This window comes from Nocardia sp. NPDC060259, assembly GCF_042728775.1.
Classification (GTDB): Bacteria; Actinomycetota; Actinomycetes; order Mycobacteriales; family Mycobacteriaceae; genus Nocardia.
This window is the reverse complement of the sequence record NZ_JBHXAY010000047.1, coordinates 1-50,065: the sequence shown is the minus strand read 5'-3', so window position 1 is coordinate 50,065 and position 50,065 is coordinate 1. Positions and strand designations below refer to the sequence as shown.

The following is a 50,065-nucleotide window of genomic DNA, read 5'->3' as shown; positions in this document are numbered from 1 at the left end:
GCCATGAACCGCGTGCCCATGTTCACCGCGCACGCGCCGAGCGCGAGGGCGGCGACAAGGCCTGCGCCGGTGGCGATTCCGCCGCTGGCGATGATCGGAATGGACAGTGCCCTGGCGGCGGCGGGGATCAGCACGAGGCCGGGGACGTCGTCTTCACCGGGGTGCCCGGCGCATTCGAATCCGTCGATGCTGATCGCGTCGACACCGAGCTGCTGGGCCTTGAGAGCGTGGCGGACCGTGACCGCCTTGTGGATGACCTTGACGCCTGCGGCCTTGAAGGTGGGCAGGTGCGGCTGCGGGTTACCGCCCGCGGTTTCGACAATGGTGATGCCGCTTTCGACGATGGCGTCACGATATTCGTCGTAGGGCACCGGCTTGATGGTCGGCAGGATGGTCAGATTGACACCGAACGGCTTGTCGGTGAGATCGCGGCAGCGGGCGATTTCCTTGACCAGCGCCTCAGGGGTCGGCTGAGTGAGGGCGGTGAGGAATCCGAGAGCGCCCGCGTTGGCCACAGCGCTGATCAGGTCCGCGGTGCCGACGGCGGTCATGCCGCCACAGACGATGGGGTGCTCGATACCGAACGTCTCGGTGAAGGTGTTGGTGAACATGTGCGTCCTGGCCGTTCTAGTCAAATGTCTGAGTCATGCGACAATGATCGCGGGCCGGGATAACTTTTTGTCAATGATCCCGGTCAGCGACCGGGATAGGCGCTCTCGCGTCGCGCCGGCCGTCAGTGGCGAGTGCCGTTCCGCCGACGGCCGGCGCGAACCGGCGCGGCGACTACTTTCTGAGCGAGGCCATACGGTCGGCGGCGCGGTCGGCGAGCCAGCCCAGATACAGCGCGGGATTGCTGACGAAGCTGGGCCAGAACCGCTTTCGGCCGTGCCAGACCGCCGCCAGATCCTCGTGCATCGGGGCACCGGTGACGTGGTCGGCCAGCATGTGGCCCACGTACTGTGCCTGGGCGAAGCCGTGGCCGTTGCAGGCCGCCGAGTAGAGCACGTTGCCGGAGGCCTCGCCCGCGGCGGGAAGCCATGTGGAGCTCATGCCGATCCAGCCACCCCAGGCCTTCACCGGCTTGATGTCGCGCAGGCCGGGGAATCGGTCGTGGAAGCCGCGGACGAGGTCGTCGGCGACGTGCGGCGCGGGGGTACGATCCGGCAGCGGGTTGCGCCCCGCCTGCACCCGGCGCGTGCCGAACGCAATGGTTCCGCGCGGGGTGACGCGGTAGCTCTCCAGGATCATGTGCAGCGTGACCATGGGGGCCCGGCTGGTCCAGCCGATGTCGTCGAGCCGCTCGGGTGGGATGGGTTCGGTTTCGATCAGGGAGGTCCACACCGGGGTGGCGAGGTGCTTGGGCGCGATGGACAGGCTGTTGCTCGCGGCGTTGGTGGTCAGCAGCGCCTTGCGGGCTTTGACTTTTCCGTTCGGCGTTTCGACGATGACCCGGTTTCCGACGTCGGCGACGTCACGTGCGGGAGTGCACTCATAGACGCGCGCACCCGCGGCGATAGTCGCGTCGCGCAAGCCGAGAGCGAACTTGCCCGGATTGACCGTGCCACCGACGCCCTCGCGGATGCCACCTAGGAAACCCTCCGGCAGACCCGCTTCGGGGCCCTCGACGAATTCGCCCGACGATCCGGCCTCGGCCAGGACCTTCGCGTTGCGGCGCGCGTGCCGCAACTGCCCCTTCGACACCGCGGCCATCACGATGCCTTCCTGCCGATAGTCACAGTCGATCGCGTGGTGCTTGATCGCGTCCTCGGCGAAATGCACCGCGTTCTCGGCGTAGCGGTACAGCTCGCGCAACCGCTCGCGCTTCAGCAGAAAACCCAGCATCTCCGGATCGGCGGCGACCGAGTTCGTGATGTATCCCGCGTTGCGGGAGGTGGCGCCCCAACCGAGAGTCTTCGCCTCGAGCAGCACCACGTCGATGCCTTTCCCGGCGAGGCGCAGGGCGGCAGACATACCGCCGCCACCGCCACCGATCACGACGACATCGCACTCGATATCACCGGTCAGTGGGGGTTCGACGGTGGCAGGCTGTTCGGCCCAACCAGTGTCGTGCATCAGTTCCATCGCGACTACTCCGCTCCGTCCGCGGGGATGACCGCGGTGCCGCGTGCGCGCACCGCGAGCAGAGGTGTCTCCAGGACCTGCGCCCGGCCGGTGTCATCGGAGCCACGACAGATCACACGGAGCTCGAAATCGACTGTGCGGCTTCGGTTTCCCTTCTTCACCAGGGTTGCCTCGGCCTCGACGACATCGCCGCCCCTGACCGGGGCGAGGAATTCCACCGACGAGTAGCCGGCGAACAGGCTCTCGTGGCCGTCCATTTCGATCGCCAGATTGGTGCCGACGTCGCCGAAGAGCTTCAGGGCGTAGGCACCGTCGACGAGGTTGCCTGCGTAGTGGGCGTCGGAGAAGGCGACATACCGGCGGTGAACGGCCTTGCTCATGAGATCTCCATGTGAATCGGGCCGACGGTGCGGGACTCCGCTTCGCCGTCGATCTCTACACCGGGGTAGCCGCGCTTGGCGATCTCGGTGCACATCCGCCGGTACTTGCCCACGCCGCCGACGTAACCCATGAAGGTGTTGGGCTTGCCCTCGATGTTGGAGCCGCGGTACCAGGATTCGGTCGTGGCGAACAGCGTGGGGGCGACGGTCGCCTCGGTGATGTCCACCCACTCCTGCTCGGCCTCGGCGGTGGCCTCGATCACCGTTGCGCCCTGCTCACGGCCGTGCTCGATGAGGTCGGCGATCCAGTCGACGGCCTGTTCGATGGTCACCACCACATTGCTCACCAGCGCGGGGCTCAGCGGGCCGCCGACCATGAAGAAGTTGGGAAAGTCCGTGGCCATGATCCCGAGGAACGAGCGGATGCCGTCGCTCCAGGCATCCTGCAGCTTCCGGCCGGAGGCGCCGGTGAGGTTGAGACCGTACAGCGGGCCGGTGAAGGCGTCGAAGCCGATGGCAAGAACGATCGCGTCCACCTCGTAGGTGCCCTTCGAGGTGACGATGGCGTTCTCGGTCATCGTCTCGATGCGATCGTCGCGCAACGACACCAGCGACACGTTCGGCCGGTTGTAGGTCTCGTAGTAGTCGGTGCCGAAGACGCTGCGCTTGGCCCCGAGCGGGTGGTACTTGGGCACGAGCAACTCGGCGGTCGCTGGATCTTCGACGATCTCGCGGATCTTGTCGTGGATGAATTCCGACGCGGTGCTGTTGGCCTCGGCGTCGATCATCAGGTCGGCGAACTCTGCTCCGACCCCCTGGAAGCCGCTGCGCTCGTAGGCCTCCTCGTAGCGTCGCCTACGCTCCTCGTCCGAGACGTCGAAGGCGTTGTCGGTAACAGGGCGGTCGGGGATGCCACCGGGCGAGTGCCTGCACTCCTCCCGGATCGCCGCGTACTCGCCCTTCACGGCGCCGACCCGTTCCGGGGGAAGGACGGCGTTGCGCGCGGGCATCACGTAATTCGGGGTGCGCTGGAACACCGTCAGGTGTTCGGCGACCTCGGCGATCAGCGGGATGGCCTGCACGCCCGAGGATCCGGTGCCGATCACGGCGACGCGCTTGCCCGCGAGATCGTCGAGGGAGATGTTCCACCGGCTGGTCGACACCTGCAGACCGGCGAAGTTCGACAGGCCGGGCACGTCGAAGTCCTTGGGGGTGGACAGGCCGCCCGCACCCGAGATCAGGTAGCGGCTGCGCCGGATCTCCCCGTTGTCGAGCTGCACCTCCCACAGGCGGTCGGCCGCGTTCCAGGTCGAACTGACCACGCGGGTGTTGAAGGTGAAGTGCTTGCGCAGGTCGAAGCGGTCGGCGACGTGTTCGATGTAGCTGAGGATCTCGGCCTGCGGGGCGAACCGCTGGCTCCACGTCCACTCCTGCTGGAGCGTCTCGTCGAACGAGTACGAGTAGTAGATGCTCTCGACGTCACAGCGGGCGCCCGGATAGGTGTTCCAGAACCAGGTACCGCCGACGCTGGGTCCGGCTTCGAAGCCCGCGAAGGTCCAGCCTGCTGTTGTCAGCCGGTGGGAGAGGTAGAGGCCGGTGAAGCCGGCGCCGACACCGATGACGTCGACGATCTCAGGGGTGTGGGTGGAGTTCATGGCAGAAGCCGCTTTCCTTTGTTTGGTCGACCGACTGGATCATTTGACCTAGTTGAAGTACACCAGTGGTACCGGTCACAGTCAAGGGGTGAGGCGGAAGTAGTTCCGCGATCGCTACATCGGCAGGTCGGGCGAATCGACGCCGACCACGCGGTCGCCGCAGAACACCCGGACGGACTCAGCGGGGGCGTGACCGCCGATTCCCGAAGTGCCCCAGAAGCTTTGGGCCGAGCCGTCGGCCAGGTCGGCGACTTTGGCGCCGTTCACGCGCACCTCGCCCGACAGCACCCGCGAGCCGACCTCGATGGCGCGGTCCAGGTCGCCGCCGAACACATAGGCGTCCAGACCGGAGGGGTTGGCGTTGGCCACGCGCAGGGCGTCCTCGTCGGACTCCACGGCGTGCAGGCTGATGAGCGGACCGAACAGTTCGGCGGTCGCCAGCGACGCGTCGACGCCCGTCGCGACGGTGGGCGACAGGAAGAACCCGTCGAGGCCGGGCAGCTTCGCGGGCTGATGGATGGTCGCACTGTTGGCCCGCAGCCCTTCGATGCGGCTCTGGAGCGTCGCGAAGTGCGGGGCATTGGAGATGGGGCCGAGTTCGGTGCTCTCGTCGAGCGAGTTCCCGATCTCGATGCGGGCGATGCGATCGAGCAGCGCCTCGAGCAGCGGTTCGACCAGGCTCTTGTGCGCCAGCACCTTGCCGGGGCCCTCGCACCACTGACCGTTGAGCTTGGTCATCCCGTCGAGGATGCCGGCGGCGGCCACGTCGATGTCGGCGTCGTCCAGCACCAGGGCCGGGTTGTTGCCGCCGAGTTCGAGCTGGAGCACCTTGAAGTCCTCCGCGGCGGCGCGGGCGATCGCACGGCCCGCGTTCGGGCCACCGGTGAAGGAGACGATCTTCACGCGCGGGTCGCCGGTGATGGCGGCGCCCACGTCGCCCGCACCGTGGACGAGCTGCAGCGCCCCGGCGGGCAGCCCGGCTTTGACGAAGCTCTCGACGATGATCTGGGCGCTGCTCGGCGCGTGCTCCGACGGCTTGAGGATGACCGGGCAGCCGGCGGCCAGCGCGCTCACCATCTTCGCGGCGGGGATGAAACTGGGGCCGTTCCACGGGGTGAGGATGGCGGCGGGACCCCACGGGACCTTGTACAGTCGCACGTCACGACCACCGGCCGCCAGCGCCGTGCGACGCGGGATGGTGCGCAGTTCCGCGGCCGCGGAGCGGAGGCGGTACGGCAGGAACTGCGCGACCATCCGGGACTTGGCGATCGGGACGCCGCTGGTGAGGGCGTCGGTACGGGCGATGTCCTCGATGCGGGACTCGACGATGTCGGCCGCGCGCTCGATGACGGCGGCGCGTTCCTCGCTCGCCGCGTCGTCCCAGCGTTCGAAACCGTAGGACTGCTCGGCGTGGCGCAGGGCGCGTTCCACGTCTTCGGGGGTGGTGGTGACGGCGTGGTGCACGGGCAGGCCGGTGTTGGGGTCGAGGTTCCAGGCGTCCGGGATGGTCGCGCACTCGGACCAGTCGTCGGCGATGTAGTTGATCGGTTGGGGCAGTTGTGGATTCGGCATCAGGGTCTCCTTCGGTGCTCGAACGGGGAGGGGTTCACACGGTGAGGTCGGCGACGATGCGGGTAACCTCGCCGGACTTCATCGCCTCGAAGCCCTTGTCGATGTCGCGGAACGGGATGACGTCGCTGACCATCTCGTCGAGCAGCAGGCGGCCCTGCTGGTACAGCCGGGCGAACTGGGCGATGTCCTCCTGCGCCTGGCCCGAACCCATATAGGAACCGATGAGGCGCTTCTCGCTGAAGAAGAAGTTCCAGGCAGGCAGCGTCAGATCGGTCCCGTCGGGGGCGATACCGACCATGCACGCGGTGCCCGTGGCGCGCAGGACCGCCAGCGCGGTGGCCGCGGTCCGCGCGCTGCCGACGGCCTCGAACGAGTAGTCCACGCCGTCGCCGAGCAGGTTCTGGATCTCGGCGGGCACGTCGGCGGCACCGTTCACGACGTGGGTGGCGCCGTAGGTGCGGGCCGCCGCGAGCCGGGCGTCGTCGAGATCCACGGCGACGATCGCCGAGGCACCCGCCAGGCGCGCGCCCTGGATGATGGCCGAACCCACACCGCCGCAACCGATGACGGCGACGGTGGCACCGGGGCGTACCTGTGCGGCGCGGAACACGGCGCCGATGCCGGTGATGACACAGCACGAGAGCAGGCAGCCCACATGCAGTCCGACCTCGTCGGACACCTTCACCAGCGCGTTCTCCCGCATCAGGGTGTGACGGGAGAACGCGCCGACATCGCCGAGCCGATGGACTATCTGACCGCTGGGCAACTGGAAGGCGGGCCGGGGTCGCTGCCGGATCTGTGTGATGCGCTGACACTGGGTCGAGTGCCCGACCTGGCAGTTGCGGCACAACCCGCACGAGGGCGTCAGCGCACCGACGACACGGTCGCCCGGGCGCAACGAGGTGACCGCGGAGCCGACCGATTCGACCACGCCCGCCACTTCGTGCCCGACGACCACGGGCAGGTCCGCGCCCACGGTTCCGGTCATGTAGTGCAGGTCGCTGTGGCACAGACCGACATGGGAGACGGCCAGGCGAACCTCGTTGGGCTCCGGATCGTCGACCTGGATCTCGGTGAATTCCAGCGGTTCGTTCACCGCGGTGAGAACTGCTGCTTCGGTGGTGATCATCATTGTCTCCGTTCGTTCTTCGATGCCCAGAAGCCGTCGATGCCTTCGGACAAGGCACCGGACTCCCAGGACTGGCGGGCCGCGTCGTCTTCGCGCGCGAACGCGGCCTCGATCTCGTCGGGGCGCGGCCGCAACAGGCCCAGATGCAGTGCGGTGGTGCGGGGATCGGAATTCCACTGGCGGACCGTGTCGACCGCGCGAGCCACCAGGTTCTCCTCGGCGACGATCTCGTCCAGGAGCCCGATCCGCAGTGCCTCGTCGGCTTCGATCCGTTCCGAGCCGAGGACGATGCGCATCGCGTGGTTGCGGACCAGACGGCCCAGCAGGAAGCTCGAGGCGTTGGAGATGATGATCCCGCGGTGGTTCTCCGGCTGGAAGTACTCGGCGGCCGGGCTGCCGATCCGCGCGTCACAGCACAGCGTGATCTCCGAGGCGCCGCCGACCGCGATCCCGTTCACGGCCGCGATCACCGGGATCTTCGTCTCGAGAATCGCGCGGGTGATGTCGTGGAAGGTCGCGAACGCCTCGCGGATCTCGTCGTAGGTGCTGGGCACCGACTGCAGGTCTTCCCCGGCGGAGAAGGCCCGGCCCGTGCCGGTGAGAACGATGCCGCGGACGAGATCACCCGTGCCGAAGTGGCGGATGGTCTGCGCGAGCTGCACCCGGGTGGCCACGTCGAGCACGTTCAGTTTCGCCGGCCGGTTCAGGGTGAGCACCGCGACGTCTTCGTCGATGTGGGTGTCCAGATAGTTGTCGGTCATGTCCGGCTCCTCAGTCGCGCGGGGGTTGCAGGTCGTAGGTGGTGCCGGGATGCTCGGCCGCGCGCGCTTTCAGCGCGGGCTTGGACACCCGTTCGGACGGGGTGCGCGGGAAGTCGGCGACGAACTCCAGGTAGCGCGGAAGCTTGAAGCGCGCCAACTGGTTCCGGGCGCCGTCGAGGATGTGCTGTGCGGTCTCGCGGCTCTCTTCGATGCCGGGGGCCAGCTGCACGAAGGCCTTGACCTCCTCCCCGAACAGCTCGTCGGGCACACCGACGACGGCCGTCGCGACGACGGAGTCGTCGCGTTCCAGGACGCGTTCGACCTCGGCGCTGGCGATGTTCTCCCCGCCTCGGCGGACCATGTCCTTGATCCGGCCGACGAGGCGGTAGCTACCCGCCTCACGGACGGCGACGTCGCCGGTGTGCAGCCAGCCGTCGCGCAGGACCTGCGCGGTGTCCTCGGGCCGGTTCCAGTAACCGAGCATCATCGGCTTGCCCGAGGTGATCAGTTCGCCGGATTCACCCTCGGCGACCTCGCGACCCTGCGGGTCGACGACGCGGACCTGTTTGGTGGGAACAGGCAGGCCAAGCCGTCCGCTACCGACATCACCGGCGCTCTCGGGCAGGCTGACCAGGTCGACGCCGCTCTCGGTCATCCCGAAGATCTCCCGCCACGGCGCGCCCCACCTCTGCTCGAGCTCTGCGTGCAGGGCGACGGGTATGGCCGAGCACGACACGATCCGAAGGTCGTTGTCGCGGTCCTGCGGGGTGGGCGGCTGCTTGAACAGCAGCGTCGGCATCGAGCCGAGCACGTAGCAGAACGTGGCCCGGTGCTTGCGGACGTCGGTCATGAAGCCGGAGGCGGAGAACCGGGGAAGCACCACCAGCGGCGCGCCGATCGTCAAGCACAGCGACGTGTTCCACTGCGGGTCCATGTAGGAGAACGGCTGCGAGGTGAGAGCCACGTCGTCCGCGCCGAGGCCGGTGGCGATCGCGCACACCCAGCCCAGCCGGGTCCAGTAGTCGTGGGTCAGCATGCAGGCCTTGGGGAATCCGGTTGTCCCCGAGGTGTATTGGAGGTTCGCGAGGGTCTCGCCGGTGACGGCGACCGCGGGGCGGTCCGCCGGGTATCCCGCGAGCTCGCCGGGTGCGGAGGCTTCGATGATCCGGACGTCGGCCAGCTCGCCGTTCGCGGCGCGCACCTCGTCGACCAGCGGGGTGTGCTCGGCGTCGGTGAACAGCACCCTGGCGCCGGAATCCTGGAGGACGAATTCCAGATCAGCCCGCTGATACGACGAGTTCACCGGAACGGTCACCGCGCCCGCCTTGAGGATCGCCAGCCAGGCGATCGGCCACTGCACCACGTTGGGCAGCATGATCGCGACCCGGTCACCCGGGCGGACACCGTCCTCGGTGACCAGTCGCCGGGCCAGACGCGAGGTCCAGTCGTCGATCTCGGCGAAGGTCCATGACCCGTCCACGAACCGGAGGAACTCACGGTCGGGAGAGCGGACGGCCTGGTCGGCCAGGAGACCGACGAGGGTGTCGATCGGTGGGTCGACGGCCAGGCGATCGAGCGCGATCGCGCGTTCGGGGTTGACCGATTCGACTTGGGTCATGTCGTCCTCTTCGCGGGTAGCAGGTGGTAGGTCGTCGATCGACCTGCAGTCGCCGGGCTGCGGCCGGCGCGGCACGCACGCCCTCATGGGTGGTTCTCGACTGGGCCCGGATCGCCACGCCGCAGAGCAGAAGTGCGACCACCAGGGGGTGGAAATGTGAGGCCTGCCATAACGGTAGCGGTAGTGGGTCAATTGATCAAGCCATATGACTATCTATTTAGGACGCACACTGCCGAGTAGTCCTGTCATGCGCAGTTCAGGATGGTAATGTCGACATTGACTTGATCAATCGTTCAGATCTGATTCGAAGGAGAACCGCATGGCTCGCATTCCCGCCGCCGAACGTCGCGCCGAACTGGTGGCCGCGGCTGTGCGCGTGATCGCCGCCCACGGGGTGGACGGAGCCACCACGCGCCGCATCGCGGAAGAGGCGAACGCTCCCCTGGCCACGCTGCACTACTGCTTCGCCACCAAAGAGGTGCTGTTCGCGGCGGTCTTCGAATACCTCGCCGGCGAGTATCGAGATGTGCTGAACCGCAGCGATGTCCACAGCGATACGCAGAACACCGCTCGGGGCCTGTTACGTGGCGTGTTGAGGTGGTATCTGGAGAATCGGGACTTCGGCCCGACCATCCTCGAGCTGATCAGCTGGGGTCAGCGTGAGGGCGAGCAGGCCGCGGTCGTGTACACCGAGGCCTTCGCGACCATGCGCACGATCCTCGAGGGCACCACGACCGCCGCGGGCCGCCCGGTCGACCCGGACACGATCGACCAGCTGATCTACGTGGTGTCCGCACTGTCCGACGGCTTCGCGCTCAACTGGCTGGTGTTCACCGACGCCGCCGCGGCCCGGACACAGATGGAGCTCACCGTCGGCGTGCTCGACGCGTGGATGGCGGCCAACCTCGGCGATGCCGCCGCACCCGCGGTCCGGCCGGCGGACGTCGCGCCCGAGCCGGACATGCGGTCGCTGGTGTCCTGGGTGCGCGTGGATTGACCGCGCCGGCATCACAGCACTGTGGCCACCACCGGAAAGGTGGCGGCCACAGTCGTTTCCGCTTCGCTCAGCGCCGCTCGGCGGCCGCGTCGACGAGCCAGCGCAGCGCGCCGTCATCGGTGGCCATCCACTCGGGATGCCACTGCACCCCGAGCACGGCGGCTCCGGGGAGCTCGACGGACTCGACGACGCCGTCATCGGTGCGACCGGTGACCACCAGCCCGTTTCCGCAGACATCGATCGCCTGGTGGTGCCACGAGTTGGTCACCAGCCGATCGCCGAACACCTTCTGGGCGATCGTCCCCGCATCGAAGGTGACGACGTGCTCGGGGTCACCGTCCGACAGCGGGCCCGCTGACATGAGGTGCCGGATCGGCCCGACCGGCAGGTCGGGAATCAGTGTGCCGCCGAGGGTCACATTGAGCACCTGCATGCCGCGGCAGACGCCGAGCAGCGGGATCTGCCGCTCCAAGGCGACCTGGGTCACCGCGATCTCGAACTCGTCCCGGCTGAGGTCGTGGACCGAGGGGTCGGCGAGCGGGTCGATCCCACCGACCACCGACTCGTCCCCACCCCAGCAGCTCGGATGCACATCCTGACCACCGGTGATCAGCACACCGGAGAGCCAGTCACCCAGCGCCGCCGGATCGGCGTCGTAGGGCAGCATCACCGGCACGCCGCCCGCGCGTGCGATCCGTTCCGCGAAATCGGAGATGAAGCTGTCGGTGAGGCGGTGGCCGTACCCCGGGTGTGAGCCCTTGACCAGCTCCATCCTGAACCGTCGTCCGGTCAGGCCGATCAGGGGCTTCACCCGGGTCGAGCCCGCGGTCACGGGAACTCGAAGTAGCGCTTGGACTCCCATTCCGACAGCTCGGAGAACGAGTCGCCGCCCGCGGTGTGGAACTGCATCCACTCCCAGCGCCGCGTACCGACCCAGTAGTCGACGAACTCGTCACCGAGCTGCTCGCGCAGGATCAGATCGGCCTCGAGCGCGTCGGCCGCCTTCGTGATGGTCTCGGGCAGCCGCTCGAGGTCGGGCACGCACCACGCCAGATCGCTCACCGGATCCGCCGGTTCGAGCTCGCCGTCGATACCGGCGATCACACCGGCGAGGATCGTCGCGACCGCGAGGTACAGGTTGGCGTCGGCGCCGGGAACGCGGTACTCGAGGCGGGAGTAGGCCGGGTGACCGACCACCGCGCGCACCGCGGTGCTCTTGTTGGCGATGCCCCAGGTCACCGTCGTCGGCGGTCCGCTCAGGTCGACCAGGCGCCGGAAGGAGGTGATCTGCGGAAGCATGACCGAGGCCGCGCCACGCATCGTCGCCAGCAGCCCGGCGACCGCGTGCCGCATCATGTCCGACGGCCCGTCGGGCGCGTAGAACACGTTGGCCCCGTCGCGCTGCAGCGACAGGTTGACGTGCGAGGCCTGGCCATAGCCCGCGGTCGGCTTGGCCATGAAGGTCACGGTGTGACCGAGCTCGAAGGCCACCTCACGCATCACCTGCCGGGCGCGAGCCCAGTTGTCGCACACCGAGATCGGGTCGCCGGGAATCAGATTGAGTTCGACCTGACCGGCCGCGTCCTCGTCGCTCCACGCCTCCCACTCGATGCCGATCTGTTCGAGGCGCCGCACGACCGCCGACATGTAGTCGACCCAGTCCTTCGACTTCGCGAGGTTGTAGGCGGTGCCGGCGGATCCGCCGAGGGGGGTGAGATCGCGGTAGCCCTTCGCCCTGGCCTCGTGGACGGACTCCTGGAACACGGTGGCCTCGATCTCGACCGCGATGGTGGCGGTGAAACCACGGGTGGCGAGCCGATCGACCAGCTTGCGAGCCAGGTTACGCGGACAGATGCCGATCGGGGTGCCGTCGGCCTGCCAGTAGTCACCGATCACGGACTGCAGACCGGGCTCCCACTGCACCAGCGTCGACATGTCGGGCCGGAACTGCAGGTCGGCGAGGTGACCACGCCAGGAGGGGTAGGCGAAGCCCATGGTCGGCGCATTGCCGAGGTCGAGGCCGAACAGCAGATCGGCCACCGCGAAACCCGACTCCGCGCTCGCGGCGAACTTCTTCGGCGCGACATTCTTGCCGTGGAAGGAACCGTCGTGGTTGGTCGACTCGATCCGGACCGTGTGCACGTCGGGCTCGAGAGCCGGTGCGGTGGTGGCGATTTCAGACATCGTAGCGAACCTTCCAGGATGCGGCGACCAGCACGGACAGCTGCGCGAGCGTGCCGCGGACGCCGACGAGACCGGTGGACAGCGCGGCGAGCAGATCGACCGCGCCGGTGAAGATGGCGGCCAGCAGTTCCGGCGGGCCCGCGATGACGTAGTGGGTCTCCCCCTCGCCCGCGACGACCTGGTCCAGGCCTTCGGGGCCCTCCGTGACGGCGATCAGCATGTCGGGAATGCCGGGGATCGACCGGATCGCGGCCCAGAAGGTCGCCGCGGCGGTCTTCCAGTCCGGCAGCGGCGGCGACAGCAGAGCGATGGCCACGGCCACGAACTCGGGCGAGCCGACGGGCTCACCGACCGGGGCGAAGAACTGGTTCAGGTCGACGGTCACGTCGAGATCGGGCTCGACGAACACGCCACCCGACACCGCGATGGTGCCGTTGGCGATGCTGATCGTGGCGGCCTGCGGGGTGTCATGGGAACGGATCGCGATCGCGCCCGCCAGCCCGGCGGGCAGGAGGGAGCTGTCGGCGCGGAGGGAATCGGTGATGGTCCGGGCGATGAGCCGGACGATCGGACTGGCGTCGTCCTCGATCCGGATGTCGACCCCGCCGACCGCGTCAGCCCCGCGTGTCGCGGGACCGATCGTCGTTTCGGTCATCATGTTGTCCTTTCGATTCGACGAGATCGTGTGCGCGGTACACCGTCGACAGCGGATCCCAAATGGAACGTGAACTTATAGTCAAATGTCTGGGTCACGTGACTATGATGGTGAGGCACAGATCACTGCTTGTCAACGACTAGCGAGGTTTTCCCATGAACGACCGCACTCCCGCCTGGTGGGATCTGCTCGACGACCAGGCCGCTGCCGTGGCCCGGATGATCAACCAGGTCCTGCAGAAACCTCTGCACGAGCTGGGGCCGGAGCAGGCCCGCGCGCTGGTGAACTCGGCCCCCTCCGCCGAGCCGATCACGCCGCTGGACCATGTCGAACAATTGACCGTGCCGACGCGTGCCGGCGCGATCGCAGCACGCCTGTACCGCGCGGACGGCACGCCCCCCGAGAGCGCCGCGCCCGCCCTGGTCTACCTGCACGGCGGCGGTTTCGTCCTGGGAACCCTGGACGGCGCCGACGAATTGTGCCGTTCGATCGCCGCCGGATCCGGGTGGACGGTCGTGTCCCTGGACTACCGCCTGGCTCCCGAGAATCCGTACCCGGCGGCACTGGAAGACTGCATCGACGCCTACGCGTGGCTGACCCGGACAGCACCTGCGCTGGGTATCGATCCGGACCGGATCGCGATCGGCGGCGACTCCGCGGGAGGCAATCTCGCCGCAGCCCTCTGCCTGCACCGACGCGACGACGGTAGTGACGTTCCCGTCTCGCAAGTACTCGCCTACCCGGCGGTCGGCGCTACCTTCGACGCTCCGTCATGGTCGGAATTCGCCGACGCGCCACTGCTGAGCGCCGCCGACGCGCGCTGGTTCTGGGAGCAGTACGCCGGCCCGGAGCACCAGGCGGACGACCATCTCGCGGCACCCCTGCGCGCCGAGTCGCTGCACGGCCTGCCACCCGCCCTGATCCTGACCGCGGAAGTGGACCCCATCCGCGACGACGCCGAGGCCTACGCGGCACGCCTGCAGGGCGACGGCGTCCCGGTGTCGCTGATCAGATATCCCGGCGTCTTCCATGGGTTCTTCACCGAGATCGGCGTATTCGCGCAAGCAAAGCAAGCGATCGATGAGGTGTGCCTGCATCTGCGCGAGATCGCGCGAGCAGAGCTGACATAGTCATATGATCAAGATAGAGCGCGGCGGGTGCCGCCGACGGCTGTAGGGAGGCTTCCCGAAGCCCGGCAGGTGTTCCTCATGCGCCGTAGTGCCGGGTCCGTACTGCATCCAGTCCGGACCCGGCACACTGTCGAGCCCGCGCCACCGATCGTGTGGCGCCCGGTCAGATCTGCTGCAAGTACCGGTAGACCGGCTCGGCGACACACGCGGGCTTTGCCGCACCACTGATCTCGACGACCGCGGCGAAAGTCGCCTGGACTCCACCACGGACCCGATCGACCGACCGCAGGGTCGCGCTGAGGCGGACCTTCGCGCCGATCGGAACCGGACTCGGAAAACGAACTTTGTCGAGGCCGTAATTCACCGCCACCACCGCATCGGTGACAGCGAGAATCTGCGGCCAGAGATAGGGCAGCAACGACAACGTGAGATAGCCGTGCGCGACAGGCCCACCGAAAGGGCTTTCCCGAGCGGCACGTTCGGGATCGACATGGATCCACTGGAAGTCGTCGGTCGCATCCGCGAAGGTGTCGACCCGCGATTGGGTGACCTCGAGCCACTCACTGGTGCCGAGGTGTTGTCCCACGAAGGACTCGAGTCCCGCGATGGAGGTGGTAGTGATTCTCACGCCGACAATCGTCGGGCGTGGACAGTGGCGGGCCAATATCGGCGGCGACAACCGATCGGCCCGATTGGTGTTCCGCAGCATATTCATCCGCGAAGTCACCGTCGAGTGCGAGATCCCGGATGCGTGCTGCCGTCAGCCAGTGGGTACAACCGCCTATAGCACTGACGACGCAACGTCGCGACGGTCGAATTGGTGAGCATGCGTGCAGCCGGTGAGCCGAGCAAGCGAATCAGTCGCCGGTGGAACTCTTCGGAGGTGAGGCCGAACTGCACGAAAGCCTCGGCATCGTTGCCGCCGTAGGGCGCCCATACGCTCGCGAATTCCAGAATGCCGATCTCGACATGACTCACTGTCCAGCCGTCGACGGATTCGGGTATCGGCGGTGAGAGCCGGTTCGAGGACCTGCGCAGCGCTCGTCTAGATGTCCGCGGCATCGGAAACCTCCTCTGCGCCGCCGAGGCTGTGACCTCCGCCGATGACAAAGGTCTCGCCCGTCACCCAGGTCGCCGCGTCGGAAGCGAGGACGGCGATGGCTTCGCCGATGTCCTCGGGCTCGCGGACGCGGGCCGACGCGGTAGCGGAGTTCACCTCTTTCTCGCGGTCCTTGCGCAGTGCTTCAGCGGGTTTCGTGCGAACGAAGCCCTGCGCGATCGCGTTGACCCGCACCTTCGGCGACAGTTCCACCGACAACTGTTCGGTGAGGTGGATCAGCGCGGCCTTCGATGCGTTGTACAGCCCGAAGCCCGGCTCTCCGATCATGCCGCCGATCGCCGCGGTATTGATCACGACGCCGCCGTGCTCGCCCATCCATGCGCGCCTCGCGACGGACGTCCACAGGATCGGCGCCCACACGTTCACCCCGAAGGCCTTGGTGAATCGCATGTAGTCCTGGTCGAGGACCGGCCCGCAGGCCGGGTTGTTGCCTGCGTTGTTGACCAGGATGTCGATGCCCCCGAAACGGTCGATCGCCGCGTCCACACAGCGTTGCGCCGCGGCCTCGTTGACGACATGGGCGGCGATGCCGAGCGCGTCGCCGCACACTTGCGCCGCAGCGGCATCAGCGGAATCCTGGCGGCGTGCGGTGAGAACGACGTTGCCGCCCGCGGCCGCGATAGCTTGCGCCGCAGCGAGACCGATCCCCCGCGCGCCCGCGGTGACAATCGCCGTGCGTCCGGTCAAATCGAGTTGGTTCACCGATACTCCTGAGATCAACTGCGTTGTCGGGTGGGCGATCTCGCCCGTAGGTAGAGCGCCCGTCAGCGCAGCGGAGCACCCCACTGCACGTGACGGCGTAGGTCGTTCTTGCGGAGCTTGCCTTCGGCAGTGCGAGGCAGCGGCTCGGTGACGACGGCGGCGTATTGCGGAATTTTGTAGTCCGCGAGATGAATTCGGCAGTGCTCGAGCAAGACCTCGAGGTCGATCGTCGCGCTGCCCGAGTAGAGGACAGCACCGACCTTCTCCCCCATCACCTCGTCGGGGACCCCGAGAACAGCGGCGTCGAGAACGCCGGGAGCCGACAACAAGACTGCCTCGACCTCGGCACTGGCGATATTCTCACCGCCTCGGTTGATGACGTCGTTGATCCGGTCGATGATGTGGACGCGTCCGGAGTCGTCGATACGGACGACGTCCCCGGTGCGCAGCCAGCCGCCGACAATGGTCTCGGCGGTGGTCTGTGGGCGGTACCAATATCCCGTGGTGACATTGGCGCCCCGGACCACCAACTCGCCGACGTTCGGGACATCGCCGAGTGGCACGATCCCGATGTCCACGGACGGCACCGCGTACCCGACAGAATCCGCGTGCTCGACTGCTTCCTGGTCGGGCAGGACAGTGATCACGGACGCTGTCTCGGTGATGCCGTAGCAGTTGCCTACCGTCGCCCGCGGAAACGCTGCCAGCAGCTCACGGACCAGCGACGCCGCGATCGGTGCACCGCCGTAGCCGACCATGCGCACACTGGACACATCGGCGCCGTCGAAGCCCGGATGCCGCAACAGCAGCGAGTACACCGCCGGTGCCGCCACCACGAAGGAGATCCGTTCCGCCGCGAATGCGTCGATCAGCGCCGTGAGATCGAGTGCAGGCAGGATCACCGCGGTTCCGCCGACGTAGGCGGCGACCAGAAGCTGGGAATTGCAGGCCGTCACATGGAACAACGGCACCGTGATCAGCGTGCGTAGGTCCGACCCCACATCGCGGGGCAGTCCGAAGCTACGGACGATGTTCTCGGCGTTGGTGACGAACGCCCCGTGGGTAGTCGGCACGCCTTTCGGGCGACCGGTGGTGCCCGAGGTATAGAACAAGGCCGCCATATCGGCGGCGCCGAGCCCCTCCGCGATGTACGGATCACCGTCGGGCAGCGGAGTGTCCGTCGCCAGGTCGACTTTCACATCGGCGTCGCAGAGCACGAATTCCACATCGGGTTGCGTCGAGCGGGTATTCACCGCCACCGCGATGCCACCGGCCATCACCGTCCCCCAGAAGGCGAGCACCCAGGTCGCACCCGCCGGATAGCGCAGGGCTACTCGATCCCCGCGCCGCACTCCCGCGGCGCGCAGCCCACCGGCGACCCGCGCCGCCCGCTCCCAGAGCTGCGTGTAGGTCAGCCGGTCGCCACCGATTTCGACGACAGCTTCGGCGTCCGGCCGTGACTCGACACGCGCGCGCAGAACGTCGAGCAGGGTCTCGGGAACCGCGGTGTATCGCGGTGTTCCCCTGCGATCCCGAGACACGTCCGACTGCGGAAAGGGGTTACGCGAGCGCGTGATCTCGATGACCGCAGTTGTCATTCGACGACCTCTGACCGGCCGAACGGCCTGTGGGTGCGCATGATGGCTTTCTGCTCCTCTTCGACAGTCGGCAGCGATGTGGGCGAACTCCGATCTGACCCCTTCGCCCCTCTCCGCTCCAGCGGCACCGGGCTACTCAGCCGACTGCGAAACGCGGGTGGGACCGCAACCCCAGGGTGTTTTCGATTTCGAATCGAGTTTGAGTTTAAGAGTCGACAATGGCGCTGTCAACAACCGACCTGGCTAGCCCTGCTTGCGGAGCAGGTCGTCGGCGGCTTCGAGATAGGTATGGATATGGGCCGATCGACCGTCGTCTCGGCGCCACCGGAGGGAGAGGCTTGTCGGACTCACGGCAGAGAACATCCTCGAGAGGTCGACATGTCCGGACACACACAGCGAACGAGTCCCGTCTGCGGCGATCACGGCGAAACCGTGCTGTGGATCCGTCGATGCCGAGCGTGTCGTGCGCTGTTTGCGCCACAGACTTCTGTGTGTCCGACGTGTACGTCAGCGGCGTTGGCATGGATACCGTCATCCGGGCTCGGCTGGTGCACGCGAGTTTCTGGTGGTATTCGGCGTCACCCGCAGGCGATTTCTTCAGAAGGTGGAGGCCGCGCTGTGCCCACGGCCGACCGACACTGTCACGGTTCGCGGCCTGAAACGGCAGCTGCAGGTTTCCCTGGCCCAGGCGTGGCATTCTGCGATGCCGCTATCCATGCCGCAATCTGCGCCCTGGAGGTGAAGCCCAGCTTGGTCAGCAGGTGCTCGACATGCCCCTGGGCGGTACGTGGTGAGATGACAAGGCGAGTGGCGATTTCCCGGTTGGTGAGCCCTTCGGCAACCAGGAAAGCGACTTCCCGCTCCCGCTTGGTCAACTTGCGGCCGACAGGATCGTTCGATGCGGGCGACTCGCGTAACGCATAGGCGATCGCGGCATCGACACTCAACGCGGCGCCCTCCCGTCGAGCGGCGGAATAGGTCTTCTCGGTCGTCGCCTGTCGGGTGAAGCGCACACACTCTTCCTGGTAGACAGCCATATCCGGAATCAACACGGGTCCGGTGCCCACGGACCGGCCGATCTGCTCCGCGGCCGCGGTCAACACGACTGCGCGCTCGGCATCGCGTTGCTCGGCAGCTATCCACGCCATAACCTGCAGGCACGCGCTCGAGTTCGTGCGGTCGTTGACTGTACGGCTGACCTGCAACGCACTCCCGAGGAGCTTGGTCGCGCGCGCCGGGTTTCCCTGCCGCCACAGCGCTACGGCCAGCGAGCACAGCAGGTACGAGCGGTAGATCGTTTCTCCACTCTCGTCCGCGAGCGCGAGCGCGTGCTCGTAACACTCGATCGCCCGGTCGATGTCATGACGCAGCTGGTAGGTGAGTCCGAGGTTGGTCCCAGCGTCGATCTGAAAGAGCACGTCGCCGCGCTGGGCATACACCCCGATCGCCTTCTCGAGGTAGCGTCGGGCCGAATCAAGGTTGCGGTCGAACAGAGCAACGACACCGTCGGCGAAATCGATGTGCGCTCGTATCAATGGGTCCGTCGTCTGTTCGGTAAGCGTTCGCCCTTCGCGCACGACGACAGCCGCTGCCGGAAGGTCGCCCTGCACCGCGGCCATCACGCAGGCGCCATACCTCGCGGCAGCTTCGTCGACAGTGAGTGGTCCGGTGCGGCATGCCAAGAGGCGGTCCAGCCAGCGACGGCCCTCACTGAGGGCACCCTGGCAAAACCAGAACGGCCAGATGGCTGCGGCGATCCGGAGGCCGACCGCTGGGCTGTCGGAAACGCAGAATTCCAGCGCTTGCCGCAGGTTCGATTGGTCCCGACGCAACCTGGTGATCCACTCGAGCACCTGAGCACCAGCCCAGCCGGCATACGCGTCCTGTGCTTTGCGTTCGCACCAGTCGCGGTGACGGCGGCACAGCTCGAGGTAGTCACCGGCGATGCGCGCCTTCTCGCGACCGTACTCACGCACAGTGCCCAGCATTCGGAACCGTACCGAGGCGCCGGATTCTTCTCGGACCAGGATCGACTTGTCGACCAGGGAGGCCAGCGTGTCCAGGAGATCCGCGGCTTCGGGGGCGCCACCGCAGACGAATCGCGCGGCGTCGAAGTCGAAACCGCCGGCGAACACCGACAGCTGAGCCCACACCTGTTGCTCGGCTGGAGTGCACAGATCGTGGCTCCAGTCGATGCACATCCGCAACGTCTGTTGCCGTGGCGGGGCGCTCCTGGTGCCGCGGATCAGCAGTGTGAACCGATCGGTCAGCCGCTGCAGAATCTGATCGGGCGACATCGCCCGCAATCGTGCCGCCGCCAGCTCGATCGGGAGCGGCAAACCGTCGAGCTGTCGGCAGATCCGCGCGATGGTGATCATGTTGTCATCGGTGATCTCGAATCCCGCGACGGCTGCGCCGGCCCGGTCGGCGAACAACTTCACTGCGTCGTGCTGCGACAAACTCCTCGGTAGCCGATCGGGATCGGGTACAGCGAGCGGACGAATCGGCAACAGCGACTCGCCGTCGACACCGATCGGCTCGCGACTCGTCGCCAGAATCCGCAAGCCGGAACAGGCACGGAGGAGAGATCCGGCGAGCTCAGCGACCGCGGACACCACGTGCTCGCAATTGTCCAGAACAATCAGGAGCTCCCGATCGGACAGGAATTCCACCAGTATCTCGCGCAGCGGTCGCACCGATCGGTCCGGCAATCCCAGCGCGCCCGCCACGATCCCCACGACGAGCGACTCGTCGCGGACCTCGCCCAGCTCCACGAACGCCACACCGTCGGCGAACCGGGCCTTCGCACCCGCGGCGACTCGCACCGCCAGTCGGGTCTTGCCTACCCCGCCGGTGCCGGTCAAGGTCACCAACCGCGAGCTCGACAAGGCGTTCGTCGCTTCGGTCAGCTCGGTACGCCGATCGACGAAACTGGTCAATTCCGCGGGAACCGTACCGCGACGATCGCCACCCGCCGGGGACCTCGAGAAGCCACCTCTGGGAAGTACGGCGGGGAAGGGCTCCTCGGATTCGAGCGAACCAGCATCATCGGCCTGCGGCGTATGCACCGCCATCTCGTCGACGGGAAACCCATGTCGGCGCTGCGACGCTTGGAGTTGCGCACCCAGTTCTGCGGCGGACGGACGGCCACCGGCGTCAGCGCCCATGGCGCGTTCGACGACCGAGCCGACATCCTCGGGAATGCTGTAGTCACGCAGATTCGGAATCGGCTCGGACGCGATCCTGACGAACTGCGCCACCACCTGCTCGCTGCTGCGGCGTTCGAAAGCGGCATGCCCGGTGATCGCGGCGAACAACGTCGCTCCCAGGCCGTACACATCCGCTGCGGGACCGGGTGGCGCGCCGGCGATCACCTCCGGTGCGGTGAAAGCAGGTGTACCGGTCACGACGCCGGTAGCGGTGTGGAACCCGCCCGCGATGTGAGCTATCCCGAAATCCGCCAGTGCCGGCTCGCCGTACACGGTGAACAGGATGTTCGCGGGCTTGGCATCACGGTGGAGAACCCCGCAGCGATGCGCCGTCTCGAGCGCACCCGCCAGTTTCACCCCGAGCCGCAGGGCTTGCTGCAGGTCGAGCGGACCGCTGCCGCGGAGACGAGCGTCGAGGGAGCCGTGCGCGTAGTACGGCATAACCAGGTACGGCCTGTCTCCCCCGGTGGTGCCCGCGTGCAGGACACTCACGATATTGGGATGTCCGGTCAACCTGCCCGCAGCGCGTTGCTCGCGGAAGAATCGCGCGCGATTCTCCTCATCGAGATCGGCGATCAGCACCTTCACCGCCACCATCCGGTCAAGCGACGGTTGCGCGCATCGGAAAACGGTGCCGAACCCGCCACGACCGATCTCCACCGCGTCGTCGAACCCGGCCGCTGCCAGCTCCGCCACGACCGACCCGGATGTGTCACGTTGCGTCGCGTGGGGATCGCTACCGGTCATCGACTACACCGATACGTCCGACCCCGACGATGACACGGGCACCATCTCTCACCTCTCGACGATTAACCCCAGGATATCGCCGCTGCCGATGTGCTTTTCGATCGCGCGCTCGGTGACAGTTCGGGCGTTCGAGGCCAGCCAGAGCGATCGCGTGCCCTGGCTGACCTCGCAGCGCTACGATAACGATCAACCGGCGACTCGACACATGCCGAGGGAATGCGCACGGGCGGCCCCCGGTGATGACCCGGCACTCGCCTAGGAGGCATTCATGCGTGCGACGGTGGTCAGCAAGGGCGAATTCCGGGTCGAGGATCTGCCTGCACCGGAACCCGGGGCGGGCCAGGTGCTCATCTCGGTGACCCGCTGCGGCATCTGTGGTTCGGACCTGCACGCGCGGGTGCACTGCGACGAACTCGCCGACCTGGCCGCAGCCACCGGCTACAGCGGCTTCATGCGTTCGGACCAGCGGATCGTCCTCGGGCACGAATTCACCGGCGAGATCGCCGAGTACGGCCCGCGCACCCACCGCCGCTGGAAGCCGGGTACACCGGTGGTCGCGATGCCCATCCTGCGCAGAGATCGCGAGCCGGAGCTCACCGGGCTGTCCGCCCACGCCCCCGGCGGGTACGCCGAACAGGTGCTGACGCAGGAGTCGGTGACTTTCGCGGTCCCCAACGGACTCTCACCCGATCACGCCGCACTCACCGAGCCGATGGCGGTGGGCTGGCACGCCGTCCGCAAGAGCCGGATCACCAAGGGACAGACGGCGTTCGTCATCGGGTGCGGGCCCATCGGGCTGGCCGTCATCACCATGCTGAAAGCCGCGGGCGTGCGCACCGTGGTCGCCAGCGACTTCTCGCCGCGCCGCCGGGAACTGGCCCGCACCTGCGGCGCCGATGTCGTGGTCGACCCGACCACCGAATCCGCCTGGGAAGCGGTGCCCAAGCCGCCACGCATCACCGGTGCCGCGGACATGCTGAACCTGGCCTTCGACGTCATGGAACGCGTGCGCCGCATCCCGAAAGTCCCGTGGTGGTATCTGTTCCGCGCGGCGCACACCCTCGACCGCGGCCCGGCCGGTCCCGTCGTCTTCGAATGCGTCGGCGTACCCGGCATCATCGACCAGATCCTCACCGCCGCACCGCCGTCGACCCGCGTCGTGGTCGTGGGGGTGTGCATGCAGCAGGACGCATTCCACCCCGCCAACGCCATCAACAAGGAGATCGAGCTGCGGTTCGTCCTCGGCTACGACCCCGGCGAATTCCGCGACACCCTCCATATGATCGCCGACGGCACCGTCGATCCCAGCCCGCTGATCACCGGCACGGTCGGGCTCGACGGCGTCGAAGCGGCCTTCGCCGCCCTGGGATCCCCGGACCACCACGCCAAGATCCTGATCGATCCGCGCAGCGACAAAGTGGCGCCCTGAGACCGGGACCATGGGGGAACCGCACGTCAGCTGACCCGATCGACCGGCCGAGACCGAGGGTGGTCAGAGCGCTTTCACGATGTCTTCCACCCGGTCCTTCGCGTCGCCGAACAGCATCGCGGAGTTCTCGCGGAAGAACAGGGGGTTCTGCACACCGGCGTACCCGGAGGCCATGGATCGTTTGAACACGACGACGTTGTCGGCCTCCCACACCGTGAGCACGGGCATGCCCGCGATGGGGCTGGCCGGGTCCTCCGATGCGGCCGGGTTGACCGTGTCGTTGGCGCCGATCACCAGCACCACATCGGTTCCGGTGAAATCGTCGTTGATCTCGTCCATCTCCAGCACGATGTCGTAGGGCACCTTCGCCTCGGCCAGCAGCACGTTCATGTGGCCGGGCAGCCTGCCCGCGACGGGGTGCACGCCGAAACGCACGCTCACGCCCCGCTCGCGCAGTGTGCGGGTGAGTTCGGCGACGCCGTGCTGGGCTTGGGCCACGGCCATGCCGTAACCGGGGGTGATGATCACCGAGTTCGCTCCGGTGAGCAGCTCGGCGACTCCGTCGGCGGTGATCTCGCGATGCTCGCCCAGGTCGGTGTCACCGGCCGGGCCCGCGGTGACACCGAAGCCGCCCGCGATGACCGACAGGAACGACCGGTTCATCGCCTTGCACATCACGTAGGACAGGTACGCACCCGACGAGCCGACCAGCGCACCGGTGATGATCAGCAGATCGTTGCCGAGCAGGAAGCCCGAGGCCGCCGCGGCCCAGCCGGAGTAGCTGTTGAGCATCGACACCACGACCGGCATGTCACCGCCGCCGATCGAGGCAACCAGGTGCCAGCCGAGCAGCAGCGCGGCCACGGTGATCGCGACCAAGATCCACAGCCGCGGGTCGACGACGAACCACACGGTCAGCGCGGCGAACAGCACCAGCGCGCCCACATTGAGGATGTTCTTGGCGGGCAACAGCAACGGTGCGGAGTTGATCCGCGCCGAGAGCTTCAGGTAGGCCACGATCGAGCCGGTGAACGTCACCGCGCCGATGAACACACCGATCGCCACCTCGGCGCCGTGGATGCCCAGCAGCCCCTCGGCGCGCAGCAGCTCGGCATCGGCACCGTCGGGATGTCGTTCGACATGCAGGTAGCCGTTCCAGCCGACCAGCACCGCCGCCGCACCCACGAACGAATGCAACAGCGCGATCAGCTCGGGCATCCCGGTCATCTCGACGATGCGAGCCCGCCACAGGCCGATCGCCGCACCCAGCGCGGTCGCGCCTGCTAGCAGCAGTAGTCCGAGCGGTTCGATGTCACGACCGATCGCCAGCGCGACGGTGGCGCCGAGGGCCACCGCCATCCCGGTGATGCCGAAGGTGTTGCCCATCTTGGCGGTGTCGTGCTTCGCCAGGCCGCTCAAGGCGAGGATGAACAACAGCGCCGCGACGATGTAGGCCGAATTGGCCACGGTCTCAACGGAAATCATGAGAGTTCACTCCGAGGTCGGGCGCAGCTCAGCTGCGGGAGAACATGGCGAGCATGCGACGGGTCACCGCGAAGCCACCGAAGATGTTGATGCTCGCCAGCAGGATCGCCGCGAACGACAGTCCCGTGATCCACGGATCGCCGTGCCCGATCTGCAGCAGCGCGCCGACCACGATGATCCCGGAGATCGCATTGGTCACCGACATCAGCGGGGTGTGCAGCGCGTGATGCACGTGGCCGATCACGTAGTAGCCGATCACGATCGCCAGCGCGAACACCGTCAGATGTCCTTGCAACGCGGGCGGTGAGATCGCGATCAGCCCGAATGCCGCTGCCGCCGCGATCAATACCAGCCCGATGCGGCGCCGAGCAGACATCGGCTCCTTCACCGGTGCCGGTTCGGGTGGCGCGGTGGGCTCGGCCGCGGGCTTCGCCGAGACGGCGACCGGGGGCGGCGGCCAGGTGACCTCGCCGACGCGCACGACGGTGATGGAACGTTGGACCACATCGTCGAAGTCCAGGACCAGCCTGCCGTCCTTGCCCGGGGTCATCAGCTCGAGCAGGTTCGCCACGTTCGTGCCGTACAGCTGCGAGGCCTGGGCGGGCAGCCTACCGGCCAGATCGGTGTAGCCGATGATGGTGACGCCGTTGTCGGTGACGATCGCGCGGTCGGCGACGGTGCCCTCGACGTTGCCGCCGTTCTGCGCGGCCATGTCGACGATGACACTGCCGGGCCGCATCGAGGCCACCATCTCGGCGGTGATGATGCGCGGCGCGGGGCGCCCGGGGATCAGGGCGGTCGTGATGACGATGTCCACCTCGGCGCACTGCTCGGCGTAGAGCCGCGCCTCACGGGCCTTGTAGTCCCCGCTCATCTCCTTGGCGTAGCCGGTCGACGAGACCTCCGCCTCAGCGGAGTCGATCGAGAGATATTCTCCACCAAGCGATTTCACCTGGTCGGCGACTTCCGGCCGCGGATCGGTGGCGCGCACGACAGCACCGAGGCTGCCCGCGGCACCGATGGCGGCCAGCCCGGCCACCCCCGCACCGACCACCAGGACCTTGGCGGGAGGTACCTTGCCCGCGGCGGTGACCTGCCCGGTGAAGAACCGGCCGAACGCGTGCGCGGCCTCCACGACCGCGCGGTAGCCCGCGATATTGGCCATCGAGGACAGCACATCCAGCGACTGGGCCCGTGAGATGCGCGGCACCGCGTCCATGGCCAGGGCGGTGATCGGCCGCTTGCCGAGGTCGGTGACCAGATCCGGATCGTTCACCACCCCCAGCAGGCTGATCACGGTGGCACCGGGGTGCAGGTCGTCGAGCTGGTAGGTCGCTGGCGCGTTGACACCGAGCACGATATCGGCGACGCGAGCGTTGCCGATCGTGGCGCCCGCCTCGACGTAGGCGTCGTCGGAGAACGACGCGAGGCTTCCCGCGCCGGTGTCGACCACCACGTCGTAGCCGAGCCGGACGAGCCGGGTGACCGTCGCCGGAGTGGCGGCCACCCTGGTCTCGCGCGGGCGTGCTTCCCGCAGGACACCGATGATCATGGTCCCGCAACCTCCACCAGGTCGGCCAGTCGCGCCCGGTGCGCACCGGCAGTGCCGAAGGCGAGCTGGTCGGCCTTGGCGCGCTTGAGATACAGGTGGGCCGGATGCTCCCATGTCATGCCCATGCCACCGTGTAGCTGCACCGCCTCTTCGCCCGCGTAGACCGCGAGGTCGCTGCAGAACGCCTGGGCTACCGACGCCGCGACGGGCGCGTCGGCGTCATCGGCGACGAGGGTGGCGGCGGCGTAGCGGGCGGCGGCATTGCCGGACTCGACGGCGGTGTACAGATCGGCCAGCCGGTGCTTGACGGCCTGGAATCCGCCTACCACGCGACCGAATTGGCGCCGCTCCTTCAGATACGACACGGTCTCGTCGAGGCACCACCGCGCCACCCCGTACTGCTCCGAGGCGAGTAGGGCCGTGCCCGCGGCGAGTGCGCGGCGCACCGCGGCCTCGCCGTCGGCCACGACCAGTTCACCTGCGGCACCGTCGAACTCGATGTCGGCGAGCTGACGGGTCATGTCGAAGGAGACGACCGGGGTGAGCTTGGCCTCGGTGGACGACACCGCATACAGCGCGACGCCATCGGGACCGGCGGCCGGGACCAGCAGTACATCGGCCTCGAGCGCACCGGCGACGCTGGTGACAGTGCCGGTCAACTGACCGTCGGCACCAGCGGAGATCGCGGGCAGCGCGGTGTGGGCGGCGGTGGTCAACGGGACGACCAGGGCGGCGGTCCGCGCCCCCGCCGCGAGCTGACCCAGCAGCGCCGAACCGGAGCCGAGCAGTGCGGTGGTGGCGACCACGGCACTGGTCAGGAAGGGCACCGGGGCGACGAAGCGCCCGAGTTCTTCGAGCACGACCGCCGCCTCGCGGGCCGACGCGCCCGCGCCGCCGTCCTCTTCGGGGACGAGCAGCCCGGCCAGCCCGAGGTCGACCGCGATGTTCTTCCACAAGCCGTCGACCAGCGCGCGGTCGCCGTCGTAGAGCGCGGTGACCGCGCCGGGTTCGCACTGGGAGGTCAGCACCGAGCGCACTACGTTGCGCAGGTCGTCCTCGACTTCGGTGTAGAGCAGATCAACGTCGGTCATCGCGCGACTTCTTTCCAGGGACGGTCCTTGTCGGTGCGCGGCTCGGCGGGCAGGCCGAGAATGCGCTCGGACACGATGTTTCGCAGGATTTCGGAGGTGCCGCCCTCGATCGAATTGCCCTTGGCCCGCAGGTAGCGGTAGCCCGCGTCGCGTGCGTTCAGATCGACACGCTCCGGACGGACCAGGGTCCAGTCGGAGTAGCGCAGGCCGTCCTCGCCGAGCAGCTCCAGCTCCAGCCCGGACAGCTGCTGGGCGATCCGGGCGAAGGACAGCTTCATCGCCGAACCTTCCGGGCCGGGCTGGCCCTGGGCCAGCTTCTGCCGCAGCCGCAGGCCGGTGAGCCGGGCGACCTCGGCGTCGACCCACAGCCGCAGCAGCCGGTCGTGCAGCTCCGGGGTACGCAGCTGCGGATTGTCGCGCCACGTCCGGGCGACCACGCCGATGATCCCGGACTCGCGGGCACTGGCCTTGCCGCCGATCGCGACCCGCTCGGTATTGAGCGTCGTGTTGGCGATGCGCCACCCGTCGCCCTCTGCACCGAGGCGCTGGGCGTCGGGGACGCGGGCGTCGGTGATGAAGACCTCGTTGAACTCGGCCTCACCGGTGATCTGGCGCAGCGGCCGCACCTCGACTCCCGGCTGGGTCATGTCGATCAGGAAATACGTCATGCCGCGGTGCTTGGGAATACCCGCGTCGGTGCGGGCCAGCAGGATCGCGAACTGCGCGAGATGCGCGCTCGAGGTCCACACCTTCTGCCCGTTGACGACCCACTCGCCGCCGTCACGCACCGCGCGGGTGCTGACATTGGCCAGGTCGGAGCCCGCGCCGGGTTCACTGAACAGCTGGCACCAGATCTCCTCGCCGGTCCACAGCGGACGCAGGAACCGCTTCTTCTGCTCCTCGGTGCCGCAGGCCAGGATCGTCGGGCCCGCCATGCCGAGACCGATGACGTTGGCCATCGGATTGTTGTCCGGGGCGCCAGCCTGCTCGAAGGCCTGATCCACCTCGGCTTGCCAGGCGTGTGGCAGACCGAGACCACCGTGGCCCTCGGGGAAGTACACCCACGCCAGGCCGGCGTCGTAGCGAGCGCGCAGGAACTCGAGGCGCTCGGTGGTGGCGGGATCGTTGGCGGCGAGGAATTCCCCGATCCTGGTACGGAGTTCGTCGATGGTCATCGGGCCTCCCGCTGTTTGCGCAGCTCGTTCTTGGCCAGCGCGTTCTTGTGGACTTCGTCCGGGCCGTCGGCGAACCGCAGCGTGCGGTTGCCCGCGTAGGACGCGGCCAGCGAGAAGTCCTGGGACAGACCCGCGGCGCCGTGCACCTGGATGGCCTTGTCCAGAATCCACTGCACCGTGGCCGGGGTGGCGATCTTGATCGCCTGGATCTCGGTGTGGGCGCCCTTGTTTCCGACCGTGTCCATCAGCCAGGCGGTCTTGAGCACCAACAGCCGCAGCTGTTCGAGCTTGACCCGCGACTCGGCGATCCAGTCCCGGATCACGCCCTGCTCGCTGAGCGGCTTGCCGAAGGCGACGCGGTCGTCGGCGCGGGCGCACATCGCCTCGATCGCGCGCTCGGCCACGCCGATGGCCCGCATGCAGTGGTGGATGCGGCCGGGGCCGAGCCGGGCCTGCGCGATAGCGAAGCCCTCGCCCTCGCCACCGATCAGGTTGGCGGCGGGCACCCGCGCGTCGGTGAACGACAGCTCGGCGTGACCACCGTGCTCGTGGTCGTCGTAGCCGAAGACCTCCATGCCGCGGATGATCTCCACGCCGGGGGTGTCGCGCGGGACCAGGATCATCGACTGCTGACGGTGCCTGCTCGCGGACGGATCCGTCTTGCCCATCACGATGAAGATCTGGGCGTTCGGGTTCATCGCGCCGGTGATCCACCACTTACGGCCGTTGAGCACGTAGTCGTCGCCGTCGCGCTCGATGCGGGTCGCGATGTTGGTGGCGTCGGAGGAGGCAACGTCGGGCTCGGTCATCGCGAAGGCGGACCGGATCTGCCCCTCCAGCAACGGCTCCAGCCATTCCTTGCGCTGGGCCTCGGTGCCGAACTGCGCCAGCACCTCCATGTTGCCGGTGTCGGGTGCGGCGCAGTTGAGTGTGGCCGGGGCCAGATGTCCGCTGCGGCCGGTGATTTCGGCCAGCGGCGCGTACTGCAGGTTGGTCAGTCCGGCGCCCTCGGCGCCGGGCAGGAACAGATTCCACAGGCCGCGGCGGCGGGCCTCGGCCCGCAGCTCGGCCATGACCGGCACCGAATCCCATGCCCAGCGGTTGTCGAGCTGGGACAGCTGAGCGCGGAACACCGGTTCGGCCGGGTAGACATGGTTGTCCATGAAGTCCAGCAGCGAGGCCCGCAATTCCTCGGTGCGGGCGTCGTAGGCGAAATCCATCAGCGGTACTCCTTCACTGCGGTGAGGCCGGTTTCGAGGAGGGGGTCGATCACCGCGCCGACGGTGTCGAAACCTTCGCCGACCGTCTGCCCGCGCAGAAATCGGTAGTGGATGCCCTCGAGGATCGCGGCCAGTTTGAACGCGGCGAGCCCGAGGTAGAAACCGAACCGGGACATGTCGCGATCGCTGCGTGCGGTGTAGCGGGCGATGATCTCGCTTTCGGACAGGAAGCCCGGGGCGACCGACGCGTCGGCCACTGTCGCGCCGCTCGACCGGTCCGCGAGGCGGCCGTAGACGATCATCAACGCCAGATCGGTGAGCGGGTCACCGAGAGTGGCCATCTCCCAGTCGATGACCGCAGCGAGCCGGTCGCTGCTGTCGGTCAGCACGTTGTCGAGCCGGTAGTCACCGTGCACGATGCCCACCGCCGACTCGGTGGGCACGTCGGCGGCAAGCCGCGCGTGCAGCTCGTCCGCCAGGGGCAGGTCGCGCGAGTGCGACGCGTCCAGCTGCTTCTTCCAGCGGCGCACCTGACGCTCCAGGAAACCCTCGGGACGACCGAAGTCGGCCAGCCCGATCGCGGCCGGATCGACCGCGTGCAGCACAGCGAGGGTGTCGATCAGGTCGGTCGAAATCGCCCGTGTGCGTTCGGGTCCCAACGCACCCAGCTCCGCGGCGGTCCGATACGGCGTGCCCTCGACGTGTTCCATCACGTAGAAGGGCGCACCGAGCACGGTGTCGTCCTGGCACAGCGCGTACATCGCAGGCACCGGGACATCGGTGTCCCGCAAGGCCGCCGTCACCCGGTATTCGCGGGCCATGTCGTGGGCGGTGGCCAGCACGTGCCCCAGCGGCGGGCGCCGCACGATCCAGCGGGTGCTGCCGTCGCCGACCTCGTAGGTCAGATTCGACTTGCCGCCGGCGATCAGCTTGCCGCTCAGCGCGCCCGCCACATCGACCTGGCCACGCAGCCAGGTAGACAACCGGTCGAGATCCAGGCCCGGAAGGTCGGTCCGGGTTTCCATCAGGCCACCACGAGGCTGAGCGATTCGACCACGCAGACCGGCTTGTCGCCGCCCTCGCGCTCGATCACGACCTTGGCGGTCACCAGGTGGCCCGCGGCACCCGCGGCGACGGAGACCAGTTCGACCCCGGCGCGCACCTTCGAGTCCACCGGCACCGGTGCCGGGAACCGCAGCTTGTTGGAGCCGTAGTTGACCGCCATCTGCACGCCCTCGACCCGGTACACCTGCGCGACCAGCAGCGGGACCAGCGACAGGGTCAGGTAGCCGTGCGCGATGGTGGTGCCGAACGGTCCGTTCGCCGCCTTCTCGGTGTCGATGTGGATCCACTGGTGATCACCGGTCGCGACGGCGAAGGCGTTGATCTGCGACTGGGTGATGGTGTGCCACTCGGAGTAGCCGAGATGGGACCCGACGGCCGCCCCGAGCTCGGCGATGCCCTGGAAAGTCCTCATGCCCTCGGCCCTCCCGCGACGTAGAGCACCTGACCGGACACGAAACCGGCGCCTTCGCTGGCGAAGAACGACACGGCGTGCGCGATGTCGTCGGGCACACCGGTGCGCGCGACCGGGATCTCCTTGGCGGCACCGGCTTTGAAATCCTCGAACGGAATGCCGACACGCGCCGCGGTGGCCGCGGTCATCTCGGTCTCGATGAAGCCGGGTGCGATCGCATTCGCGGTGACGCCGAACTTGCCGAGCTCGAAGGCCAGGGTCTTGGTGAAGCCCTGCACGCCCGCCTTGGCCGCGGCGTAGTTGGCCTGACCGCGGTTGCCGAGCGCCGAGGTGCTCGACAGGTTGACGATGCGGCCGAACTTGGCCTCGGTCATGTACTTCTGCACCGCGCGGGTCATGAGGAAGGCACCACGCAGGTGCACGTTCATGACGGTGTCCCAGTCGTCGACCGACATCTTGAACAGCAGGTTGTCGCGGAGGACGCCGGCGTTGTTGACCAGCACGGTCGGCGCGCCGAGCTCGGCGACGACCCGCTCGACGGCCGCGGTGACGGCGGCCTCGTCGGCCACGTCGGCGCCGACGGCGATCGCCCGGCCACCCGCGGCCTGGATCTGCTCGACGACCGGCTTACAGGCGACCTCGTCGAGGTCGACCACGGCCACGGCCATGCCGTCGGCGGCAAGCCTGCGCGCGACGCCCGCGCCGATGCCACGGGCGGCGCCGGTGACGATGGCGGTCTTGGTGGGGGTACTCATTGTTGTCTCCTGAAAGTTGGATGTGGTGGTCAGACGCCGCCGGTCAGCGTGACGCCGCCGTCGAGGACCAGCAGTTGGCCGGTGACCCAGGACGCGTCGTCGGAGAGCAGGAACGCCACCGCGCCGGCGATGTCCTCGGGCACACCGAGGCGCTTGAGCGGGTAGGTTTCGGCGAGCTCCTTCTCCTTGCCCTCGTAGAGAGCGGTGGCGAACTTCGTCTTCACCACAGCAGGCGCGACCGCGTTCACCCGGATGTCGGGGCCGAGTTCCACGGCCAGTTCCTGGGTGATGTAGGTGAGCATGGCCTTGCTGGCGCCGTAGAAGCCGATCCCGGGCGCGGGCTTGATCCCGGCCACCGACGACACGTTGACCACCGCGCCACCGTGCTCCGCCATCCACGCCTTGTGCACCTGCTGGGTCCACGACAGCGCGGCCAGGCAGTTGACCTCGATGATCTTGCGGGCCGCCTGCAGATCCATCTCGATCATCGGGCCGTACACCGGGTTGATGCCGGTGTTGTTGACCAGCAGATCGACGCTGCCGAATGCGTCTATCGCCCGGGCCACCGTGTCGGCCTGGTGGTCGATGTCGTCGGCGGGTCCTGCCACACCGAGCGCGTGTTCGGCGCCGCCGAGCTGCTGCACAGCGTCATCGAGAGCGTCCTTTTTGCGGGCGGTGACGACGACTTTCGCGCCGTCGTCGACCAGCCGCTGCGCGATGCCGAGGCCGATGCCGCGGCTGGCGCCGGTCACGATCGCGGTCTTGCCCGCGAAACGGCCGGTCACGACAGCCGCTCCAGCACCATGGCCATACCCTGGCCGCCACCGACGCACATCGTCTCCAGCCCGAACTGCTTGTCGTGGAAGCGCAGCGAGTTGATCAGCGTGCTGGTGATGCGGGCGCCGGTCATGCCGAACGGGTGACCCACCGCGATGGCGCCACCGTTGATGTTGAGCTTGTCCTCGGGGATGCCGAGTTCGCGGGCGGAGCCGAGTACCTGCACGGCGAAGGCCTCGTTGATCTCGACCAGGTCGATGTCGTCGATGGTGAGACCGGCGCGGCGCAGTGCCTGCTTGGAGGCCTCGATCGGGCCGAGGCCCATGATCTCCGGCGACAGACCGGAGACTCCGGTGCTGACGACGCGCGCGAGCGGGGTCAGGCCGAGTTCCCTTGCCTTGGTGTCGGACATGATGATCAGGGCGGCCGCGCCGTCGTTGAGCGCGCAGCAGTTGCCCGCGGTGACGGTGCCGTCGGGCCGGAACACCGGCTTCAGCTGGCTCACCGCCTCCAGCGTGACACCGGCGCGTGGGCCGTCGTCGGCGCTGACCACGGTGCCGTCGGGCAGCGTGACCGGGGTGATGTCGGTGGCCCAGAAGCCGTTGGCGATGGCCTTCTCGGCCAGATTCTGCGAGCGGACACCGAACGCGTCCTGCTCCGCGCGGGTGATCCCGGTGAGCTGGGCGACGTTCTCCGCGGTCTGGCCCATGGCGATGTAGACATCGGGCAGTACGCCGTTGCGGCGCGGGTCGGCCCAGGATGGGGCGCCACCGCCGGCTCGCTCGGCGGTGCGGGCGACCGCCTCGCCGAAGATCGGGTTCTGGGTGTCGGGCAGGCCGTCGGCGTTGCCCTTGACGAACCGGCTCACCGTCTCGACGCCCGCCGAGATGAAGACGTCGCCCTCACCTGCCTTGATGGCGTGCAGCGCCATGCGGGTGGTCTGCAGGCTCGACGAACAGTAGCGGTTGACGGTGGTACCGGGAACGGTGTCGAGCCCGGCCAGCACGGCGACCGCCCGGGCCATGTTGAAGCCCGACTCACCCGCCGGCTGCCCACAGCCGAGGACGAGGTCCTCGATCTGGGTCGGGTCGAGATTCGGCACCTGAGCCAGCGCGGCCCGCACCATCTGGACGGACAGGTCGTCGGGACGCATGTCCTTGAGCGAGCCCTTGCCCGCGCGACCGATCGGGGAACGGGCAGCGGCGACGATCACAGCTTCCGGCATCACATCTCCTTGGTGAATAAGCGCTTGCTTAGTGAGATAGTGCAGGCGGCCCCGATTACCGTCAAGAGACAACCGACCACAGGCTCCTGTTAGCCACATCACACCGCCCATGACAGGTGCCGTTCTACCGAGGCGAGATAATGGCGATCCCATGACCGACACCACCGAATCCCGCAGCGACGCGACCCGCGCACGCCTGCTGGAAGCCGCGATCGCAGCGTTCGCCGAGAAGGGTTTCAACGGGACGACGACGCGCGATATCGCCGCGGCCGCAGGCGTGAGCCCGGCCGCGGTCTATGTGCATCACAAATCCAAAGAAGAACTGCTCTACCTGATTTCGCGATCGGGCCACGATGAGACACTCGAGCTGATCCTGAAGGCGGCCGCGTCGTCGGACGATCCGGCGATCGCGCTGCGCACTGTCATTCACGATTTCGCCGTGCACCACGCCCGCGGGCACACTGGCGCCCGGATCGTGAACTACGAGCTGAACTCGCTGAGCCCCGAACACCGCACCGAGATCCGCGGTATCCGCCACCGGATCGATCAGACCATTCGCGAACTGGTCGAGCGCGGGATCAAGAAAGGCGTCTTCGACACCCCGGACGCGCGGATCGCAGCCACGGCCCTGCTCTCGCTCGGCATCGATATCGCGCGCTGGTACCGCGACGAGGGCGACTGGTCGCCGGAAGACATCGCCACGGCCTACGCCGATATGGCGTTGCGCATCGTCGGCGCCACCTGACTGGCCCGCACCAGCGCGATCAGTTCGATCACCGCTGTCGCGTGTCGAGGTGGCGAAACAACAGTTGTTGCGAAAATTATTTCGGTAGTGCCACCACTCGCACCGGACGGAGGAACTCGGCAACTCGCGGCCCCAGCTCCTCGGCACGGGTGACGAGGCCGAGATGACCGTCCGGGTAGATGTGCAGGGTCGACCGGGGCATCAGCATGTGCATGATCTTCGCGTTGATCACCGGCACGATCGGGTCGTCGTCACCGGCGAGGATCAGGGTGGGCTGCCTGATCAAGGGCAGGAACGGCAGGCTGGACCAGCCCGCGCCCGCGAGCAGCTGCAGCGCGTAGCCGAGGCCGGGAGCGCGGCCGACATGGCTGTGCAGGATCGTCTTGGCGAGGTCCGGTTCCGCGCGCAGACGTCCTCCGTAGATCATCGGGGCGATCGCTGCCGTGTAGGCGGGATCGCGGTAGCGGCGCGGCGTGATCATCTTGCTCAGCACCCGGGGATGCGCGGGGATCATCAGCGAGCCGGTCGCGGTGGCCACGAGCACCAGGCGACGGCACCGCCGGGGATGCTGCAGGGCGAACTGCTGGGCGAGGCCGCCGCCCCACGAGATGCCGAGCACGTCCGTCTCCGTGTACCCCAGTTCGTCGAGGAGTTCTCCGAGCAGGCAGGCCAGCGTCGCGAAATTGTAAGGTACGCGCGGCAATTCGGAACCGCCGATGCCGGGCACATCGAACCGGATCACCGGGATCGCCGGGTCGAGCCGGTCGAGGAAGGGCGCCAACAGCTCCAGCCTCGCGCCGATCCCGTTGCACATCAGCAGCGGGCGGCCCCGACCCGCGCGCACCGCAACGCGCAGGCGCCGTCCGCTGATCCACAATTCCCGAACGATTTCGGCCTCGGCCACGTGGCCTCCTTCAGGTTGGGGACGACGCTCAGGTGTCGAGCCGGTTGCCGAGCTCCGGGAACGCGCGGATGGCCTGCAGCGCTATGGTGAGGTCGCTCAGCAACCGCGGGTCGTCGAGCGAGCCACCCAGATGTTCTTCGATGCGCCGGATCCGGTGCCGGACCGTGTTCTCATGGCAGTACAGCGACCTGCCCGCCTCGGCGGCCGAGCCACGCGAGTCGATCCACGCTGTCGCGGTGGCCAGCAGCGTCGTCCGTTCGTGGTCGGGCAGGGCGAGCACGCCGTGCAATACGCGCACCACGAACCGGCGGGTGGTATCCCGGTCGCGCACAAGGAGATCGATGTGCGGGTCGTCGTCGAGGCTGCGGATACCCTTCGTGCCGGGCGCCGAGGTCTCCAGGGCGACCTGGGCCAGCCGCAATGCCCTGGCCGCACCGTCGAGTCGATGGAACAGCGGGCTCACGCCGACGCGTCCGAGCGCCACCTGCGCGACCGAGGCGAGCACCTCCCCCGGGTCACGGCGTCCCAGGGAGAGCACCCCGATCTCGTGCTGCGGTTGGGAGCGCCATGCCGAACCGACGTCGAGCTGCCGGAGGCGGTCCTCGAGTCGCGGCAGCGCCGAGGAGTTCGAACTCGTCACCTCCGCGACGAGCACCAGGAAGGTGCCGTCGTAGGGCAGGTCGAGCAGCTTCGCGACCTCCCAGGCGCTCAGCGAACCGGAAGCGGGGCCGTCCAGGATCGCCGAGATGATGCCGGATCGCCTGCGGTCGGCCGCGATCATCCGTTCACTCATCGCCTCCCGGTAGGACTCGGTCAGGGCGAGGCAGAAGTCGTCGGCCAGTTCCCAGATCGTCGTCGCGGTATCGAGCAGCGCATCCACCGACTTCTGGCCCGAGTCACGGGCCGCGGCGAGCAACCGCTCCCACAAGAACGCGAAGCCGAGGCGATAGGCGCGCAGCAGCTCCGGCAGCGGCATATCCTGCATGGCCCTGGTGCGTCCGATATGCCGTGGCGCCGAAAGCTCGGTCTCCAGTTCGCCGCTCAACCGGGTCAGGATCTGATTCATGTTGACTATCAGCGATGTTCGCAACTCGCCGCGGCCGACAATGCTCCCCACGCGGTAGATCTCGATCTGCTCGGCGATCCGGGCGAGCAGCTGGTCGGCCAGCTGATCGATCTGCCCGAGCAGGTCAGCGGCCAGTTTCGCCACCGGCGGAGCGAGACGTGAAGGAGGCACCTCGACAGGTTATCCACGAGGTAACGGCCGGTGCCGCATCGAGCGAACAGACTGTGGGCGCCGACACGTTCTCCGGTGATGCATTGTCGGCGCCGACATTGGCTGAACCGGCGCGATGCGCGACTGTTCTAGTACGCGTTCGGCACGGTGGCCGCACTGAGATGCGGGTCATCGTGCGTTCGCCACCGGATTGCGAGCAGCAGACCCACCACTCGGTCGTCGACCACCGCGCCAACGAGATCTGGCTACCCAGATCGACGCGGACCGACCAGTGCACGCTGCGCGGACTGTGCCCGCGCGGCCGACAAGAGTGGAGTCGCCATCATCAATCCCAGCACGACCAGTGACAACCCGGAGTTCGTTGTCCCCTTCGACCACCTGCTGATCGACGCCGCGCTGGGGCCCGCTCACCGGTGGCTGCCCGGCAATTCGGGAGTTCGCTTCCTCGATGCTCTCGCCAAACGCCCCGACCGGGTCAAGACACGGGTCGGCAAGCTCGTCGACGAACTCGGCCGCATCGTCAAAGGCACCTCCGAGCTCGCACCGCCACCGAAGGACCGGCGCTTCACCGACCCGGAATGGTCGAACAACCCGCTGTTGAAGCGCATCGTTCAGGCCTATCTGGCCACGAACGAGCTGGCCGAAGGGCTCGTCGAGGACGCGCCGATGGAGTGGCGCGACGCCGAGCGGATGAAGTTCGTCCTGTCGAACATCCTCGAAGCCGCAGCACCGAGCAATAATCCGCTGATCAGCCCCGTCGCCTGGAAGACGTTCTTCGCCAGCAACGGCTCCAATACCGTCTCGGGCCCACGCAACCTGCTGCGCGACTTCGCCAGCTCGCCGCGGATCCCGGCGATGGTTGAGCCCGACGCCTTCAAGGTGGGCGTCGACCTCGGGATCACGCCCGGAGCCGTCGTGTACCGGACAGAGATGTTCGAGCTGATCCAGTACCTGCCGCAGACCGAGACCGTGCGCGAGGTGCCGCTGCTGATCGTTCCGCCGACCATCAACAAGTACTACGTCCTCGACCTGGCTCCTGGCCGCAGCCTCGTCGAGTACTTGGTCCGGCAAGGCCAGCAGGTGTTCATGATCTCCTGGCGCAATCCCGACGAACGCCACCGTGATTGGGGCACCGATGCCTACGCCGACGCCGTGATCGACGCGTTCAGCGTGGTCGACCGGATCACCGGCGTCGGCGCCGTGCACGCCCTGGCCGCCTGCTCGGGTGGCCTGATCGCTTGCATGGCGGCGGCACACCGCGCGCAGACCGGCAGCATCGCCGAACTGGCCAGCCTCAACCTGCTCGTCACCATGATCGACCAGAACCGGGCAGGCGTCGCCGCCTCGCTCATCGACGAAGGTATCGCGCGTGCCGCGATCGCCCGGTCGCACAGCAAGGGGTACCTGGACGGGCGCACGCTCGCGGAAGTCTTCGCCTGGCTGCGCCCCGCCGACCTGGTATGGAACTACTGGGTCAACAACTATCTGCAGGGCAAGACCCCACCCAAGTTCGACATTCTGTTCTGGAACGCCGACACCACCCGGATGCCCGCCGCGCTGCACCGCGACTTCATCGACATCGCCCTGCACAACAAGCTCGCCACCGCCGGCGCGGTCACCGTGCTCGGCACACCCATCGACCTGGGCGAGATCACGGTCGACTCCTATGTCGTTGCCGGCTCGGCCGACCACATCTGCCCCTGGACCAACTGCTACCGCAGCGCCCAGCTACTCGGCGGCAAGGTGCGTTTCGTCCTGTCGACCAACGGCCACATCGCCGCGCTCGTCAACCCACCCGGTAACCGCAAGTCCAGTTACCAAGTGTCGGAGAGCAATTCGCTCGACCCCGCAGACTGGCGCAGCGCCGCGGCAACCGTACAGGGGTCCTGGTGGCCGGACTACGCCGCGTGGCTCGGCGACCGCTCTGGACACACGAAGCCGGCGTCGGCCACGCTGGGTAACGCCGACTTCCGCCCGCTCGGTGTCGCCCCGGGCAGTTACGTCATGGCCGACTGAGCGTCAGGCGCGCGGTCATCGTCACGGTGATCGCGTCGAAGTCGGTGGTCTCAGGTTGGGCCGATGCGGTTTCATCGGCCTCCCTTCACGATCTGCGGCGAGTACGTTGCGAGGTAGGCGGTGACAAGGCGTTTCAATTCGGAGATGGTGGGCTCGTCGCCGGACACCGACCGTCGGAATGCCACGTCGAACAGCCGGTTACCGGCCTCGAACGCGAGGTCGACGGCGAGCTGCGGGGTGTCGTCCGCGAGGAAGCCCCGGTTGATCAGATGGCGCCGGAACCGCTCGGCTTGCGCTTCGTCGAAGGCCTCGGCGACCTCGCCGATCGCCGGGGAACGCCCGACATACCAGAGTTCGACGAAGCTCGGGAACTCCCGATAGTACGCGAGCAACAGGTCGACGATCGTGTCGATGGCCTGGCCCAGATTCTTCGCTACCCGCTGCTCGAGCCCAGCGGTGATACGGATGTTCAACTCCTCCGAGTGGCGGCGCGCCAACTCGACGTCGACGTGGTTGCGATCGGCGAAGTAGTGGTAGATCGATGCCAGCGGGATGCCCGTCCGTTCGGCGATCGACTTCAACGTCGCAGCTTCGTAGCCTTGCTCACGGAGCAGCGCCTCCGCCGCTTCCAGAATCGCCTGCACACGCTCGACGCCACGGCGTTGCACCGGCGCCGGACGGGCCGAGGCCTTTGGAACCACGGAATTATCGAACACGATTCGAAATCGTATCAACGAAACCCGGGAACCCGTGGGAAGGTTTCGAGGCCCCCGGCGTCGCCGAGATGATCGAGGCGCTGAAGCGGCTACCGTCCAGATCTGTCCGGCGGCGAGGCATCGGCGTCGCCGCCCTGTTTGCGCTCGCCCGGCCCGATTCTGCGCGGCATCACCCTCGGCCGAGCGCCCCTGGGCGCATCATCCGTACCGGCACGTCTCCGACGCGAGGCGCCGAGGTCGATGACATTGTGTTCATGCTCGGCGTTCTCGCCCGCCTGCGCCACGGCGTCGACCGGCCACGATTCTGATGCGCTCTGCAACTCCGCTCGGGTCACCGGACGGGTGGGTGCCGGATCGTAGACAGCCTCCGGGGGCCAAGGCCGACGCCGGGCTTCGCCGGCATCATCTCGACCTCGCCGCGGCCGCTTCGGCAACCGGACGACGTTCGACGTCCGGCCCTCGGCCTCGCCAGAACCACCTTCGGAGGCCTTCATCTCGTCTCACTTCCGCCGCAGCCGCTCCAGCGCATCGAATCGACTTCCGCCAGGTCGCTTCGCGAACCTGTCCCGGCTTCCTGGTCCGGCATCGAACTAACCGCTGACAGGCGTCGCGACACCCGTCGATCCCACAACGGCCAGTGCCTCGAACTTCGGCTTCGGTCTATCGATCACCTCCACATTCTGCATCAAAGCCCCCTTCACCCGCTTTCGACCCGGTGGGAACCGTGGCTGCTCAGCTACCTCGATGACGCGCTGTGACGGCAATTACGCAGCGCCGTGCGTAATCGAAGACACCGCTGATCAGGGCGAATACCGGGTTCGCCGGGCGGTAGCGTCGATGCCATGCAGCTGACCGCGTCGACCGATATCGGGATGCGCGCCGTGATGCGCCTGGCCGCTGCCGACCAGGCGGGCGACCGGGTGACGATCAAGGCGATCGCCCACCAGGTCGGTGCCTCCGAACGCACCGTGTCCACCGTGGTGGCCCGGCTCGTCGAGATCGGCGTGATCGCGACGACCCGTGGCCGCGGCGGCGGGCTGGTGCTCACCGATACCGCGCGCTCGACGACGCTCGGGACGTTGATCCGGCAACTGGAACAACGTCCAGAGGTCGTCGAGTGCGCGGGGCCGCCGTCGTCGCCGATGATCGCGGGGGGCCGCCTGCGCCATGTCCTGGCGCAGGCCGCCGAGGCGTTCTACCGCGAGCTCGACCGGTTCACGGTGGCCGATCTCGTCGCCGGTTCGGCCGGGCAGCTGCTGCCGTTGCGCGCGCAGACATCGCGTCGCGCGCCCGCTGATGCCGAGGAGCCCTGATGACCGCACCCACCCGCTCGCAACCCGAACTCGCATCGGCACAGGCCGAGATCGTGCGCGCGACACTCCCGGCGATCGCCGCCGCCGTCGACGAGATCACCTCCGTCTTCTACCGGACCCTGTTCGGCAACCATCCCGCATTGCTGCGCGATCTGTTCAACCGCGGCAACCAGGCCCAGGGCAGCCAGCCACGCGCGCTCGCCGCCTCGATCGCCACCTTCGCGACCTACCTCGTCGACCCCGCTCTGCCGCATCCGTCGGCGATGCTGGCCAGGATCGGGCACAAGCACGCCTCGCTCGGTATCACCGCCGATCAGTACCAGGTGGTGCACGACAACCTGTTCGCCGCGATCGTGGAGGTCCTCGGCGCCGATGTCGTCACCGCTCCGGTCGCCGAGGCGTGGGATCGGGTATATTGGCTGATGGCCGATGCGCTGATCGATCTGGAGAAGCAGCTCTATATCGAGTCCGGGGTGCAGCCGGGTCAGGTGTTCCGCGCCGTGACGGTGACCGAGCGCAGCGACGATCCGGCGGGTGTCGCCGTCTTCCGCGTTCGTGCCGTAGACCCGGCCGAAACGCTTCCCGGATTCGTTGCGGGGCAATATATCTCGGTGGGTGTTCGGCTGCCCGACGGCGCGCGTCAGCTGCGCCAGTACAGCCTGATCGAGGCAGGTGGGGACGGCACGCTGGCGTTCGCGGTCAAGCGGGTCGCCGCGACGTCCGGATGCCCGGCCGGTGAGGTGTCGACCTGGCTGCACGATCGGGTCGCGACCGGCGACGAACTCGAGATCTCGCTGCCCTTCGGCGATCTGACGATCGACCCCGACGCCGCCACACCGCTGGTGCTGATCTCAGCAGGCGTCGGCGTGACCCCGATGGTGGGCATCCTCGAACATCTCGCGGCCCGTGATCCGGGTAGGCCGGTCCAGGTGCTGCACGCCGATCGCAACGCAGGCACCCATCCCCTGCGCGCGCGGGTGCTCGCCCTCGTCGACCGTCTCGACCGGGCCGAGGTCGCCTTCTGGTACGCCGAGGAGACCGACGGCGCGCATCGGGGCCGGCTAGATCTTTCGGCGATCGCCTTGCCCGACGACGCCGAGATCTACGTGTGCGGTGGCGAGGGTTTCCTCGATGCGGTGCGCGCGCAACTGACCGTGGCGGGCATACCCGCCGAGCGGGTGCACATCGAACAGTTCACCCCCACCGACTGGCGCCGTTGAGCGAAACCGCCCTGGCCGACGACCGCTGAGGCATCGCATTCCGTCGTCCGCGCGAGGATAATTGTCAGCGGATGACAGGTTCGCCTACGTCCAGGAGTCAGCGATGATCCACAGCCACCGGGCGTTCTCCCACCTGGTCCACGCGATGGGTGAGGAGTCGTTCGGTGACGACCAGTTGCGCCATGCGGCCTGGATCGCGCGGTGCGTCGGCCGCGGGCCGACCGCACCACTGAGTCTCGGCGAGCTCTCCGAACTCGCCGACCGGGTCGAGGTCGGACCTCTCGCGGCCGGGACGCTGGTGTTCTCCGCGGGTGCGCCCGCCGACGGGGTGTGGATGGTGAAGCAAGGCCAGGTCGAATTGTCGGTGGGTGCCGGGCGGGATCGTGCGGTCGTCGATGTGCTCGGCCCCGGCGACGTCGACGGTGACATCGCGCTGCTGCTGGGGATGCCGCTGGCCTACACCGCGCGCACACGCATCGACGCGAGCTGCCTGTTCCTGCCCGCTTCCGCCTTCGAGGCACTGCTCGCCAACGATCCCGCGACCGCCCGTCGCTGGTTTTCCAGTGTCGCCCAGCGGGTTTCGGCCGGTCAGGGACGATTGATCAACATGCTCGGCCGCCCGCTGCGCACCCAGGTCGCCCAGCTGCTGCTCGACGAGGCCGTCGACGGTTCGGTCCAGCTCGCCCAGCGCACCCTCGCCGCCATGCTCGGGGTGCACCGCCCGTCGTTGACCAAGACCCTCAGGGAGTTCGAACGCCACGACCTGATCAGCATCGACGACGAAGCCATCAGCATCGTCGATACCGAACGACTGCGCCGACTCGAGTCGGCACACTGAATGCCGAGACCGTTTCGGCGCTAGCGCTTGCGGCCGATCCCGCCGACGATGCAGTGGCGGACGTCGTTGAGCGGGGTGAGGTGCGGGCCGTCGGGCCACCAGTCGTCGCAGCGGACCAGGCCGGGTTCGACCATCTCCAGATCGCCGAACATGGCCTGGATCTCGTCTCTGGTCCGGAAGCGGCCGCTGCCCATCGGGCTGTGGATGAACTTCTCTTCCATCTTGCGCGCCAGTTCGCTGTATTCGGGCGTCTGCGGGTCGTGGAAGTGGGCGATCGCCACGAACGAACCCGACGGCAGTGCGTCGATGTAGGTCTGCATCAGCGCGGGGCCGTCCTCACCCAGGTAGTGGTGCAGGGTGCCGATGTGGAACAGCGCCAGCGGGCGGGTGAAGTCGAGTTCGGTGCGCACGGTCTCGTTGCCGAGCACCTCGAGCGGGCGGAAGATGTCGGCCTCGGCGATCCGGGTGCGGCTGTTGCCTGCCAGCAAAGCCCGCGCGTGCACCAGCACCGACGGATCGTTGTCGACGTAGACCACCCGCGACCGCGGGTTGACCCGCTGGACCACCTGGTGGGTGTTCTCCGCGGTGGGCAGGCCGGAGCCGAGATCGAGGAACTGGTCGATCCCCGACTTGGCCAGGAACCGGCACGCGCGGATGAGGAAATCGCGGTTGGCCCAGGCCAGATCGTTGACCTGCGGTGCGACGGTGCGGACCTGGGCCAGCACCTCGCGATCCACCTCGTAGTTGTCTTTGCCGTTGAGCGCGGCATCGTAGACGCGCGCGATGCTCGCGCGCGTGGTGTCCACCCCGACCGGAACGGCGCTGGGGTAGGCGGCAGAGGATTGCGACATGCGGGCGCCTCCGGGCTTCGGACCGTCTGTACGAATTCAGCGTAGAGCATCTATTCCGTTGGCACAGAGGCTAACCCGGCTCCGCCTACCGTCGTTCGAGCCACTCCTCGAAGGTCGGGCCCGCGATGACGGCGCCGGGTCCGGGCAGCAACGCGCCCTCGGCCTGCAGGTGGTGATCCGGGTTGGTCGGGTCGAGCACTTCGACCACCTGGGCAGGCGCGCCGCGCCGGGCGGCGACCCGCGCCACCGCGTCGACGAGCCGCCACTGCTGCGGGCCCGCGATCTCGACCACGGCGGGTCCGTCGGTGCGGACGAGGTCGGCCAGGTGCTCGGCGACCGTACGCGCGGCCACCAATTGCGCTCGGTACGTGGGTATTTCGGCCCGATCACCGACCGTGGTCCAGTCGAGCATCATCTCGGTGAACTCGTGGAACTGGGCGGCACGCAGAATGCGCACGGGAACCGGTCCCTCCTGGTAGGCGCGCTCGTGGGCGAGTTTGCCCGCGTAGTGTCCCGCGGTGAAGGCGTCGATGCCGATGATCGAGACCACCGCGATGCGCCGCACGCCCGCCGCCGCCGCGGCCTGCCCGACGTTGCGGGCGATCGTGCGGAAGAACTCGGTCACCGCCGCGGTGTCGGTGGTTTCGGCGTTCACCGCGTCCACCACCAGCTCGACATCGGTGAGCGCGGCGGCCAGACCGTGGCCGGTCAGCACGTCGATGCCTGCCGCGCGGGTGATCTCGACGATGTCGTCGCCGTTGTTCTTCAGGACGTCGACCACCTCGCGGCCGATCCGTCCGCTCGCCCCGATCACTGCGATCCGCATTCGTTTCTCCTTCGACGGTGTACTGGTCGACGGGACGACGAAAAACGCGGGCGGAGTGTGACATCAGGCAGGTAGTGGCGGTACCCGTGTCAGCGGACTCCTGGTCACCACCGGCGCGGCGGCACACGATCAGGGCATGTCACAGACCATCGCGCCCGCACCGGCGCACCCAGTACCGGCGGGCAGGCGATCGGCGGCCGTGCTCGTCGTCCTCCTCACCGGGCAGTTCATGGCGGTGCTCGACGCGTCCATCGTCAATGTCGCCATTCCGTCGATCCGCGCGAGCCTCGGGACCGGCGGTGCGGCGCTGCAGTTGATCGTGGCGGGGTATGTCATCGCGTACGCGGTCTTGCTGATCAGCGGCGCCCGCCTGGGCGATCGTTTCACTCAGCGGCGTACCTTCGTCGCGGGGCTCGCGGTGTTCACCGTCGCGTCGCTGGCGTGCGGGCTGGCCTGGGACGAGCTGTCGCTCATCGTGTTCCGGTTCGCCCAGGGTGCGGGCGCGGCGGCGATGGTGCCGCAGGTGATGACGCTGATCCAGCGCACCTTCACCGGTCCGGCGCGAGCCAGGGCGTTGAGCATCTACGCGGCGATCATCTCCGGCGGCGTGGTGGCCGGTCAGATCCTGGGCGGGCTGATCGTCGATGCCGACCTGGCGGGCAGTAGCTGGCGTGGGGTGTTCCTGGTGAATGTGCCACTCGGCCTTGCCCTGCTGGTTGTCGCGCCGGGGGTTCTTCCGGTTACCGCGGCGCGGACCGACCGCAGGCTGGATGTTCCCGGTCTGGCGACGCTGACGGTCACCGTGTTGTTGCTGGTCGTTCCGCTGGTCCTCGGCCGTGAACTGGGCTTTCCCGCGTGAGCTTGGGTGTGCCTCGGTGCCGGGGTCCTCGGACTGGTGGTGTTCGCCTGCATCGAGCGCCGGGTCGCGGCGGGCGGTGGCGAGCCGCTGTTCTCGCCTCGGGTACTCGCCGCGCCCGGCCTGCTGGTGACCGCGGCGACCCTGCTGCTGATCATGGCGAGTTTCGGCGGCTGGTTGTTCGCGATGGCGATCCATCTGCAGGGCGAGCTGGGCTACAGCGCGCTGCACGCCGGGACGCAGTTCCTGCCGATGGGCATCATGTTCGCCGCGGCCGGGCTGTACTGGGAACGCATCCCGAAACAGTGGCACGCCAGGATGATTCCGCTCGGCCTGGTGCTCGGCGCGGCGGCGCTCGGCTGGCTGGCGGTGCTATTGCGTGACGGCGCGGACCTCGGTCCGGCGGCGCTGTTCGCCTTCGCTGCGCTCGGTCTCGGCAGCGGGCTGGCGTTCAGCCCGTTGATGACCAGGGCGCTGTCGACGGTCCCGATGGCGCTCGCCGCCGACGCCAGCGGCATTCTCGTGACAAGTGTGCAGATGGGTGTCGTCGTGGGGATCGCGACATTCGGCTCGGTGTTCTTCGCTCTCGCCCCAACATCGGCGAGCGGCGCGTTGGTGGTCGTCCATCTGATGGGTGCGGGGACCTCCCTCACGGCGGCAGCGCTGGCCGCCATCGCCGTGCACCGCACGCGACCCTGATTCACCGGGTTCCGATCATCCGGTCGCCGGGCCCGACCGGGTCCCCGGCGCACGGTGCGCCGAGCGCCGTGCGGGCAGCGCACCCGCGGTGGTGCGCTGCTCTGTCAGTTACCGCAGTACGGCGCGTTCGTCAGCGGCCCCGCGGCCGCGGGTGCGCGGCAGCAGGCCGCCGCGCAGTACGCGCTGCTGACGAACGCGCCGTAGCTCAGAGCTGGGCTTCGATCGCGGCGACGATCTCGCTCGCGTCCGGGGTGACGGTCGGGCGGAAGCGGCCGGCGACCGTGCCGTCGCGGCCGATCAGGAACTTCTCGAAGTTCCACTGCACATCACCCGCGCTGCCGTCGGCGGCCGGGGTCTCGACCAGGCTGGTGTAGAGCGGGTGGCGGTCGTCGCCGTTGACGTCGACCTTGGCCAGCAGCGGGAAGTCGACGCCGTAGGTGACCGCGCAGAATTCCTGGATCTCCTCCGCGGTGCCGGGCTCCTGTCCCATGAACTGGTTGCAGGGGACACCGACCACCGTGAAGCCACGCTCACCGTAGGTCTTCTGCAGCTCGACCAAGCCGGTGTACTGCGGGGTCAGCCCGCACTTGGAGGCCACGTTGACCAGCAGCACCGCCCGGTCACCCGCCAGCTCGCCCAGCGTGGTGTCCGCCCCGCTCAGGGTCTGCACCGCAATATCTCGAATGTTCGCGCTCACCACAACACCACCAGATCTCGTCTATGTCGGTTCGATGGCCACCGTACCGGAGCCCGACCGGGGCGCAAGTGTCCCGCTGGGCGGGAACTTCTATAACACGTTCTTGTTTTGTCGGGCGGTAGGCGGCACCATTTCGGGTACGTACCCGAGCACCGGAGGAACACGTGACCGAACAGCCCCACCGGATCGACACCGTCCGCCCGCTGCGCGCGAACGCCGTGACGCACTGGGATTTCGAGGCCGACGTGGTGGTGGCCGGTTTCGGCATCGCCGGCGTGTGCGCCGCGATCGAGGCCGCCAGGGCGGGCGCGAAGGTGCTCATCCTGGAACGGACCGGCGGCTGGGGCGGCGCCGCCGCACTGGCGGGCGGGTTCGTCTACCTCGGTGGCGGCACCCCGCTGCAGCAGGCGCTCGGGTTCGACGACACCCCGGAGAACATGGCCGCGTTCCTCACCGCCGCGCTCGGGCCCGGCGTCGACGAGGCCAAGATCGAGGACTACTGCGCGGGCAGCGTCGAGCACTACAACTGGCTCGTCGAGTGCGGTGTGCCGTTCAAGGAGTCGTTCTGGGGTGAGCCCGGCTGGGAGCCGCCGCACGACGAGGGGCTGATGTACTCCGGCGGTGAGAACGCCGCGCCGTTCCTCGATGTCGCGAAGCCCGCGCCCCGCGGCCACGTGCCGCAGATGGCCGACAAGAAGACCGGTGAACGGGGCGGTGGCTACATGCTGATGAAGCCCCTGGCCGACACCGTCGCCGAACTCGGCGTCGCCGTCGAGTACGACACCCGTATCCGCAGGCTCATCGTCGACGACGAGGACCGCGTTGTCGGCCTGTTGGCGACCAATTACGGCAAGCCCGTCACGGTGCGGGCCGCGCGCGGTGTCGTCCTGGCGACCGGCAGCTTCGCCTACGACACCGAGATGATCGACCGCTACACCCCGCGCCTGAGCGGCAGGCCCGGCGCCGCCATCGAGGAGCACGACGGCATCGGCATCCGGGTGGCGCACGCGCTCGGCGCCGAGCTGGCGCACATGGACGCCAGCGAGGTCGCCATCTTCGGCGATCCGCAGCTGATGGCGCGCGGCATCCTCGTCAACGGACGCGGCCAGCGATATGTCACCGAGGACACCTACCCTGGCCGGATCGGTCAGGCGACGCTGCTGCAGAACGACAACCAGGCCTTCCTCGTCATCGACGAGGCCTCGCTCGAGGAAGCCCTCACGACCGAGAGCTCCACCCCGTTCTTCCGTGTCCCGCCGAAATGGGTCGCCGAAACCGTGGCCGAGCTCGAGTCCGAGATGGGCCTGCCCGAACAGACTCTGCAGACCACCATCGCCACCTACAACCGGCATGCCGAGAACGGCAGCGACCCGCTGCTCGGCAAGAAGCCGCAGTGGGTTCGCCCGGTCACGCCCCCGCTGGCGGGCTTCGACCTGCGCGGGCTCACCGCCGGATTCACCCTCGGCGGCCTGCGCACCGATCTGGACTCACGGGTGCTGCACGTCAGCGGTGAGCCGATCGAGGGCCTGTACGCGGCGGGTCGTTGCACGTCAGGGCTGTGCGCGTATGGCTACGTCAGCGGCGCCTCGCTCGGCGACGGCAGTTTCTACGGTCGCCGGGCCGGCAAGGCCGCCGCAGCGGCGGGAACCGACTGAGGCGCGCGGCACCCACCGGAGCCGCACTGTCAGTACGCTGCTTGCAGCGCTGGGGCCGGACGACGAGTCCGGCTGTGCTCGCGGACTTTTCAGTCCGCGCGCGGGCGCGACCAGTTGGCTACGACAGATGCAGCGCAGGATCGGAGTTGGACAGTGCAAGCAGGTGGGACGTCCGCGGATTACGTGATCGTCGGCTCTGGGTCAGCGGGGGCGGTGCTCGCGAATCGGCTCAGCGCCGACCCGGGCACCACGGTTGTCCTGTTGGAGGCCGGTCCGGCCGACGACGACAAGTACGCCCATATTCCGGCGGCGTTCTCGAAGCTGTTCCGCACCGAACGTGACTGGGACTATCTGACCGAACCCCAGCCCGGCCTCGGCGACCGCCAGATCTACTGGCCGCGCGGCAAGACCTTCGGCGGCTCGTCGTCGATGAACGCGATGATGTGGGTGCGCGGCTTCCGCGCCGACTACGAGGAGTGGGGGCTCCTCGCGGGTGAGCAGTGGAACTTCGCGGCCGCCGTCGAGCAGTTCCGCAAGATCGAGAACGTGCAGGACGCGCAGTTCCCCGACGAGGGCTCGAAGGGTCCGCTGCACGTGCAGCGCCAGCGCAGCCCGCGCGCGTCGACGCACGCGTTCCTCGAGGCGGTGCGCCAGGCGGGCCTCGAGCTCGAGTCGCCGAACCGGCCCGCGCCCAAGGGCTTCGCGCAGACGATGGTCACCCAGCGCGACGGCAGGCGCTGGAGCACCGCCGATGCCTACCTGCGGCCTGCGATGAAGCGCGCGAACCTGACCGTGCGGGCCGAATCGCTGGCCACCCGGGTGCTGTTCGACGGCACCAAGGCCACCGGCGTGGAATACCTGCACGACGGGCAGACCCACACCGTGACCGCGAACCGCGAGGTCATCCTGTGTGGTGGCGCGGTGAACAGCCCGCAGCTGCTGCAGCTTTCGGGCATCGGCGACGAGGAGGAGCTCAAGGGGCACGGCATCGAGGTCGTCGCCCACTCCCCCGAGGTCGGCGCGAATCTGCAGGACCACCTGATCGCCGCGCTCGGCTACAGCGTCGAGTCGGACTCGCTGTTCACGGCGGAGAAGCCGCTCGAGCTGCTCAACTACTTCATCCGGCATCGCGGCATGCTCACCTCCAATGTCGGTGAGGCGTACGGGTTCGTGCGCAGCGAGCCCGAGCTCGAGCACCCCGATCTGGAGCTGATCTACGCGCCCGCGCCGTTCTATCACGAGGGTCTGGTGGAGCCGACCGAACACGGCGTCGTCGTCGGCGCCATCCTGCTGCGCCCGCGCAGCCGTGGCCGGATCGGCCTGGCTTCGGCCGATCCGACGGCCAAGCCGGTCATCGATCCGCTGTACCTGTCCGATGCCGACGGCGCCGACCGCGCCGCGCTGATGGCGGGCCTGCGGGTGTGCGCCGAGCTGGTCGGCCAGCCCGCGCTCAAGAGCGCCCTGGGTGCGCTGATCTACCCGCCGGAGGCGCCCGCGGATCTCGAGGAGACGATGGCGCTGACCATCGAGAAGTTCTCGCACACCCTGTACCACCCGGTCGGTACCTGCCGGATGGGCACCGACGCCGCCAGCGTCGTCGCCCCGGATCTGAAGGTGCGCGGTGTCGAGGGCCTGCGCGTCGCCGACGCCTCGGTGATGCCGTTGATCATCCGCGGGCACACCAACGCTCCAGCGATCTTCATCGGTGAGCAGGCCGCGGACTTCATCCTGGCCGAGTCCTGAACCGGTGGTGGCGCGCCGATGTGG

At 68.0% G+C, this 50,065-nt stretch carries 46 protein-coding genes; 14 read left to right on the top strand and 32 right to left on the bottom strand.

The annotated features are described in order from the left end of the window. The 8 genes from ACFWF2_RS18640 to ACFWF2_RS18605 form a co-directional block, all read right to left on the bottom strand. The coding region (locus ACFWF2_RS18640; protein WP_379308677.1) for an NAD(P)H-dependent flavin oxidoreductase at positions 1-611 on the bottom strand (611 nt) is incomplete at its 3' end. A 172-nt stretch (positions 612-783) separates the two neighbouring features. Then, a complete protein-coding gene (locus ACFWF2_RS18635; protein ID WP_379308676.1) occupies positions 784-2,082 on the bottom strand; it encodes an NAD(P)/FAD-dependent oxidoreductase in 1,299 nt (432 codons plus the stop codon). 5 nt (positions 2,083-2,087) lie between these two features. Beyond that, positions 2,088-2,462: a hotdog fold domain-containing protein gene (locus tag ACFWF2_RS18630; RefSeq protein ID WP_379308675.1), complete on the bottom strand. Its 375-nt coding sequence runs from the start codon at positions 2,460-2,462 to the stop codon at positions 2,088-2,090. Then, positions 2,459-4,117, bottom strand: coding sequence for a flavin-containing monooxygenase (locus ACFWF2_RS18625; protein WP_379308674.1), 1,659 nt, complete (start codon positions 4,115-4,117; stop codon positions 2,459-2,461). Before ACFWF2_RS18625 ends, ACFWF2_RS18630 begins: the two co-directional genes overlap by 4 nt. A 114-nt stretch (positions 4,118-4,231) precedes the next feature. Then, entirely contained in the window at positions 4,232-5,689 is a 1,458-nt protein-coding gene (locus ACFWF2_RS18620; protein ID WP_379308673.1) for an aldehyde dehydrogenase family protein, read from the bottom strand. Between the two features lie 34 nt (positions 5,690-5,723). Further along, complete coding sequence (locus ACFWF2_RS18615) at positions 5,724-6,818, bottom strand: Zn-dependent alcohol dehydrogenase (protein WP_379308672.1); 1,095 nt, start codon at positions 6,816-6,818, stop codon at positions 5,724-5,726. Next, a complete protein-coding gene (locus ACFWF2_RS18610; RefSeq protein ID WP_379308671.1) occupies positions 6,818-7,579 on the bottom strand; it encodes an enoyl-CoA hydratase/isomerase family protein in 762 nt (253 codons plus the stop codon). Before ACFWF2_RS18610 ends, ACFWF2_RS18615 begins: the two co-directional genes overlap by 1 nt. A 10-nt stretch (positions 7,580-7,589) precedes the next feature. Then, positions 7,590-9,197, bottom strand: a complete 1,608-nt coding sequence (locus ACFWF2_RS18605) for a class I adenylate-forming enzyme family protein (RefSeq protein ID WP_379308670.1) — start codon at positions 9,195-9,197, stop codon at positions 7,590-7,592. A gap of 319 nt (positions 9,198-9,516) precedes the next feature. Between ACFWF2_RS18605 and ACFWF2_RS18600 the strand changes: the two genes are divergently transcribed. Continuing rightward, positions 9,517-10,194: a TetR/AcrR family transcriptional regulator gene (locus ACFWF2_RS18600; protein ID WP_379308669.1), complete on the top strand. Its 678-nt coding sequence runs from the start codon at positions 9,517-9,519 to the stop codon at positions 10,192-10,194. Between the two features lie 67 nt (positions 10,195-10,261). On the opposite strand, the gene ACFWF2_RS18595 is transcribed toward ACFWF2_RS18600, so the two are convergent. The 3 genes from ACFWF2_RS18595 to ACFWF2_RS18585 are packed head-to-tail and all read right to left on the bottom strand — an operon-like array spanning position 10,262 to position 13,033. Continuing rightward, positions 10,262-11,026, bottom strand: a complete 765-nt coding sequence (locus ACFWF2_RS18595) for a gamma-glutamyl-gamma-aminobutyrate hydrolase family protein (protein ID WP_379308668.1) — start codon at positions 11,024-11,026, stop codon at positions 10,262-10,264. After that, entirely contained in the window at positions 11,023-12,378 is a 1,356-nt protein-coding gene (locus ACFWF2_RS18590) for a glutamine synthetase family protein (protein ID WP_379308667.1), read from the bottom strand. Before ACFWF2_RS18590 ends, ACFWF2_RS18595 begins: the two co-directional genes overlap by 4 nt. Beyond that, entirely contained in the window at positions 12,371-13,033 is a 663-nt protein-coding gene (locus ACFWF2_RS18585; RefSeq protein WP_379308666.1) for a hypothetical protein, read from the bottom strand. The genes ACFWF2_RS18590 and ACFWF2_RS18585 overlap by 8 nt, the downstream gene beginning before the upstream one ends. A 155-nt stretch (positions 13,034-13,188) precedes the next feature. On the opposite strand from ACFWF2_RS18585, the gene ACFWF2_RS18580 reads away from it, so the two are divergent. After that, positions 13,189-14,163, top strand: a complete 975-nt coding sequence (locus ACFWF2_RS18580) for an alpha/beta hydrolase (protein WP_379308665.1) — start codon at positions 13,189-13,191, stop codon at positions 14,161-14,163. A 163-nt stretch (positions 14,164-14,326) separates the two neighbouring features. On the opposite strand, the gene ACFWF2_RS18575 is transcribed toward ACFWF2_RS18580, so the two are convergent. The 5 genes from ACFWF2_RS18575 to ACFWF2_RS18555 all read right to left on the bottom strand — a co-directional run bounded on the left by ACFWF2_RS18575 (position 14,327) and on the right by ACFWF2_RS18555 (position 21,539). Next, a complete protein-coding gene (locus ACFWF2_RS18575; RefSeq protein WP_379308664.1) occupies positions 14,327-14,791 on the bottom strand; it encodes a MaoC family dehydratase in 465 nt (154 codons plus the stop codon). Between the two features lie 95 nt (positions 14,792-14,886). Further along, the gene (locus ACFWF2_RS18570; protein WP_379308663.1) at positions 14,887-15,141 is read right to left on the bottom strand and encodes a hypothetical protein; all 255 of its coding nucleotides are present in this window, start codon (positions 15,139-15,141) and stop codon (positions 14,887-14,889) included. Positions 15,142-15,208: 67 nt separating this feature from the next. Continuing rightward, complete coding sequence (locus tag ACFWF2_RS18565; protein WP_379308662.1) at positions 15,209-15,985, bottom strand: SDR family oxidoreductase; 777 nt, start codon at positions 15,983-15,985, stop codon at positions 15,209-15,211. 62 nt (positions 15,986-16,047) lie between these two features. Then, entirely contained in the window at positions 16,048-17,583 is a 1,536-nt protein-coding gene (locus ACFWF2_RS18560) for a class I adenylate-forming enzyme family protein (protein ID WP_379308661.1), read from the bottom strand. A 641-nt stretch (positions 17,584-18,224) separates the two neighbouring features. Beyond that, on the bottom strand, positions 18,225-21,539 hold the full coding sequence (locus ACFWF2_RS18555) for a protein kinase (RefSeq protein WP_379308660.1): 3,315 nt from the start codon (positions 21,537-21,539) through the stop codon (positions 18,225-18,227). Positions 21,540-21,807: 268 nt separating this feature from the next. On the opposite strand from ACFWF2_RS18555, the gene ACFWF2_RS18550 reads away from it, so the two are divergent. Beyond that, positions 21,808-22,968, top strand: a complete 1,161-nt coding sequence (locus ACFWF2_RS18550; RefSeq protein ID WP_379308659.1) for a zinc-binding dehydrogenase — start codon at positions 21,808-21,810, stop codon at positions 22,966-22,968. Positions 22,969-23,031: 63 nt separating this feature from the next. On the opposite strand, the gene pntB is transcribed toward ACFWF2_RS18550, so the two are convergent. From pntB to ACFWF2_RS18500, 10 genes are read right to left on the bottom strand one after another with little or no spacing between them, the layout of a single operon-like run. Further along, complete coding sequence (gene pntB / locus ACFWF2_RS18545) at positions 23,032-24,453, bottom strand: Re/Si-specific NAD(P)(+) transhydrogenase subunit beta (RefSeq protein ID WP_379308658.1); 1,422 nt, start codon at positions 24,451-24,453, stop codon at positions 23,032-23,034. A gap of 28 nt (positions 24,454-24,481) precedes the next feature. Beyond that, on the bottom strand, positions 24,482-26,005 hold the full coding sequence (locus ACFWF2_RS18540) for a Re/Si-specific NAD(P)(+) transhydrogenase subunit alpha (RefSeq protein ID WP_379308657.1): 1,524 nt from the start codon (positions 26,003-26,005) through the stop codon (positions 24,482-24,484). Further along, positions 26,002-27,096 carry an acyl-CoA dehydrogenase family protein gene (locus ACFWF2_RS18535; protein WP_379308656.1) on the bottom strand — a complete coding sequence of 365 codons (1,095 nt, stop codon included), beginning with the start codon at positions 27,094-27,096 and terminating at the stop codon, positions 26,002-26,004. The genes ACFWF2_RS18540 and ACFWF2_RS18535 overlap by 4 nt, the downstream gene beginning before the upstream one ends. Continuing rightward, positions 27,093-28,271 carry an acyl-CoA dehydrogenase family protein gene (locus ACFWF2_RS18530; RefSeq protein WP_379308655.1) on the bottom strand — a complete coding sequence of 393 codons (1,179 nt, stop codon included), beginning with the start codon at positions 28,269-28,271 and terminating at the stop codon, positions 27,093-27,095. Before ACFWF2_RS18530 ends, ACFWF2_RS18535 begins: the two co-directional genes overlap by 4 nt. Further along, entirely contained in the window at positions 28,268-29,491 is a 1,224-nt protein-coding gene (locus tag ACFWF2_RS18525) for an acyl-CoA dehydrogenase family protein (protein WP_379308654.1), read from the bottom strand. Before ACFWF2_RS18525 ends, ACFWF2_RS18530 begins: the two co-directional genes overlap by 4 nt. After that, positions 29,491-30,516, bottom strand: a complete 1,026-nt coding sequence (locus ACFWF2_RS18520; RefSeq protein WP_379308653.1) for a phosphotransferase family protein — start codon at positions 30,514-30,516, stop codon at positions 29,491-29,493. Before ACFWF2_RS18520 ends, ACFWF2_RS18525 begins: the two co-directional genes overlap by 1 nt. Further along, positions 30,516-30,968 carry a MaoC family dehydratase gene (locus ACFWF2_RS18515; protein WP_379308652.1) on the bottom strand — a complete coding sequence of 151 codons (453 nt, stop codon included), beginning with the start codon at positions 30,966-30,968 and terminating at the stop codon, positions 30,516-30,518. Before ACFWF2_RS18515 ends, ACFWF2_RS18520 begins: the two co-directional genes overlap by 1 nt. Then, the gene (gene fabG, locus ACFWF2_RS18510) at positions 30,965-31,723 is read right to left on the bottom strand and encodes a 3-oxoacyl-ACP reductase FabG (protein ID WP_379308651.1); all 759 of its coding nucleotides are present in this window, start codon (positions 31,721-31,723) and stop codon (positions 30,965-30,967) included. Before fabG ends, ACFWF2_RS18515 begins: the two co-directional genes overlap by 4 nt. A gap of 29 nt (positions 31,724-31,752) precedes the next feature. After that, on the bottom strand, positions 31,753-32,508 hold the full coding sequence (locus ACFWF2_RS18505; RefSeq protein WP_379308650.1) for an SDR family oxidoreductase: 756 nt from the start codon (positions 32,506-32,508) through the stop codon (positions 31,753-31,755). Then, positions 32,505-33,725 (bottom strand): acetyl-CoA C-acetyltransferase, encoded by a 1,221-nt coding sequence (locus ACFWF2_RS18500; RefSeq protein WP_379308649.1) that lies wholly within the window; start codon positions 33,723-33,725, stop codon positions 32,505-32,507. The genes ACFWF2_RS18505 and ACFWF2_RS18500 overlap by 4 nt, the downstream gene beginning before the upstream one ends. A 151-nt stretch (positions 33,726-33,876) precedes the next feature. Here ACFWF2_RS18500 and ACFWF2_RS18495 point away from each other — a divergent pair, with 151 nt between their 5' ends. Further along, the gene (locus ACFWF2_RS18495; RefSeq protein ID WP_379308648.1) at positions 33,877-34,470 is read left to right on the top strand and encodes a TetR family transcriptional regulator; all 594 of its coding nucleotides are present in this window, start codon (positions 33,877-33,879) and stop codon (positions 34,468-34,470) included. A gap of 76 nt (positions 34,471-34,546) precedes the next feature. On the opposite strand, the gene phaZ is transcribed toward ACFWF2_RS18495, so the two are convergent. Together phaZ and ACFWF2_RS18485 are read right to left on the bottom strand one after the other, a co-directional pair. Next, entirely contained in the window at positions 34,547-35,374 is an 828-nt protein-coding gene (gene phaZ, locus ACFWF2_RS18490) for a poly(3-hydroxyalkanoate) depolymerase (RefSeq protein WP_379308647.1), read from the bottom strand. Between the two features lie 28 nt (positions 35,375-35,402). After that, positions 35,403-36,611 (bottom strand): PucR family transcriptional regulator, encoded by a 1,209-nt coding sequence (locus ACFWF2_RS18485; RefSeq protein WP_379308646.1) that lies wholly within the window; start codon positions 36,609-36,611, stop codon positions 35,403-35,405. Between the two features lie 324 nt (positions 36,612-36,935). On the opposite strand from ACFWF2_RS18485, the gene ACFWF2_RS18480 reads away from it, so the two are divergent. Beyond that, positions 36,936-38,627: a PHA/PHB synthase family protein gene (locus ACFWF2_RS18480; protein ID WP_379308678.1), complete on the top strand. Its 1,692-nt coding sequence runs from the start codon at positions 36,936-36,938 to the stop codon at positions 38,625-38,627. Between the two features lie 71 nt (positions 38,628-38,698). Here ACFWF2_RS18480 and ACFWF2_RS18475 read toward each other — a convergent pair whose 3' ends face one another. Beyond that, complete coding sequence (locus ACFWF2_RS18475) at positions 38,699-39,343, bottom strand: TetR/AcrR family transcriptional regulator (protein ID WP_379308645.1); 645 nt, start codon at positions 39,341-39,343, stop codon at positions 38,699-38,701. Between the two features lie 68 nt (positions 39,344-39,411). On the opposite strand from ACFWF2_RS18475, the gene ACFWF2_RS18470 reads away from it, so the two are divergent. From ACFWF2_RS18470 to ACFWF2_RS18455, 4 genes are all read left to right on the top strand, one after another. Further along, on the top strand, positions 39,412-39,651 hold the full coding sequence (locus ACFWF2_RS18470) for a hypothetical protein (protein ID WP_379308644.1): 240 nt from the start codon (positions 39,412-39,414) through the stop codon (positions 39,649-39,651). 534 nt (positions 39,652-40,185) lie between these two features. Next, positions 40,186-40,656: an RrF2 family transcriptional regulator gene (locus tag ACFWF2_RS18465; protein WP_379308643.1), complete on the top strand. Its 471-nt coding sequence runs from the start codon at positions 40,186-40,188 to the stop codon at positions 40,654-40,656. Next, positions 40,656-41,876 carry an FAD-binding oxidoreductase gene (locus ACFWF2_RS18460; protein WP_379308642.1) on the top strand — a complete coding sequence of 407 codons (1,221 nt, stop codon included), beginning with the start codon at positions 40,656-40,658 and terminating at the stop codon, positions 41,874-41,876. Before ACFWF2_RS18465 ends, ACFWF2_RS18460 begins: the two co-directional genes overlap by 1 nt. A gap of 103 nt (positions 41,877-41,979) precedes the next feature. After that, a complete protein-coding gene (locus ACFWF2_RS18455; RefSeq protein ID WP_379308641.1) occupies positions 41,980-42,714 on the top strand; it encodes a Crp/Fnr family transcriptional regulator in 735 nt (244 codons plus the stop codon). A 20-nt stretch (positions 42,715-42,734) separates the two neighbouring features. On the opposite strand, the gene ACFWF2_RS18450 is transcribed toward ACFWF2_RS18455, so the two are convergent. Both ACFWF2_RS18450 and ACFWF2_RS18445 read right to left on the bottom strand, forming a co-directional pair. Then, on the bottom strand, positions 42,735-43,565 hold the full coding sequence (locus ACFWF2_RS18450; protein WP_379308640.1) for an SAM-dependent methyltransferase: 831 nt from the start codon (positions 43,563-43,565) through the stop codon (positions 42,735-42,737). Between the two features lie 85 nt (positions 43,566-43,650). Further along, the gene (locus ACFWF2_RS18445) at positions 43,651-44,391 is read right to left on the bottom strand and encodes an SDR family oxidoreductase (RefSeq protein WP_379308639.1); all 741 of its coding nucleotides are present in this window, start codon (positions 44,389-44,391) and stop codon (positions 43,651-43,653) included. Between the two features lie 136 nt (positions 44,392-44,527). Between ACFWF2_RS18445 and ACFWF2_RS18440 the strand changes: the two genes are divergently transcribed. From ACFWF2_RS18440 to ACFWF2_RS18430, 3 genes are read left to right on the top strand one after another with little or no spacing between them, the layout of a single operon-like run. Continuing rightward, positions 44,528-45,250, top strand: a complete 723-nt coding sequence (locus ACFWF2_RS18440) for an MFS transporter (RefSeq protein WP_379308638.1) — start codon at positions 44,528-44,530, stop codon at positions 45,248-45,250. Between the two features lie 6 nt (positions 45,251-45,256). Continuing rightward, entirely contained in the window at positions 45,257-45,946 is a 690-nt protein-coding gene (locus ACFWF2_RS18435; protein WP_379308637.1) for an MFS transporter, read from the top strand. 54 nt (positions 45,947-46,000) lie between these two features. Beyond that, complete coding sequence (locus ACFWF2_RS18430; RefSeq protein ID WP_379308636.1) at positions 46,001-46,150, top strand: hypothetical protein; 150 nt, start codon at positions 46,001-46,003, stop codon at positions 46,148-46,150. Position 46,151: 1 nt separating this feature from the next. On the opposite strand, the gene ACFWF2_RS18425 is transcribed toward ACFWF2_RS18430, so the two are convergent. Beyond that, a complete protein-coding gene (locus ACFWF2_RS18425; RefSeq protein ID WP_379308635.1) occupies positions 46,152-46,646 on the bottom strand; it encodes a glutathione peroxidase in 495 nt (164 codons plus the stop codon). A gap of 161 nt (positions 46,647-46,807) precedes the next feature. Between ACFWF2_RS18425 and ACFWF2_RS18420 the strand changes: the two genes are divergently transcribed. Together ACFWF2_RS18420 and ACFWF2_RS18415 are read left to right on the top strand one after the other, a co-directional pair. Beyond that, positions 46,808-48,298 carry an FAD-dependent oxidoreductase gene (locus ACFWF2_RS18420; RefSeq protein ID WP_379308634.1) on the top strand — a complete coding sequence of 497 codons (1,491 nt, stop codon included), beginning with the start codon at positions 46,808-46,810 and terminating at the stop codon, positions 48,296-48,298. A gap of 153 nt (positions 48,299-48,451) precedes the next feature. Continuing rightward, on the top strand, positions 48,452-50,041 hold the full coding sequence (locus tag ACFWF2_RS18415) for a GMC family oxidoreductase (protein WP_379308633.1): 1,590 nt from the start codon (positions 48,452-48,454) through the stop codon (positions 50,039-50,041). Positions 50,042-50,065: the final 24 nt, after the last annotated feature.

Coding starts and splice junctions, on each gene's coding strand:
- ACFWF2_RS18445 (WP_379308639.1), bottom strand. CDS start 44,391: ATGCGGATCGCAGTGATCGGGGCGAGCGGACGGATCGGCCGCGAGGTG.
- ACFWF2_RS18455 (WP_379308641.1), top strand. CDS start 41,980: ATGATCCACAGCCACCGGGCGTTCTCCCACCTGGTCCACGCGATGGGT.
- ACFWF2_RS18550 (WP_379308659.1), top strand. CDS start 21,808: ATGCGTGCGACGGTGGTCAGCAAGGGCGAATTCCGGGTCGAGGATCTG.
- ACFWF2_RS18630 (WP_379308675.1), bottom strand. CDS start 2,462: ATGAGCAAGGCCGTTCACCGCCGGTATGTCGCCTTCTCCGACGCCCAC.
- ACFWF2_RS18540 (WP_379308657.1), bottom strand. CDS start 26,005: ATGATCATCGGTGTCCTGCGGGAAGCACGCCCGCGCGAGACCAGGGTG.
- ACFWF2_RS18460 (WP_379308642.1), top strand. CDS start 40,656: ATGACCGCACCCACCCGCTCGCAACCCGAACTCGCATCGGCACAGGCC.
- ACFWF2_RS18530 (WP_379308655.1), bottom strand. CDS start 28,271: ATGACCATCGACGAACTCCGTACCAGGATCGGGGAATTCCTCGCCGCC.
- ACFWF2_RS18470 (WP_379308644.1), top strand. CDS start 39,412: ATGATCGAGGCGCTGAAGCGGCTACCGTCCAGATCTGTCCGGCGGCGA.
- ACFWF2_RS18600 (WP_379308669.1), top strand. CDS start 9,517: ATGGCTCGCATTCCCGCCGCCGAACGTCGCGCCGAACTGGTGGCCGCG.
- ACFWF2_RS18620 (WP_379308673.1), bottom strand. CDS start 5,689: ATGCCGAATCCACAACTGCCCCAACCGATCAACTACATCGCCGACGAC.
- ACFWF2_RS18635 (WP_379308676.1), bottom strand. CDS start 2,082: ATGGAACTGATGCACGACACTGGTTGGGCCGAACAGCCTGCCACCGTC.
- pntB (WP_379308658.1), bottom strand. CDS start 24,453: ATGATTTCCGTTGAGACCGTGGCCAATTCGGCCTACATCGTCGCGGCG.
- ACFWF2_RS18535 (WP_379308656.1), bottom strand. CDS start 27,096: ATGACCGACGTTGATCTGCTCTACACCGAAGTCGAGGACGACCTGCGC.
- ACFWF2_RS18495 (WP_379308648.1), top strand. CDS start 33,877: ATGACCGACACCACCGAATCCCGCAGCGACGCGACCCGCGCACGCCTG.
- ACFWF2_RS18465 (WP_379308643.1), top strand. CDS start 40,186: ATGCAGCTGACCGCGTCGACCGATATCGGGATGCGCGCCGTGATGCGC.
- ACFWF2_RS18585 (WP_379308666.1), bottom strand. CDS start 13,033: ATGACCGAAACGACGATCGGTCCCGCGACACGCGGGGCTGACGCGGTC.
- ACFWF2_RS18605 (WP_379308670.1), bottom strand. CDS start 9,197: ATGACCCAAGTCGAATCGGTCAACCCCGAACGCGCGATCGCGCTCGAT.
- ACFWF2_RS18520 (WP_379308653.1), bottom strand. CDS start 30,516: ATGGAAACCCGGACCGACCTTCCGGGCCTGGATCTCGACCGGTTGTCT.
- ACFWF2_RS18610 (WP_379308671.1), bottom strand. CDS start 7,579: ATGACCGACAACTATCTGGACACCCACATCGACGAAGACGTCGCGGTG.
- ACFWF2_RS18500 (WP_379308649.1), bottom strand. CDS start 33,725: ATGCCGGAAGCTGTGATCGTCGCCGCTGCCCGTTCCCCGATCGGTCGC.
- ACFWF2_RS18580 (WP_379308665.1), top strand. CDS start 13,189: ATGAACGACCGCACTCCCGCCTGGTGGGATCTGCTCGACGACCAGGCC.
- fabG (WP_379308651.1), bottom strand. CDS start 31,723: ATGAGTACCCCCACCAAGACCGCCATCGTCACCGGCGCCGCCCGTGGC.
- ACFWF2_RS18625 (WP_379308674.1), bottom strand. CDS start 4,117: ATGAACTCCACCCACACCCCTGAGATCGTCGACGTCATCGGTGTCGGC.
- ACFWF2_RS18615 (WP_379308672.1), bottom strand. CDS start 6,818: ATGATCACCACCGAAGCAGCAGTTCTCACCGCGGTGAACGAACCGCTG.
- ACFWF2_RS18440 (WP_379308638.1), top strand. CDS start 44,528: ATGTCACAGACCATCGCGCCCGCACCGGCGCACCCAGTACCGGCGGGC.
- ACFWF2_RS18555 (WP_379308660.1), bottom strand. CDS start 21,539: ATGACCGGTAGCGATCCCCACGCGACGCAACGTGACACATCCGGGTCG.
- ACFWF2_RS18515 (WP_379308652.1), bottom strand. CDS start 30,968: ATGAGGACTTTCCAGGGCATCGCCGAGCTCGGGGCGGCCGTCGGGTCC.
- ACFWF2_RS18525 (WP_379308654.1), bottom strand. CDS start 29,491: ATGGATTTCGCCTACGACGCCCGCACCGAGGAATTGCGGGCCTCGCTG.
- ACFWF2_RS18590 (WP_379308667.1), bottom strand. CDS start 12,378: ATGTCTGAAATCGCCACCACCGCACCGGCTCTCGAGCCCGACGTGCAC.
- ACFWF2_RS18560 (WP_379308661.1), bottom strand. CDS start 17,583: ATGACAACTGCGGTCATCGAGATCACGCGCTCGCGTAACCCCTTTCCG.
- ACFWF2_RS18450 (WP_379308640.1), bottom strand. CDS start 43,565: ATGTCGCAATCCTCTGCCGCCTACCCCAGCGCCGTTCCGGTCGGGGTG.